Below are 55926 nucleotides of genomic sequence, written 5' to 3'. Positions count from 1 at the left end.
GCGGGGCCAGATCGTTTCCAGCCCGCGCGTTGTGACGGCCGACCGCGTGAAGGCGATCGTCGAACAGGGCTCGGAGCTGCCGTACCAGGCGAAGGTCGGCAACGGCGTGAGCGGCGTGCAGTTCCGCCGCGCGACGCTGAAGCTCGAGGTCGAGCCGCAGATCACGCCCGACGGACGCGTCGTGCTGGACCTGGACGTGACGAAGGACAGCATCGGCGAGCCGACGGCGGCCGGCCCGGCGATTCATACGAAGCACGTCCAGACACGCGTCGAGGTCGAGGACGGCGGAACGGTCGCGATCGGCGGGATTTACGAGCAGTTGAACCGGGACGATGTGACGCGGGTGCCGCTCTTGGGCAAAATACCGGTACTGGGCGCGCTTTTCCGGCACCGCGCACGGCGCGACCAGCGCAGCGAACTGGTCGTCTTCATCACGCCGACGGTCGTCGGCGCGCGTTGCGAAACGGCCGGCGCGGGCGACGCGGATGCGGGAAAAACGGGGCCGGAAGCTGGCGGCGCAGGCTCGACAAGGCAGCCGCTTTGCCAGTAAGCTGCGCCACACACCAGCAAGATTCAAGCAGAGGAAGCCGTTGCAAGCGCGGGACCCACATGCAAACGTATTTTTCGTCGGCCTTATGGGAGCGGGTAAGACCACCGTGGGCCGGGCGGTCGCGCGCCGGCTCGACAGGACGTTCTTCGACTCCGACCACGAAATCGAGGCCCGCACGGGTGCGCGCATTCCGGTGATCTTCGAGATGGAGGGCGAGGCCGGGTTTCGCGACCGCGAATCGCAGGTGATCGCCGATCTCACGCAGCGCGAGAACATCGTGCTTGCGACGGGCGGCGGCGCGGTGCTGCGGCCCGAGAATCGCGACTGCCTGAAAAGCAGCGGCATCGTCATCTATCTGCGCGCCAATCCGCACGATCTGTGGCTGCGCACCCGCAAGGACAAGAACCGCCCGCTGTTGCAGACCGACGATCCGAAGGCGCGTCTCGAAGCGCTCTACGAAGTGCGCGACCCGCTGTACCGCGAGTGCGCGGACTTCATCATCGAGACCGGCCGCCCGTCGGTCAACGGCCTCGTCAACATGGTGCTGATGCAACTCGAACTGGCAGGCGTCATCGCCAAGCCGCTACAAGCATGATTACCGTCAACGTCGATCTGGGCGAGCGCGCCTACCCGATTCATATTGGTGCCGGCCTGATCGGCCGCACCGAGCTGTTCGCCCCTCACATCACCGGTTCGTCGGTCACGATCGTCACGAACACGACGGTCGATCCGCTCTACGGCGACGTGCTGCGCGCGGCGCTCGCGCCGCTCGGCAAGCGCGTGTCGACGGTCGTGCTGCCGGACGGCGAGGCCTACAAGAACTGGGAAACGCTGAACCTGATCTTCGACGGCCTGCTGACCGAGCGCGCCGACCGCAAGACGACGCTCGTCGCACTCGGCGGCGGCGTGATCGGCGACATGACCGGCTTCGCCGCTGCGTGCTACATGCGCGGCGTGCCGTTCATCCAGGTGCCGACGACGCTGCTGTCGCAAGTCGATTCGTCGGTCGGCGGCAAGACGGGCATCAACCACCCGCTCGGCAAGAACATGATCGGTGCGTTCTACCAGCCGCAGGCCGTGATCGCCGATATCGGCGCGCTGACCACGTTGCCCGATCGCGAGCTGGCGGCCGGCGTGGCCGAGGTCATCAAGACGGGCGCGATCGCCGATGCGGCATTCTTCGACTGGATCGAGGCGAACGTCGAGGCGCTGAACCGCCGCGAGCCGGCCGCGCTCGCGCATGCGGTGAAGCGCTCGTGCGAGATCAAGGCGAGCGTGGTCGCAGCCGACGAACGCGAAGGCGGGCTGCGTGCGATCCTGAATTTCGGCCATACGTTCGGCCATGCGATCGAGGCCGGGCTCGGTTATGGCGAGTGGCTGCACGGCGAAGCGGTCGGCTGCGGGATGGTGATGGCGGGCGACCTGTCGGTGCGGCTCGGCCTGCTCGACGAAGCGTCGCGGCAGCGGCTCGACGCGGTGATCGCCGCCGCACATCTGCCGGTGCGCGGGCCGGCACTCGGCGATGCGCGCTACATGGACCTGATGCGCGTCGACAAGAAGGCTGAAGCCGGAGCGATCAAGTTCATCCTGCTGAAGCGATTCGGCGATACGCTGATCACCCAGGCGCCCGACGAAGCCGTGTTCGCTACGCTGGCGCAGACGACCCGGTAACGGCGCCCCGGATGCCCCGGCGCCCCTGACATGGAGGAGACGTGAGCGAGACATCCAGCAGCAAACCGACCCGAGCCGGCCGCGCATCTGCCGCGGCGCTGGCCGAGCCGCCGACGCTGGCGGCGCTGGAAGCCCATCTCGCTCCGTATGCCGCCCACGCGTCGCAGTCGCGCGGCCGCCGCCATCAGGAAACCCCGCCGGCGGCGCGCACCGAATTCCAGCGTGACCGCGACCGCATCGTTCATTCGACCGCGTTCCGCCGGCTCGAATACAAGACGCAGGTCTTCGTCAATCACGAAGGCGACCTGTTTCGCACCCGCCTCACGCACAGCCTCGAAGTCGCGCAGATCGCGCGTTCGGTCGCGCGCAACCTGCGCCTGAACGAGGATCTCGTCGAAGCGATCTCGCTCGCGCACGATCTCGGTCATACGCCGTTCGGCCATGCCGGGCAGGACGCGCTGAATGCGTGCATGCGCGAGCACGGCGGCTTCGAGCACAACCTGCAGAGCCTGGCGGTGGTCGACGAACTCGAGGAGCACTACGGCGCGTTCAATGGCCTGAACCTGTGCTTCGAGACGCGCGAAGGCATCCTCAAGCACTGTTCGCGCGAGAACGCCCGCAAGCTCGGCGCACTCGGCGAGCGTTTCCTGCAAGGCCGCCAGCCGTCGCTGGAAGCGCAGCTCGCGAACATTGCGGACGAAATCGCGTACAACAACCACGACGTCGACGACGGCCTGCGCTCCGGCCTGATCACGATCGAGCAGCTCGCCGAAGTCGAGCTGTGGCAGCGCCACTACGACGCGGCGCTCGCCGAATTCCCGCATCTCGAAGGCCGCCGCCTCGTGCACGAGACGGTGCGCCGCATCATCAACACGCTGATCGTCGACCTGATCGACGAGACCACGCGCAATCTCGCCCGTGTCGCGCCCGCGTCGCTCGACGACGTGCGCGCCGCGCCGCCGCTCGTCGCGCACAGCGAGCCGATCGCCGCGCAGGCGGCGGCCCTCAAGCGTTTCCTGTTCAAGAACCTGTATCGCCACTACAAGGTGATGCGCATGGCGAACAAGGCGCAGCGCGTCGTCACCGGGTTGTTCGACGCGTTCATCGACGATCCGCGCCTGCTGCCGCCGCCGTACCAGTCGGACGACGAAGCGCAGCAGCCGCGCCTCGTCGCGCACTACATCGCCGGCATGACCGACCGCTTCGCGCTGAAGGAATACCAGCGCCTGTTCGTCATCAACGACAACTGACTGTCACAAACGATCACTAGACTTCGCCGGTTCAATGGCGACGGGAATGTTGCACACGCTGTTGGTAACGTTTTCACAGGAGAGAGATCGATGAAGAAGAAGCCCGCGGGGACAATGGTTCGCTCGATCGCGCTGGGCGGCGCGCTCATGTTCGGTGTGCAGCATGCGGCGTTCGCCGCGACGGAGATCCAGTTCTGGCATGCGATGGAGTCGGCGCTCGGTGAGCGCGTCAACGAGCTCGCCACGCAGTTCAACGCATCGCAGAGCGACTACAAGATCGTGCCGGTCTTCAAGGGCACGTACGACCAGGCACTCGCGGCGGGCATCGCCGCCTATCGCAGCGGCAACGCGCCGGCGATCCTCCAGGTCTATGAAGTCGGCACCGCGACGATGATGCAGGCGAAGAAGGCTGTCGTGCCGGTCTACGACGTGTTCAAGCAGGCCGGCGTGCCGCTCGACGAAAAGGCGTTCGTACCGACCATCGCGAGCTACTACAGCGACGCGAAGACGGGCCATCTCGTGTCGATGCCGTTCAACAGCTCGACGCCGGTGCTGTACTACAACAAGGACGCGTTCAAGAAGGCCGGGCTCGACCCGAACCAGCCGCCGAAGACGTGGGCCGACGTGCAGGCCGCCGCGGAGAAGCTGCGCAAATCCGGGATGACGTGCGGCTTCACGACCGGCTGGCAGGGCTGGATCCAGCTCGAGAACTACAGCGCGTGGCATGCGCTGCCGTTCGCGAGCCGCAATAACGGCTTCGACGGCGCCGACGCGGCGCTCGAATTCAACAAGCCGCAGCAGGTCGCGCACATCGCGTTCCTGCAACAGATGCAGAAGGACGGCACGTTCACGTACGCGGGCCGCAAGGACGAGGCATCGGCGAAGTTCTACAGCGGCGACTGCGGGATCCTGACGACGTCGTCGGGCGCGCTCGCGAACGTGCAGAAGTTCGCGAAGTTCAGCTACGGCACGGGCATGATGCCGTACGACGCGAACGTGAAGGGCGCGCCGCAGAACGCGATCATCGGCGGCGCGAGCCTGTGGGTGCTGGCCGGCAAGGATCCGGCGACCTACAAGGGCGTCGCGAAGTTCCTCGCATTCCTGGCCTCGCCGCCGATCGCCGCGAAGTGGCACCAGGAAACCGGCTACCTGCCGGTCACGACGGCTGCGTACGACCTCACGCGCCAGCAGGGCTTCTATGCGAAGAACCCGAGCGCGGAAACCGCGATCAAGCAGATGATGAACAAGCCGCCGCTGCCGTATACGAAGGGGCTGCGCCTCGGCAACATGCCGCAGATCCGCACGGTCGTCGACGAAGAGCTGGAGCAGGTCTGGGCGGAGAAGAAGTCGCCGAAGGAGGCGCTCGACTCGGCGGCGTCGCGCGGCGACGAGCTGCTGCGCCGCTTCGAGAAGTCGGGCGGCTGAGCCTGCATCGCGTTCGTGCCGCCGGCCGCTGCATCGCGTATGCGCGCGTGCGGGCCGGCGGCACGGTTCCCTTCCCGTTTCGCCTCCGGACACCCGCGATGCAATCCCGTTCCCGTTTCGGCGCGAGCCTGCTGCCGTACCTGCTGATCGCGCCGCAGCTCGCGATCACCGCCGTGTTCTTCCTGTGGCCGGCCGGCGTCGCGCTGTGGCAGTCGACGCAGATGCAGGACGCGTTCGGCACGTCGAGTGAATTCGTCGGCTTCGCGAACTTCACGCACCTGTTCGCCGACCCGCTGTACCTCGACTCGTTCCGCACGACGCTGGTGTTCAGCTCGCTCGTCACGGTCAGCGGGCTCGTCGTGTCGCTGCTGCTCGCCGCCTGCGCCGACCGAGTGATCCGCGGCGCGCGCGTATACCGCACGCTGCTGATCTGGCCGTATGCGGTCGCGCCGACGATCGCGGCCGTGCTGTGGGCGTTCCTGTTCAACCCGAGCATCGGCCTCGTCACCTATGCGCTCGCGAAGGGCGGCATCGTGTGGAATCACGCGCTGAACGGCGGCCAGGCGATGTTCCTCGTCGTGCTCGCGTCGGTATGGAAGCAGGTGAGCTACAACTTCCTGTTCTTCTACGCAGGACTGCAGGCGATTCCGCGCTCGCTGATCGAGGCGGCGGCGATCGACGGTGCCGGGCCGGTGCGGCGCTTCTTCCACATCGTGCTGCCGCTGCTGTCGCCGACGAGCTTCTTCCTGCTGGTCGTGAACCTCGTCTACGCGTTCTTCGACACCTTCCCGGTGATCGACGCGGCCACCGCCGGCGGCCCCGCGCAGAGCACGAAGACGCTGATCTACAAGATCTTCACGGAAGGCTTCCAGGGGCTCGACATCGGCAGCTCGGGTGCGCAGTCGGTCGTGCTGATGATCATCGTCGTCGGCCTGACGGTGATCCAGTTCCGCTTCGTCGAACGCAGGGTGCAATACGCATGATCGAAAATCGCAAGGGCTTCGACCTGTTCTGCCACGCGGTGCTGATCGCGGGCGTCGTGCTGATCGTGTTCCCCGTGTACGTCGCGTTCTGCGCGGCGACCATGAACGCGCAGGAAGTGTTCACGATCCCGCTGTCGCTGGTGCCTAGCACGCACCTGCTGGAGAACGTCGCCTATATCTGGGGGCACGGCAGCGGCGGCACGACGGCGCCGTTCGGCCGGCTGCTCGTCAACAGCTTCGTGATGGCGCTCGCGATCGCGGTCGGCAAGATCGCGGTGTCGATCCTGTCCGCGTACGCGATCGTCTACTTCCGCTTCCCGTTCCGCAACACGGCGTTCTGGCTGATCTTCATCACGCTGATGCTGCCGGTCGAGGTGCGGATCTTCCCGACCGTGCAGGTCGTGTCGACGCTCCACATGACGAACACCTACGCGGGGCTCTCGCTGCCGCTGATCGCATCGGCGACCGCGACGTTCCTGTTCCGCCAGTTCTTCATGACGCTGCCCGACGAGCTGATGGACGCCGCGCGCATCGACGGCGCGGGGCCGCTGCGCTTCTTCCGGGACGTCGTGCTGCCGCTGTCGAAGACGAGCATCGCGGCGCTGTTCGTGATCACGTTCATCTACGGCTGGAACCAGTATCTGTGGCCGATCCTGATCACGACGGAGGCGTCGCTGTCGACGGCGGTGGTGGGCATCAAGACGATGATCGCGAGCGGCGACGCCGCGACCGAATGGCAATACGTAATGGCGGCGACGCTGCTGGCGATGATTCCGCCGCTCGTCGTCGTGCTGGCGATGCAGCGCTGGTTCGTGCGCGGCCTCGTCGATTCCGAGAAATAACCACGGACGGCAACCGGGAGAAGGACCAAGTATGGCTGCGCTGAGCTTGAAGGGCGTCAGGAAATCCTACGACGGCAAGCAGCACGTGCTGCATGGCATCGACGTGGAGATCGCCGACGGCGAATTCATCGTGCTGGTCGGCCCGTCGGGCTGCGGCAAGTCGACGCTGCTGCGGATGATCGCGGGGCTCGAGACGGTGACGGACGGCGAGATCGCGATCGGTGAGCGCGTGGTCAACGCGCTGGAGCCGAAGGATCGCGACATCGCGATGGTGTTCCAGAACTACGCGCTGTATCCGCACATGACGGTCGCGCAGAACATGGGCTACGGGCTGAAGATCCGCGGCATCGAGCGCGCGACGATCGACGCGCGGGTCGCTGCCGCCGCGAAGATCCTCGAGCTCGAGCCGCTGCTCGCGCGGCGGCCGCGCGAACTGTCGGGCGGCCAGCGGCAGCGCGTCGCGATGGGGCGCGCGATCGTGCGCGAGCCGTCGGTATTCCTGTTCGACGAGCCGCTGTCGAACCTCGACGCGAAGTTGCGCGTGCAGATGCGGCTCGAGATCCAGCGGCTGCATGCGCGGCTCGCGACCACGAGCGTGTACGTGACGCACGACCAGATCGAGGCGATGACGCTCGCGCAGCGCGTGATCGTGATGAACCGCGGCTATGCGGAGCAGATCGGCGCGCCGGTCGACGTGTACGAGAAGCCGGCGACGGTGTTCGTCGCGGGCTTCATCGGCTCGCCGGCGATGAACCTGATGCACGGCCGGCTGTCGGAGGATGGCGCGACGTTTACGGTCGCGGGCGGCGGCCCGGCGCTGCCGGTCGCCGGCGCGCCCGGCATCGGCACCGCGATCGCCACCGGGCGCGACTGGGTGCTCGGCGTGCGGCCGGAGCACATGACGCCGCAGCCGGGCGTCGCGCAGGCGACGCTGCCGGTCGACTCGTGCGAGCTGCTCGGCGCGGACAACCTCGCGCACGGCCGCTGGGGCAACCACGACGTCGCGGTGCGGCTGCCGCACGCGGATCGTCCCGCGCGCGGCACGGCGCTGGGTGCCGCGCTGCCCGCGCACCGGCTGCATTTCTTCGATCCCGAGACCGGCAAGCGGGCCGGCTGATCCTGACGAACCCGTTGCGAGGCGCATGATGACTTCCCGAACCGACTGGCCCTATCCGCGCGTCGTCGCCCATCGCGGCGGCGGCACGCTCGCACCGGAGAACACGCTCGCCGCGTTCGACGAGGGCGCGCGGCGCGGTCACCGGATGGTCGAGTTCGACGCGAAGCTATCCGCCGACGACGTGACGTTCCTCCTGCACGACGACACGGTCGACCGCACGTCGAACGGCCGCGGCCCGGCGGCGGGCATGCGTTATGCGGCGCTGGCCGCGCTCGACGCCGGTGCCTGGTTCGACGCGCGTTTCGCGGGCGAGCGGATGCCGACGCTCGAGGCGGCGGCGGCGCGCTGCGTCGCGCACGGGCTGGCGGCGAACGTCGAGATCAAGCCGTGCCCGGGCCGCGAGCGCGACACGGGGCAGCGGGTCGCGGCCGATGCGGCCGCGTACTGGCATGGCGCGGCGGTGCCGCCGCTCTTGTCGTCGTTCTCGTTCGAGGCGCTGCAACAGGCGCGCGCGAGCGCACCGGCACTGCCGCGCGGGATGCTGTACGAGGCGGTACCGGACGACTGGCACGCGCAGGTCGTCGGTGCGCTCGGCTGCGTATCGTTGCACGCAAGCCACAAGGAGCTCGACGAACCGCTCGTGCGCGCGATCAAGGCGGCCGGCCTGCGGATCCTGGTGTACACGGTCAACGACCTCGCCCGGGCGCGCGAACTCGCGCGCTGGGGCGTCGATGCGGTCTGCACGGACCGGATCGACCTGATCGCCGCCGATGCGCTGGACGACATCGCGTAGCGACCGGTCCCGCGCGATGCTGGTGGCGGGAAAACCCTGAGGCAAAAAAACGACGCCCCGGCGGGTTTCCGCCGGGGCGTTTTCCATCGTGGAGACGTTACGTCACGAAAAATCGGCTACAAATTGCAGCAGGATTAACCATTCCCCAAATATTCGACTACGCTTAGAAGCGGTAGCCGATGTTCAGGTACGTGACGATCGGATTGAGCGAGATCTTCGCTTTCGACGTTTCGGTCAGGGTGCCGACCGGCGTCCGGCGGGCCGTCGTGAAGGTCGCGGTGACGCTGATCGGGATGTACGAGATCGACAGGCCGCCGAACCAGTGTTTCGTGAAGTTGTACGTGAAGCCGGCGTTGAACACGGGCGCCCACTGGTTGCTGGTCGTCGCGCTGGTCGGGCCGCCGAGCACGCCGTTCTCGAAGCTGCTGTTCGTGATCTTTGCGCCGGTGAACCACGTATATGTCGCGCCGACGCCGACATACGGACGGAACTTCGCGTTGGCGTCGTTGAAGTGGTAGCGCAGCAATACGGCGGGGCTCCACTGGTACGCACGGCCGAGTACGCCGAAGTTTTCGAACCGACCCTTGCCGGTAATGTCGAACTTCGGCGGTATCCCCATCACGAGCTCGGTGGAGATATGGTCGGTGACGAAGTAGCCCGCTGCGAGACCGAGCGTATCGGCGTCGTTGATGCCGGCGCCGGTGTTGGGAATCGATTGGTTGATGGGCGTGCCGCCGACGCCGTAGACGAACAGCGGGTCGCTGCTGTCCTGCGGCGAAAAGTGCAGCCAGCCGGTGCTGACGTAGAAATCACCTGCGGATTGTGCGTGTGCCGTACCGCCCGCGAATGCGAGCGCCACGGCCCCCGTAATGGCCAGTTTTCGTTTCATTGTGTCTCCTCCGATCAAAGGCGTGCTCATTATGACGACTGCGTTTAAAACCAAACAAGCTCGCAAGTTAGAGCTTTCTCCCTAGGATTCGCACGACCGTACGCTTCCGCGCCCCGCCAGGACAGGCATTCTACGCAGGTGCGCATTTTCGGACCTTCGGGTATTTCCTAACGCGTTCAAACGGACATTCAGCATGGCACGGTTAGCACGACTCTACGTTCCCGACCAGCCGCAGCACGTGATACTGCGCGGCCTGGATCAGCAACCCGCGTTTGTCGACGACCAGGACTACGAACTCTTCATCGATTGTCTGAAGGCCGCGGCACGCGATCACCATCTTTCGGTGCATGCCTACGTGCTGCTGCCGCGTCAGGTGCAGCTCCTCGTGACGCCGAGCGACGAGGCGAGCCTGCCGAAGGCGATGCAGGCGGTGGGCCGCCGCTACGTCGCGCATTTCAACCGGCGCTATTCGCGGCGCGGCACCCTGTGGGAAGGCCGCTATCGCGCGACCGTGATCGAAGGCGAGCGCTATTTCCTGCTCGCGAGCCGCGTGGTCGAGATGAGCCCGGTGCGCGCGCAGCTGGTCGCGACGCCCGACGCCTATCGCTGGTCGAGCTACCGGCACCACGTCGGGCTCACCGTCGACAGCCTGATCACCGACCATCCGCTCTACTGGGCGCTCGGCAACACGCCGTTCGACCGTCAGCGCGCGTACAAGGAGCTGTGCGAGCAGCCGCTCGACGAGCGGCAGGCCGATCAGCTCCAGCAGGCGACACTCAAGGGCTGGGTGCTCGGCGGCGAGAACTACCGCGAGTGGGCGGCGCGCACGGCGAACCGCCGCGTGTCGCCGCTGCCGCGCGGACGCCCCAGAAAGGTGCGTGAAAACACGCCGCCGATCCAGCAGTAACGCGGGAAAGGCGGATCACGAGGCGGCGCCGCGGGTGCCGCTTCTTTTTGCACCAAAATGATACGGCCCCAATAAAACAGCACCAGATCCGAGCATCTGTTTAAATGGGGTTCTATCAAGCGGTTTTTGTTGCTATTCCTTTGATTCGTCGCGTATATTCCGAATTCCGGTGGCCCGGGTGAAGCTCGCCCAACCACTGTCGGCCGTGCCGTCTCCCGTCGGGAGCGGGATCGACGGCAACAAAAAAATGGTTCAACGGCCCTCGAGGCCCCTTTACGACGGTGTCCCCATGAACGACCACCAGCAGCCGCTCGCCGCGGTGCCCGCCGCACAAGGTCTGTACGACCCGCAAAACGAACACGACGCCTGCGGCGTCGGCTTTGTCGCTCACATCAAGGGCAAGAAGAGCCACGAGATCATTCAGCAGGGTCTGAAGATCCTCGAGAACCTCGATCACCGCGGTGCGGTCGGTGCCGATCCGCTGATGGGCGACGGCGCCGGCATCCTGATCCAGATTCCGGACGCGTTCTATCGCGAGGAAATGTCGAAGCAGGGCGTGACGCTGCCGCCGGCCGGCGAATATGGGGTCGGCATGATCTTCCTGCCGAAGGAAAATGCATCGCGTCTCGCGTGCGAGCAGGAGCTCGAGCGGACGGTGCGGGCAGAAGGGCAGGTCGTGCTCGGCTGGCGCGACGTGCCGGTCGACCATACGATGCCGATCTCGCCGACGGTCAAGGCGAGCGAGCCGCTGATCCGCCAGATCTTCATCGGCCGCGGCAAGGACATCATGGTGACGGACGCGCTCGAGCGGAAGCTGTACGTGATCCGCAAGACCGCGAGCCACCGCATCCAGGCGCTGAAGCTCAAGCACGGCAAGGAATACTTCGTGCCGTCGATGTCGGCGCGCACGATCGTCTACAAGGGGCTGCTGCTGGCGGGCCAGGTCGGCGTGTACTACCGCGACCTGCAGGACGCGCGCGTCGTGTCGGCGCTCGCGCTCGTGCACCAGCGCTTCTCGACCAACACGTTCCCGGCCTGGGAGCTGGCGCACCCGTACCGGATGATCGCGCACAACGGCGAGATCAACACCGTCAAGGGCAACGTGAACTGGCTGAACGCGCGTACCGGCGCGATCGCGTCGCACGTGCTCGGCGACGACCTGCCGAAGCTGTGGCCGCTGATCTACCCGGGCCAGTCGGACACCGCATCGTTCGACAACTGTCTCGAACTGCTGGTGATGGCCGGCTACCCGCTCGTGCACGCGGTGATGATGATGATCCCGGAAGCCTGGGAACAGCACACGCTGATGGACGAGAATCGCCGCGCGTTCTACGAATACCACGCCGCGATGATGGAGCCGTGGGACGGCCCCGCCGCGATCGCGTTTACCGACGGCCGCCAGATCGGCGCGACGCTCGACCGTAACGGCCTGCGCCCGGCGCGCTACATCGTGACCGACGACGACCTCGTCATCATGGCGTCGGAAGCCGGCACGCTGCAGATCCCCGAATCGAAGATCGTCAAGAAGTGGCGCCTGCAGCCGGGCAAGATGTTCCTGATCGACATGGAACACGGCCGCATCATCGACGACAAGGAGCTCAAGGACAACCTCGCGAACGCGAAGCCGTACAAGAGCTGGATCGACGCCGTGCGCATCAAGCTCGACGAGATCGAGCCGAAGGCCGAGGACGTCGCGGCCGGCCGCACGCAGGGCGCCGCGCTGCTCGACCGCCAGCAGGCGTTCGGCTATACGCAGGAAGACCTGAAGTTCCTGATGGCGCCGATGGCGCAGCAGGGCGAAGAGGCCGTCGGCTCGATGGGCAACGACTCGCCGCTCGCGGTGATGTCGAACAAGAACAAGACGCTCTATCACTACTTCAAGCAGCTGTTCGCGCAGGTCACGAACCCGCCGATCGACCCGATCCGCGAGAACATGGTGATGTCGCTCGTGTCGTTCATCGGCCCGAAGCCGAACCTGCTCGACACGAACAACATCAACCCGCCGATGCGTCTCGAAGTGTCGCAGCCGGTGCTCGACTTCAAGGACATCGCGAAGATCCGCGCGATCGACCAGTACACGGGCGGCAAGTTCAGCGCGTACGAACTGAACATCTGCTACCCGGTCGCATGGGGCAAGGAAGGCATCGAGGCGCGCCTCGCGTCGCTGTGCGCGGAAGCCGTCGACGCGGTCAAGTCGGGCTACAACATGCTGATCGTGTCGGACCGCAAGACGGACGCCGAGCACGTCGCGATCCCGGCGCTGCTCGCCACGTCGGCGATCCACTCGCACCTCGTCCAGCAAGGGCTGCGCACGAGCACGGGCCTCGTCGTCGAGACGGGCTCCGCACGCGAGACGCACCACTTCGCGCTGCTCGCGGGCTACGGCGCGGAAGCCGTGCACCCGTACCTCGCGATGGAAACGCTCGCGAAGATGGCCGAAGGCCTGTCGGGTGACCTGTCGCCGGAGAAGGCCGTCTACAACTTCACGAAGGCGGTCGGCAAGGGCCTGCAGAAGGTGATGTCGAAGATGGGCATCTCGACGTACATGTCGTACACGGGCGCGCAGATCTTCGAAGCGCTCGGCCTGTCGAGCGACCTCGTCGAGAAGTACTTCAAGGGCACGGCCTCGAAGGTCGGCGGCATCGGCCTGTTCGAAGTCGCGGAAGAAGCGATCCGCCTGCACCGCGATGCGTTCGGCGACAACCCGGTCCTGCGCGACATGCTCGACGCGGGCGGCGAGTACGCGTATCGCGTGCGCGGCGAAGACCACATGTGGACGCCGGACTCGATCGCGAAGCTCCAGCACGCGACGCGCAGCAACTCGTACCAGACGTACAAGGAATACGCGCACCTGATCAACGACCAGACCAAGCGTCACATGACGTTCCGCGGCCTGTTCGAGTTCAAGGTCGAGCCGACCAAGGCGATCCCGATCGAAAACGTCGAACCGGCGAAGGACATCGTGAAGCGCTTCGCGACGGGCGCGATGTCGCTCGGTTCGATCAGCACGGAAGCGCACGCGACGCTCGCGATCGCGATGAACCGGATCGGCGGCAAGTCGAACACCGGCGAAGGCGGCGAGGACGAGAAGCGCTACCGCAACGAACTGCGCGGCATTCCGATCAAGTCGGGCGAGACGCTGAAGTCGGTGATCGGCGACGAGATCGTCAGCGACATTCCGCTGAAGGATGGCGATTCCCTCCGCTCGAAGATCAAGCAGGTCGCGTCGGGCCGCTTCGGCGTCACCGCCGAGTACCTGGCATCGGCCGACCAGATCCAGATCAAGATGGCGCAGGGCGCGAAGCCGGGCGAAGGCGGCCAGCTGCCGGGCCACAAGGTGTCCGAATACATCGGCAAGCTGCGTTACTCGGTGCCGGGCGTCGGCCTGATCTCGCCGCCGCCGCACCACGACATCTACTCGATCGAGGATCTGGCGCAGCTGATCCACGACCTGAAGAACGTGAACCCGAGCTCGAGCATCTCGGTGAAGCTGGTGTCGGAAGTCGGCGTCGGCACGGTCGCGGCCGGTGTTGCGAAGGCGAAGGCCGACCACGTCGTGATCGCCGGCCATGACGGCGGCACGGGCGCGTCGCCGCTGTCGTCGGTCAAGCATGCGGGCACGCCGTGGGAACTCGGCCTCGCCGAAACGCAGCAGACGCTGGTGCTGAACCGCCTGCGCGGCCGCATCCGCGTGCAGGCCGACGGCCAGATGAAGACGGGCCGCGACGTCGTGATCGGCGCACTGCTCGGCGCGGACGAATTCGGCTTCGCGACGGCACCGCTCGTCGTCGAAGGCTGCATCATGATGCGCAAGTGCCACCTGAACACGTGCCCGGTCGGCGTCGCGACGCAGGATCCGGTGCTGCGTGCGAAGTTCAAGGGCCAGCCCGAGCACGTCGTGAACTACTTCTTCTTCGTCGCCGAGGAAGTGCGCGAGATCATGGCGCAGCTCGGCGTCGCGAAGTTCGACGACCTGATCGGCCGTGCCGACCTGCTCGATACGCGCAAGGGCATCGAGCACTGGAAGGCGAAGGGCCTCGACTTCTCGCGCGTGTTCTACCAGCCGGAAGAGTGCGAGGACGTCGCGCCGCGTCACGTCGACGTGCAGGATCACGGCCTCGAGCGCGCGCTCGACCACGTGCTGATCGAGAAGGCGAAGGCCGCGATCGAGAACGGCGAGCATGTGTCGTTCATCCAGCCGGTGCGCAACGTGAACCGGACGGTCGGCGCGATGCTGTCGGGCGTGATCGCGAAGAAGCACGGCCACGAAGGCCTGGCCGACGACGCGGTGCACATCCAGCTGAAGGGCACGGCCGGCCAGAGCTTCGGCGCGTTCCTCGCGAAGGGCGTGACGCTCGACCTCGTCGGCGACGGCAACGACTACGTCGGCAAGGGCCTGTCGGGCGGCCGGATCATCATCCGTCCGACCAACGACTTCCGCGGCAAGTCCGAGGAAAACATCATCTGCGGCAACACGGTGATGTACGGCGCGATCGAAGGCGAATCGTTCTTCCGCGGCGTCGCGGGCGAACGCTTCTGCGTGCGTAACTCGGGCGCGACGGCGGTCGTCGAAGGCACGGGCGACCACGGTTGCGAATACATGACGGGCGGCACGGTCGTCGTGCTCGGCGAAACCGGGCGCAACTTCGCGGCCGGCATGTCGGGCGGTCTCGCGTACATCTACGATCCGGAAGGCACGTTCGCGGCGAAGTGCAACAAGTCGATGGTCGCGCTCGAGCCGGTGCTGCAGCAGGCCGAGCAGGAGCGCACGGTCGACCGCGCGCTCTGGCATGCGGGCACGACGGACGAAGCGCTGCTCAAGGGGCTCGTCGAGCGTCATTTCCAGTTCACGGGTTCGCCGCGCGCGAAGTCGCTGCTGGAAAACTGGGACGCGGCGCGCCGCCAGTTCGTGAAGGTGTTCCCGCACGAATACAAGCGCGCGCTGGGCGAGATCGGTGCGAAGAAGGCGGCGAAGGAAGTGCTGGCCGCCTGAGCGACGAACGACATAGCGAATGCCGCGCGCGCCTGACGGCCGCGCGCGGCTCCCCCACCCGATACACCGAACAGAAGAGCACCTTATGGGCAAGGCAACCGGTTTTCTGGAGTTCGAACGCCGCCACGAGGCGTACGAAGCACCGCTCACGCGCGTGAAGCACTACAAGGAATTCGTCGCGGCGCTGACCGACGCGGACGCGAAGGTCCAGGGCGCACGCTGCATGGACTGTGGCATCCCGTTCTGCAACAACGGCTGCCCGGTCAACAACATCATTCCGGACTTCAACGATCTCGTTTACCGCCAGGACTGGCAGCAGGCGATCGAAGTCCTGCATTCGACCAACAACTTCCCCGAGTTCACGGGCCGCATCTGCCCGGCGCCGTGCGAGGCAGCCTGCACGCTCGGGATCAACAACGATCCGGTCGGCATCAAGTCGATCGAGCACGCGATCATCGACAAGGCCTGGGCGGAAGGCTGGGTGAAGCCGCTGCCGGCCGAACACAAGACCGGCAAGAAAGTCGCGGTCGTCGGTTCTGGCCCCGCGGGCCTCGCCGCTGCGCAGCAGCTCGCGCGTGCCGGCCACGACGTGACGGTGTTCGAGAAGAACGATCGCGTCGGCGGCCTGCTGCGTTACGGGATCCCCGACTTCAAGCTCGAGAAGTGGCTGATCGATCGCCGCATGCGCCAGATGGAAGCGGAAGGCGTGACGTTCCGCACCAGCGTGTTCATCGGCAAGGATCCGCTGCCCGAGTCGATCGGCAGCCTCGCGAAGGAAACCATTTCGCCGGACACGCTGAAGGAGGAATTCGACGCGGTCGTGATCGCGGGCGGTTCGGAAACGCCGCGCGACCTGCCGGTGCCGGGCCGCGAACTCGCGGGCGTGCATTTCGCGATGGACTTCCTGCCGCAGCAGAACCGCGTGAACGCGGGCGACAAGCTCGCCGACCAGCTGCTCGCGAAGGGCAAGCACGTGATCGTGATCGGCGGCGGCGATACGGGTTCGGACTGCGTCGGCACGTCGAACCGTCACGGCGCGAAGCAGGTCACGCAGTTCGAGCTGCTGCCGCAGCCGCCGGAAGAGGAAAACAAGCCGCTCGTGTGGCCGTACTGGCCGATCAAGCTGCGCACGTCGTCGTCGCACGAGGAAGGCTGCGAGCGTGACTGGGCGGTCGCGACGAAGCGTCTCGAAGGCAAGAACGGCAAGGTCGAGAAGCTGATCGCGGTACGCGTCGAGTGGAAGGACGGCAAGATGCAGGAAGTGCCGGGCTCCGAGTTCGAGATGAAGGCCGACCTGGTGCTGCTCGCGATGGGCTTCACGCAGCCGGCAGCCACCGTGCTCGAGGCGTTCGGCGTCGCGAAGGACGCACGCGGCAACGCGCGTGCGGCGACCGAAGGCGATCGTTCGTACTACACGTCGGTCGACAAGGTGTTCGCGGCAGGCGACATGCGTCGCGGCCAGTCGCTCGTCGTGTGGGCGATCCGCGAAGGCCGCCAGTGCGCGCGCTCGGTCGACGCGTACCTGATGGGGCATTCGGAACTGCCGCGCTGAGTATCATCGCGAGCGGGTTTCGATGAAAGCCGGGCGTCCGAGAGGGCGCCCGGTTTTTTTGTGTAGCAGCCGTTGACGATCGTGTGCCCATCATCGCGTCGCGACGGGGCTTGCCGCATGGCGACAAACATTGTCAGGACGGTTTGGAGTATGTCAACGAGCGTCATTCGATGCCCCCATGTCGATTTGTCCGTCCAATCGGTCGCGCGATAGAGCCAAAGCGCCGTTTTTTTCGAACGTGCCGAGTGCTTTATGTTCCGATGTGCGATCAATTGCCAGGAGATGGGGGGGGCGTGCGGTGATTCCTTGACTCGCCAATAGCTTGCTAGTTGTTCGTTGCAATCGATCATCGCGATGTACTTTGTTCCGTCGACGAGCAGGGGGAATTCCCAGACCCCGAGTTTCCATGCGTGATATCGCGGGGCACCATCGAATTGGATGCGATTGGACTGCACCCCTTGGTCTTCGATGTATGCGAGGATCTTTCCGCGGAGTACCTCGATGGATGCATCGGGGCAACTGCCTTCCGTCCTCTCGTACCGAGAAAACGCCACGACGACGAACAGCAATACGAACGTGCCAATGGCGGCGGCGATAATCCAGAGGATCCAACGCATCACGAAGCACAAGACTGTCGAAAGCATGATCGGATTCGGCGTGTGTTTGGTTGTCGAGATTGCGCGCGCGACAGGAATTCTCGATCCTAGAAGCGGCCGGGGCGCATCAAGCCGCCAAATGATGGCCTATGAACGGCCTCCGGGGGGCGCATTTCGGCATTTCGCACGGGTCTTTGGCCAGAAAATGAGATATTCTTTTCGCCGGTGAAGATTATCTGATAGTCCGTATGCCCTAGCACCGAACCGAGTTTCGCCAGAAACGTGGTGGCTGCCTCTTGAAGAAATGGTCGATTTGATGGATCGGCATCAAACCTGTCTGGATTGAGTGTGTAATACCCGTTGAATCGATATGTGTTGTCGGCGAGTAGTTCCAATGTTCCGTGAACTCGGCCGGATATTCGTCCCAAGACGGTTGCGCTCCACAGATCCTGAGTTCCATGGTTGAAGATGTTGGTGCTGAATCCGCTGTCGATTGGATAAATGCCAGGGCCATATCCTTGGTTTTCGATGGCTCGCGATATTTCTCCGAAATCGCTAACATTCATTTTTAAGTTTAGAGATTCGATGTTGATGGATCGTTGGACTCCGTTTCCGTGTATCCAGTGATTGACTGCCTCTATGAACATCAGTGGGTTGCCATAAAAATCGAATTTCGATGTGGGCAGGGCTTTGTCCAGTTGGCCGACGTAGATGCCAAATAATGCGGAAATGTTTGCATAATGCCCGGGTGCGAAATTAAACCCATATTGGTTGGCGCCGGGCAAATACTTGTAGCCGCCTATGGCCAGCCATGGCGTGAATCCGCCGACCAGCACAAGCTGATTGCGCCAGAAGTTTGTGTCGTTGCGTCCGATTGCCGGCAAATACCTGAAGAACATTTCGGTCGCGCGAACCATGTTGCCCGTGTTCGCAAAAAGGAGCATGTAGTTGGACGCGCAATATTGATTGAAGCAGACCGATGGGGGTGGTATTCCTGCCCCGATATTGGCGCCGGGTATTTCGTTCGAGTTGATTTTGAAATCGCCAAAGTTGAAATCAGGCGGTCGTGGTGCGGTAACCGAAATCGGTGGTAGGACATTTGATTGCGCCGCGCTCGTTGTATGTTTCAGCAAGGTTCCGAGCGGTAGCGCGGTCGAAGCAATCAGGAAGCGGCACCTGTTCTGGTGTTGCCGTTTGTTGTCGCCATTCATGACATTTTCAGATGCCAGCGTGTCGTGCTTGAGCATTTCACACCCCGTTTGGTTGTCTTTCGGTAATTGATTCGTATTGCGAAAGACACAGCGTTTGCCTTTTTGGATTGTTCTGCAAGAATTTTGTATGGTTCTTATCCGCGCGCCAGCCTCGAGCGGAACCCCCTTGTGAGCCGAGCGTGAGGCGCGGCAACGTCCAATCGAAGCAGTTCCGCGAGACATGTCCTCCTCGTTCGGCGGTTCGAACAACGTTTCCAAACGTCAAAGTTCATTGCGCAGAACATGGTTCTGCGTGTGGCGAGTCGCATAATCTTGAAGCGTTGGCAGTCCGGCCAGCGTCGCGCCACAGTCCTTTCGTTTTGTAAGATTTCTTGCGAATTGTCATATCATGTCGTCCTTCCGGCGCGCCACGCGCAGCCGACCATGATCGACCCCATTTGAAAGGACTCTGGATGGAAGCACTCGTGCATGGGCTGATCGACGCCGTCAACGGCGTGCTGTGGAACTACGTGCTGATCGCGCTGCTGCTCGGCGCCGGCGCGTGGTTCACGTTGCGGTTCCGGATGATCCAGCTGAAGGCGCTGTTCCTCAGCATGAAACTGGTCGGCAGCAAGGGCGAGCCGGGCAGCATCTCGTCGTTCCAGGCGTTCGCGACCGGGCTCGCGAGCCGCGTGGGCACCGGCAACATCGCCGGTGTCGCGGTCGCGCTGACGGTCGGCGGGCCGGGCGCGATCTTCTGGATGTGGATGACGGCGCTTGTCGGGATGTCGTCGGCGTTCGTCGAGGCGACGCTCGCACAGATCTTCAAGGTGTCGCATCCGGACGGCAGCTATCGCGGCGGCCCCGCGTACTACATCCAGACGGGCCTGCGCTCGCGCGGCTTCGGCGTGCTGTTCTCGCTGTCGCTGATCCTCGCGTTCGGTTTCGTGTTCAACGCGGTGCAGGCCAATGCGATCGCCGACGCGTTCCATACGTCGTTCGGCTGGAGCCGCGAGACGGTCGGCCTCAGCCTCGTGCTGCTCACCGCGCCGCTCATCTTCGGCGGGATTCGCCGCATCGCGTCGGTCGCGCAGGTGATCGTGCCGGTGATGGCGATCGGCTACCTCGCGCTGGCGGTCTACGCGGTCGCGACCCACATCGCGATGGTGCCGGCCGTGATCGCGCTGATCGTGAAGAGCGCGTTCGGGCTCGAGCAGGCGGCGGGCGGCCTGACCGGCTATGCGGTCAGCCAGGCGGTCGCGATGGGCGTGAAGCGCGGGCTGTTCTCGAACGAGGCCGGCATGGGCAGCGCGCCGAACGCGGCCGCGACCGCGAGCGTGCGGCATCCGGTCGTGCAGGGGCTGATCCAGATGCTCGGCGTGTTCGTCGACACGATCGTGATCTGCAGCGCGACCGCGTTCGTGATCCTGCTGTCGGGCCAGTACGAACTCGGCACCGGCATGGAAGGCGCGGCGCTCACGCAGCGCGCGATCGCGAGCCACGTCGGCGGCTGGGGCGGCATCTACATGGCCGTCGCGATCTTCTTCTTCGCGTACTCGTCGGTGATCGGCAATTACGCATACGCGGAAGGCAACGTCGATTTCATCACGAAGCGGCGCGGCGTGCTGCCGCTGTTCCGCATCGCGGTGCTCGGGATGGTGATGTTCGGCAGCGTCGGGCAACTGCCGCTCGTGTGGGCGATGGCCGATACGAGCATGGGGCTGATGGCGATCATCAACCTGGTTGCGATCCTCGCGCTCGGCAAGTATGCGCATGCCGCGTGGCGCGACTATCGCCGCCAGCGCGCGCAGGGCATTGCCGATCCGGTGTTCACGCGCAACACGATTCCCGAGCTCGCGCGCGTGCTGCCGGCCGACGTGTGGGGCGAGCACGGCCCGCTGCCGCAGCGTCCGGTGTCGGCCGATGCGGTGGCCGAAGCGCGCGTGGCGGTGCGCGAGTCGTGAACGGCGACCGGCTTCGTGCGTTCGTCGCGCTGATGCCCGACACGGCATCGCGCGACGCGCTGCATGCGCTGCCGGTCACCCGCGGCGCGCGGCGCACGTTGCCCGCGCAACTGCACGTGACGCTCGCGTTCATCGGCGCGATCGAACGCGCGCGTTGCGACGCGCTGGCCGCGCGCCTGCCGGCGCTCGCGGCCGCGCATGCGCTGCCGTTGCAGCCGGTCGAGCGGATCGCGTGGTGGCCGAGCCTGCCGCGAGCGAGGCTGATCGTCGCGGAACTCGCGCCCGATCCTGCCTGTACGGCGCTGAATGCCGACTTATCCGCGCTGTTGCGCGAACTGGGCGTGCCGGCCGACCGCCGGCCGTTCAGGCCGCACGTCACGCTCGCGCGGTTGCCGCGCGACGCGGACGGGCAGCCCGCGCACGGCGGCGCGACCGGGCGGCCGTGCGCGCTGCGTTTCGCCGCGCTGACGCTATTCGAAAGCCGGCTGTCGCACGACGGCGTGTCGCATGTGCCGATCGTGTCGGTGCCGGTCGTGCCGGCGTAGCGGGAAGGCGGGAAGGCAGGAAGAACGAGGAAGAGAAGGCCGGCGCGGCATGCACCGGCCTTCTGTTGAGCGGTTACGCGGCGACCTTGTCGCTGTCGTTCACGCGTTCGACGTTGATCGTGCCGACGTGGAACGCGGCCAGCGACTCGCGGTGCGCGATGCTGACGATCGCGGCCTTCGGCAGCCGTTCGGCGAACAGGTGATAGAGCCGCGCTTCGTTGTCGGCGTCGAGCGCGCTCGTCGCTTCGTCGAGGAACAGGAAGTCCGGCTTGTGCAGCAGCACGCGCGCGCCGGCGAGACGTTGCTGTTCGCCCGGCGACAGCACGCGCGTCCAGTGGCCGGTCTCGCCGAGGCGCTCGACGTAGTCTTCGAGGCGGCACGCGCGCAGCGCGTCGCGGCACGCGTCGTCGGCGAACGTGTCGGGCGCGGCCGGATACGTGAGCGCTGCTTTCAGCGTGCCGATCGGCAGGTAACTTGTCTGCGGCACGAACATCATCCGCGCGCCGACCGGCGCGTCGATCGCGCCGTCGCCGAACGGCCAGAGGCCCGCGAGCGCGCGCATGAACGTGCTCTTGCCGGAACCCGACTTGCCGATCACGAGCCAGCGCGAGCCGGGTTCGATCGTCACGTTGCCGATGTTCGCGAGCGCGTTGCCGTTCGGCAGCGCGAGCTTCAGCGACGACGTCGACAGCTTCGCGGCATCGACGTAGTGCAGGTTGATGCCGCCGTGCTCGGTCGCGGGCGACAGGCTTTCCTTCAGGTGCGACGTGCCCATCACGCGCTTGAATTCACGCAGACGGTTGACGGTGGCGCGCCATTCGACGAGGGTCGAGTAACTGTTGATGAACCACGAGAACGAATCGCTGACGGTGCCGAACGCGGACGAGATCTGCATCAGCACGCCGAACGAGAACGCGCCGGCGAAATAGCGCGGCGCCGCGACGACGAGCGGGAAGATGATCGCGATCTGCCCGTAGAAGCTCAGCACGAACGTGAGGCGCTTCGTGTACTTCATCACGCGCCACCAGTTGTCGCGAATGCGCGTGAACAGGCTCTGCGCGTTGGCGGTCTCGGTTTTCTCGCCGTCGTAGAACGCGATCTGCTCGGCGTTCTCGCGCACGCGGATCAGCCCGAAGCGGAAGTCGGCCTCGACGCGCTGCTGCTGGTAGTTGATCGACACGAGCGGGTGACCGACCTTCTGGATGATCAGCGAGCCGACCACCGCGTACAGCGCGGCCGCCCACACCATGTAGCCGGGGATCGTGATCGGCGTCGCGCCGAGCGAGAGCGTCAGCGCGCCGGCGAGCGACCACAGGATCGTGATGAACGACACGAGCGTGACGACCGTCGACAGCAGGTCGAGCGACAGCGCGAGCGTCGTCGTCGCGAACGACTGGAGGTCGTCGGTGATCCGCTGGTCGGGGTTGTCGGCGAGGCGGTCGCGTTCGATCCGGTAGAACGCGCGATCGCCGAGCCACTGGCCGAGAAACCGGTCGGTCAGCCACTGGCGCCAGCGGAACCCGAGCATCTGGCGCAGGTAGCGGCCGTACACCGCAAGGATGATGAAGCCGAACGCGAGCGCGGAGAACTGCATCAGCAGGTTCGGGAAGTCGTGGACGTCCTTCGACTGCAGCGCGTTGTAGAACTGCGCGTTCCACTTGTTCAGCTTGACGTTGATCCAGACCACGCAGAGGTTGATCGCGATGATCGTGACCAGCAGCCCCCACGCGACTTTCCATTCGGACGACACCCAGTAGGGCTTGATGAGGCTCCACGCGGATACCGGGCGCTCGTCCTGCGGCGCGTCGGAGGCGGAGCGGACGGGATCGATCGATTGGGTCATGTGCTTCCTGATGAGTAGCCGGCGCGCGGGCCGGGCGGAGCCGGACGCGCGCCGCGATACGGCATGCCGGGACGAGGTGCCGACTGACGGCGGGCGTCCGGATGGTGGCCCGCGCGTCTTAAACGGCACTTAAGGCCGGCGGTGACGCGGCAACCGGCCGCTCGCGCGGCCGGCCTGCGGGCATTGTGCCAGAGCGGCGCGGCGCGACGGCGAATTTGCCGCAAGGGGACAGTTTGCGGCGCTTTCCGCTTTTATGGTCTAATGGCCGACGACGAAACAGGGGTGCTTCGAGCGCGGCCGACGGACAGTTCCGGGCAACGCGGCGAGGCTGAGAAAGACCCTTCGCACCCGATCCGGGTAATACCGGCGAGGGAAGTTTCTGATCCCGCCGGGCCGCGCTGGCCGCCATCCCACATGGTCAGCGCCCGAGTCCCGCCCGGCCGGCCTTTGCTGCCGGTTTCGTCCTTTTGGGTACGCGCGTCGCGCGTTACGGAAGGAATGATGACCGCTCAATCTTCAGTCTTTTGCGCTGTTCCCGATCCGCTGTCGCGTGCGTCTGCACGGGACCGTGTGCGCGCGTCGACGTCCGTCGCATGCGCCCGCCTGGTTCGCGGGGAGGGGGCGCGATGAACCTCCATGCTTCCCGGCCGGATTTCGCGGTACTCGGCGGCGGCCTCGTCGGCCGCCTGATCGCGTGGCGGCTCGCGGGCGACGGGCATCGCGTCGCACTGTACGAACGCGGCGGCCCGGACGGCGAGCAGTCGGCCGCGTGGGTCGCGGCCGCGATGCTCGCGCCGCTCGCCGAGGCGGCGAGTGCCGAGCTGCTGATCACCGAGCTCGGCGCCGCATCGCTCGCGCGCTGGCCGCAATGGCTCGCGGAACTGCCCGAACCGGTGTTCTTCCAGCAGCACGGCACGCTCGTCGTCTGGCATCACGCGGATCGTGCCGAGGCGCCGTTGTTCGAGCGGCGCGTGCGCGCGAACGCGCCGGCCGAGCTGTTCGACGGCGGCTTCGTCGCGCTGGCCGGTGGCCAGGTCGACGCGGCCGAGCCCGCGCTCGCGGGACGCTTCGCGCGCGGCCTGATGCTGCCGCGCGAAGGGCAGCTCGACAACCGGCAGGCCCTGCGCGCGCTCGCGGCGGGCCTCGCGCAACGCGGCGTCGAGCTGCACTGGCACGCGACGATCGACGACGCGAACCGGCCCGACGCGCATTTCACGATCGATTGCCGTGGGCTCGGCGCGAAATCCGCGCTGCCCGCGCTGCGCGGCATCCGCGGCGAGGTCGCGCGCGTGCATGCGCCCGGCATCGGGCTCACGCGGCCCGTGCGGCTGCTGCATCCGCGCTATCCGCTGTACATCGCGCCGAAACAGGACGACCTGTACGTGATCGGCGCAACCGAGGTGGAGGGCGAGGACATGTCGCCCGTCAGCGTGCGCTCGGCGCTCGAACTGCTGAGCGCGGCGTTCTCCGTGCACCCGGCATTCGGCGAGGCGCGCATCCTCGAACTCAACGCACAGTGCCGCCCGACGCTGCCCGACCATCGCCCGGCGGTGATCTGGGACGGCGCGACGACGCTCGCCGTCAACGGCCTGTACCGGCACGGCTTCATGATCGCGCCGGAAGTCGCGCATGCGGCGGTCGCGTTCGCGCACGCCGCGCTCGGCGGCACGTTCGCCGATGCCGACGCGTTCGCCGCGTGGCGCGATGCCGCGCGCTGGCCGACGCTCCTTCATCACCGCGACGACGCGCGCCAGCCGGCCTGATGCGCGCCGCCGACCGAATTCGATCAAGCCTCATGGATATCCAGATCAACCAACAGACGCTGACGCTGCCCGACGGCGCGACAGTGGCCGACGCGCTCGCCGCGTACGGCGCGCGTCCGCCGTACGCGGTCGCGCTGAACGGCAATTTCGTCGCGCGCACGCAGCATGCGGCGCGCGCGCTCGCGACGGGCGACAAGCTCGACGTGGTGCACCCCGTCGCGGGCGGCTGAGCGCCGCCGGTTCGCCCCCGCTCTTCCAGGAAAACGACATGACGTCCCTCACTTCCGCCGACGCGCTGACGCTGTATGGCGAAACCTTCGCAAGCCGCGTGCTGCTCGGCACGTCGCGCTATCCGTCGCTGCAGTCGCTGTCCGACTCGATCGCCGCGTCGCGCCCCGGGATGGTGACGGTCGCGCTGCGCCGCCAGATGACCGGCGGCACGGCCGAGGCCGGCTTTTTCGACCTGCTCAAGCGTCACGCGGTGCCGCTGCTGCCGAACACGGCCGGCTGCCAGACCGTCGCCGAGGCGGTGACGACCGCGCACATGGCGCGCGAGGTGTTCGACACCGACTGGATCAAGCTCGAGCTGATCGGCGACGACTACACGCTGCAGCCCGACCCGGTCGGGCTGATCGAGGCGGCCGCGCAACTGGTCAAGGACGGCTTCAAGGTGCTGCCTTACTGCACCGAGGATCTCGTGATCGGCCGGCGCCTGCTCGACGTCGGTTGCGAGGCGCTGATGCCGTGGGGCGCGCCGATCGGCACCGGCAAGGGCGTCGTGAACCCGTACGGGCTGCGCGTGTTGCGCGAGCGGCTGCCGGACGTGCCGCTGATCGTCGACGCGGGGCTCGGGGTGCCGTCGCACGCGTGCCAGGTGATGGAGTGGGGTTTCGACGGCGTGCTGCTGAACACGGCCGTGTCGCAGGCCACGCACCCGGAGATCATGGCGCGCGCGTTCGCGCAGGGCGTCGAGGCCGGCCGTGCGGCCTACCTCGCCGGGCCGATGGATGCGCGCGAGACCGCGCATGCGAGCACGCCGGTCGTCGGGATGCCGTTCTGGCACCAGGACGGAGGCGGCGCATGAGCGTGCGCTTCGCCGATGCCTTCTGGCCGCCGGCCGACGAGCTGGCCGAAGCGGCCGAGCGGATTCGCGCGCGCCTCGGCGACTGGCCGGCCGGCACGACGCCGTGGCGGCTCTGCGTCGCGGCGCCCGACGTGCCGGCCGACGGCGACGTGCTGATCGTGTCGGCCGGCGACCGTGCCGCGCAGGCGCGCGCGTCGGCTGCATCGCGCCCCGCATCGCCGGACGCGGTCGCGATCGAATTCGACGAGCGCGGCGCCGTGCTGCATGCCGTGGGCGTGCGCCACGCGCTGGAAGCCGCGCATCCGCTCGCCGACGACTGGATCGCGGCGCTCGCCGCGTTCCTCGACTGCGGTTTCGCGCCGATCGACGCGCTGGTGCTCGCGCTGGCGTGGCGCGACGGCGACGAAACGCGCGATGCCGATGCGTGGCCGGTCGACGCGGCACGGTTCCCGCGTGTCGCCGGCCTGGCCGCCGCACCGGAGCCGGCATTCCCGCCGTGCCCCGCGCAACTGGGCCTGTATCCGGTCGTCCCGGATGCCGAATGGGTCGAGCGCGTGTTGGATTGCGGCGCGCGGACCGTGCAGCTGCGCGTGAAAGGCGCGGAGCCGGACGCATTGCGCCGTGAAATCGCGCGCGCGGTCGCGGCAGGGCGCCGCTATCCCGATGCGCGTGTGTTCATCAACGATCACTGGCGGATCGCAGTAGAAGAGGGTGCGTACGGCGTACATCTGGGCCAGGAGGATCTGGAAACGGCCGATCTGGCCGCGCTCGCGCGCGCCGGCCTGCGGCTCGGGCTGTCGAGCCACGGTTATTACGAGATGTTGCGGGCCTTGCACGAGCGCCCGAGCTATCTGGCGCTCGGTCCCGTCTACGCGACCGCGACCAAGGCAGTCGCGGCGCCGCCGCAGGGCCTGGCGAGGATTGCCCGCTATGCGCGCTTCGCGGGGGCGCGGGCGCCGCTCGTCGCGATCGGCGGCGTGGGGCTCGACGCGTTGCCGGACGTGCTGGCGACGGGCGTCGGCAGCGTCGCGGTGGTCAGCGCGATCACGGGCGCCAACGATTATCGGGCGGCGATTGTTGCGTTGCAGCAATGCTTTGCCCGACAATTTGACAATCATTGACCGCAGGGCCCGGAACGGCGTCACGACATCATTCCAATGCAGGCCCTATAATTCGGCGTTCTGCGTAAAAGGACTGTCAGCTCCGTGAGCCCCACTCCTACCGAGACCCTGCTGGAACTTCGCGACGTCGACTTTGGCTACGGCGACCGCCTCGTCCTGTCGAACCTGAACATGCGCTTCGGGCGCGGCCAGGTCGTCGCCGTCATGGGCGGGTCGGGTTGCGGCAAGACGACCGTGCTGCGCCTGATCGGCGGGCTGGTGCGCGCACGCCGCGGCCAGGTGCTGTTCGACGGCGCCGACGTCGGCGCGCAGACGCGCGACGGCCTGTACGCGCTGCGCCGCAAGATGGGCATGCTGTTCCAGTTCGGCGCGCTGTTCACCGACATGTCCGTGTTCGAGAACGTCGCGTTCGCGCTGCGCGAACACACCGACCTGCCCGACGACCTGATCCGCGATCTGGTGCTGATGAAGCTCAACGCGGTCGGCCTGCGCGGCGCGCGCGACCTGATGCCGTCCGAGGTGTCGGGCGGGATGGCGCGCCGCATCGCGCTCGCGCGCGCGATCGCGCTCGACCCGCAGCTCATCATGTACGACGAACCGTTCGCGGGCCTCGATCCGATCTCGCTCGGCATCACCGCGAACCTGATCCGCACGCTGAACGAGGCGCTCGGCGCGACGTCGATCCTCGTCACGCACGACGTGCCGGAATCGTTCGCGATCGCCGACTACGTGTATTTTCTGGCCAACGGCGGCGTGCTCGCGCAGGGTACGCCCGACGAGCTGCGCGCATCGACCGACCCGAGCGTGCGCCAGTTCATCGACGGCGCGCCGGACGGCCCGTTCAAATTTCATTACACGAGCCCGCCGCTAGCAGCGGATTTCGGGCTCGGCGGAGGGCGCGCATGATCAGCGCGATCGGACGTTACGTCATCGGCGGCCTCGAGCGCGCGGGCTACGGCACGCGGCTGTTCGTGCGCCTCGTGCTGGAATTCTTCCCGCTGTTGCGCCGGCCGCGGCTGGTCACGAAGCAGATCCACTTCCTCGGCAACTATTCGTTCGTGATCATCGCCGTGTCGGGCCTGTTCGTCGGCTTCGTGCTCGGCCTGCAGGGCTACTACACGCTGAATCGCTACGGGTCCGAGCAGGCGCTCGGCCTGCTGGTCGCGCTGTCGCTCGTGCGCGAGCTCGGCCCGGTCGTGACCGCGCTGCTGTTCGCGGGCCGCGCCGGCACGTCGCTGACGGCCGAGATCGGCCTGATGAAGGCCGGCGAGCAGCTCACCGCGCTCGAGATGATGGCCGTCGACCCGGTCAAGACGGTGATCGCGCCGCGCCTGTGGGCCGGCATCATCGCGATGCCGCTGCTCGCCGCGATCTTCAACGCGGTCGGCGTGCTCGGCGGCTATTTCGTCGGGGTCGTGCTGATCGGCGTCGATCCGGGCGCGTTCTGGTCGCAGATGCAGGGCGGGGTCCAGGTATGGGCCGACGTCGGCAACGGCGTGATCAAGAGCATCGTGTTCGGGTTCGCCGTGACCTTCATTGCGCTGTTTCAAGGGTATGAAGCGAAGCCCACGCCCGAGGGCGTGTCGCGCGCGACGACCAAGACGGTCGTGTTCGCGTCGCTCGCCGTACTCGGCCTCGATTTCCTGCTGACCGCGCTGATGTTCAGCTAAGCCTCAGCCAAGCCAAATTTTGGGATGACGATGAAAAAGACTGCTCTCGACTTCTGGGTCGGCCTGTTCGTGGTGGTGGGCTTCCTTGCGGTGCTGTTCCTGGCGCTCAAGGTCGGCAACATGAGCTCGCTTTCGTTTCAGCCGACCTACTCGGTGCGGATGAAATTCGACAACATCGGCGGGCTGAAGGCGCGCGCGGCCGTGAAGAGCGCGGGTGTCGTGGTCGGTCGCGTGAAGGCGATCGGCTTCGATCCCAACACCTACCAGGCGCTGGTGACGATCGATATCGACGGCCAGTATCCGTTCCCGAAGGATTCGTCCGCGAAGATCCTGACGTCGGGCCTGCTCGGCGAGCAGTACATCGGCCTCGATCCGGGCGGCGACACCGAAATGCTGAAGGCGGGCGATACGATCACGATGACGCAGTCGGCGATCGTGCTCGAGAACCTGATCGGCCAGTTCCTGTACAGCAAGGCAGCCGACGCGGGTGGCGCGAAGCCGGCATCCGGCGCCTCGGCTGCACCGGCGGCGCCCGCACCGGTCGCGGTGCCGGCCTCCGCGGTGTCCGGTTCGGCCGCCCAATAACCACACGAGAGAAAGACAAGAGGGTAATGACCATGCAGACGATCCGCATCAGGCACGCCGCGCTCGCGGTGGCGGCAGTCGCCGCATTGAGCGGTTGCGCGACCGTGCAGACGCCGACCAAGGGCGATCCGCTCGAAGGCTTCAACCGGTCGATGTACAAGTTCAACGACACGGTCGACACGTACGCGCTGAAACCGGTCGCGAAGGGCTACCAGTACGTGGTGCCGCAGCCGGTGCGCGACAGCGTGACGAACTTCTTCTCGAACATCGGCGACGTCTACATCGCGGCGAACAACATCGTGCAGCTGCGGATCGCGGACGGCGTCGGCGACATCATGCGCGTCGTGATCAACACGGTGTTCGGCGTCGGCGGCCTGTTCGACGTCGCGACGATCGCGAAACTGCCGAAGCACACGGCCGACTTCGGGATCACGATGGGTCGCTACGGCATGCCGTCGGGTCCGTATCTCGTGCTGCCGCTGCTCGGCCCGAGCACGCTGCGCGACACGGCCGGCCTCGGCGTCGACTACGTCGGCAACCCGCTCACCTACGTGAAGCCGGACGGCCTGAGCTGGGGCCTGTTCGGCGTGAACCTCGTCAATACGCGTGCGAACCTGCTCGGCGCGGGCGACGTGCTGGATGCCGCGGCGCTCGACAAGTATTCGTTCGTGCGCAACGCGTACCTGCAACGCCGCCAGATGCTGATCGACAACGCGCGCGGCGAGGCCTCGACGACGTCGAGCAACGATGCGCTGCCGAAGTACGACCTGCCGGACGACGGCGCGGCACCGGCGGCAGCCGGTGCGGCCGGGACGGCGGGCGCCGCGGCAGTCGGTGGCGCGACGGCGCCGGCCGGCGCATCGGGCGCGGCCGTTGCCGCACCGGCGTCGGGTGCCGCCCAGGCGCCGAACCCGGCCAGCGCGACGACCGTGCCGCCGATGCAGGTGGCGCCGCCGTCGCCGGGCGGATTCCGCTTCCCGAGCATCCGGCTGCACTGACGCGCTTACATTCGTTACAGCCGGAAACGATTCAGTCGGTAGCGCACGCGAACCTTCGCGTAATCTACCGGCTCCAACCTTCGCATCGACTCTTCATGCAGGTCTCCATGATGAAAAAACTGTTCCTGATTCCCGTTTTCGCGGCGCTGTTCTCGTTCGGCAGCGCAGCTCACGCGCAAGTCGACCAGTCGAACCCGCAGGCGCTGATCAAGACGGCGACGCAGCAGGTGCTCGACGAGGTCAAGCAGCAGACAATCAAGCAGGGCGACACCAACCGCATCATTACGATCGTCAACAAGGACATCCTGCCGTACACCGATTTCCGCCGCACCACGCAGCTCGCGATGGGCCGCAACTGGCGCACGGCGTCGGCCGAGCAGCAGCAACAGGTTCAGGAGCAGTTCAAGCTGCTGCTGATCCGCACGTATTCGGGCGCGCTTGCGCAGCTGAAGCCGGACCAGCAGATCCAGTACCCGCCGTTCCGTGCCGATCCGGCCGACACCGACGTCGTCGTGAAGACGGTCGCGATGAACAACGGCCAGCCGGTCCAGATCGATTACCGCCTGTACAAGACGGCCAACGGCTGGAAGGTGTATGACCTGAACGTGCTGGGCGCATGGCTGATCCAGACGTACCAGCAGCAGTTCAACGAGAAGATCCAGCAAAGCGGCGTGGACGGCCTGATCAAGTTCCTGACGCAGCGCAACCAGGAACTTGCCGCCGGCAAGCAGGCGTCGTGAGCGGCTTCGCGGCCGGCTCCTCGCTGACCGTCGCGAGCGCGAAGTCCGCGCTCGCGGACGGTCTCGCGCGCATCGACGCGGGCGAAACCGCCGTCGACTGCGCGGCGCTGACGCAGTTCGACTCGTCCGCGCTCGCCGTGCTGCTCGCATGGCAACGTGCCGCCAAAGCGCGCGGTGCGACCCTCGACATCCTCAATCTCCCCTCGAAGCTCGCCAGCCTCGCGCGCGCCTACGGCGTCGACGCGCTCATCGACGGCACCGGGCGACATTGACCCTGTCCGACCGAAGCCTGCCGCGCCAGCCGGCGCGCGCACGCTTCAGGCCGCGCGCCTTAGGCGCCGGCTCCACCAGCCGGTTTGCCCTATAATCAAGCGTTTTGCGGGGCAGCCAATCGGCGTCCGGCCCCCATTTTCTTTCGCAGCACGCACAGAATAGGCGTCGCGGCCCCTGCGCCGCGCACAGTCATGTCAGCCATAGAAATCCGTCACGTCAGGAAGCGCTACAAATCGCTTCAGGCGCTCAAGGGCGTCAGCCTGTCGGTCGAGGAGGGCGAGTTTTTCGGTCTGCTCGGCCCGAACGGCGCAGGCAAGACCACGCTCATCAGTATCCTCGCCGGGCTCGCCCGGGCCGATGAAGGCAGTATCTCGGTGCGCGGCCACGACGTCGTCAAGGACTTCCGCGGTGCGCGCCGCGCGCTCGGCGTCGTGCCGCAGGAACTCGTGTTCGACCCGTTCTTCACCGTCCGCGAGACGCTGCGGATCCAGTCCGGCTATTTCGGGCTGCGCCGCAACGACGACTGGATCGACGAAGTGATGGCCAATCTCGACCTCACCGAGAAGGCCGACGCGAACATGCGCGCGCTGTCGGGTGGCATGAAGCGCCGCGTGCTGGTCGCACAGGCGCTCGTGCACCGGCCGCCCGTGATCGTGCTCGACGAGCCGACGGCCGGCGTCGACGTCGAACTGCGCCAGACGCTGTGGAAATTCATCTCGCGGCTGAACCGCGAAGGCCACACGATCGTCCTGACCACGCATTACCTCGAGGAAGCCGAGTCGCTGTGCGACCGCATCGCGATGCTGCGCCGCGGGGAGGTCGTCGCGCTCGACCGCACCGACGCGCTGCTGCGGCGCTTCGCGGGGTTGCAGCTGTACCTGCGACTGGCAACGGGCGCGCTGCCCGCCGAGCTGCGCGGGCTGGAGACCGATCCGGCCGCACGCGCGCCGGGCGAGCATCTGCTGCGTCTCGCGAGCTACGACGATGTCGAACGGATTCTCGCGCAGTGTCGCGCGGCGGGCTGCACGTTCGACGAGATCGAGGTCCGCAAGGCGGACCTCGAGGATGTGTTCGTCCAGGTGATGAACGGAGCAGAAGTCGTCGAGGGATTGGCATGAGCGGTTTTCAAACGCTGTTCTACAAGGAACTCTTGCGTTTCTGGAAGGTGTCGTTCCAGACGGTGTGCGCACCGATCGTGACGGCGCTGCTGTACCTGACGATCTTCGGCCACGCGCTGTCGGGCCGAGTCGAGGTGTATCCGGGCGTCGAGTACGTGAGCTTCCTGGTCCCCGGCCTCGTGATGATGAGCGTGCTGCAGAACGCATTCGCGAACAGCTCGTCGTCGCTGATCCAGTCGAAGATCACCGGCAACCTCGTGTTCGTGCTGCTGCCGCCGCTGTCCTACAAGGATATCTTCGGCGCGTACGTGCTCGCGTCCGTCGTGCGCGGGCTCTCGGTCGGCGCGGGCGTGTTCGTCGTGACGATCTGGTTTATCCCGATGCATTTCGCGGCGCCGCTGTTCATCATCGCGTTCGCGCTGCTCGGCTCGGCGATCCTCGGCACGCTCGGGCTGATCGCCGGGATCTGGGCCGAGAAGTTCGACCAGCTCGCCGCGTTCCAGAACTTCCTGATCATGCCGCTGACGTTCCTGTCCGGCGTGTTCTATTCGACGCACTCGCTGCCGCCCGTGTGGCGCGAGATCTCGCGTCTCAACCCGTTTTTCTACATGATCGACGGCTTCCGTTTCGGGTTCTTCGGCGCGTCCGACATCAACCCGCTCGCAAGCCTCGCGATCGTCACCGGTTTCTTCGTGCTGCTCGCGATGTTCGCGATGCGGCTGCTCGCGACCGGCTACAAACTGCGTCATTGATATCGACGGCGGCGGCCGCCACGGGCGGCGCGCGCCGACAGGAGCCCCTCATGTTGCCGACTCCCGAACAGGTCAAGCAATACATCGCCGGCGGTCTCGCCTGCACTCATCTGGAAGTCGAAGGCGACGGCCAGCATTTCTTCGCGACGATCGTGTCGGCGGCCTTCGAAGGCAAGCGGCCGATCCAGCGGCACCAGCTCGTCTATGCGGCGCTCGGCGATCGCATGAAGCAGGAAATTCACGCGCTCAGCATGAAGACGCTGACGCCCGCCGAATGGCAGAACGCATAAACCGGAACCACTGAGTGCAAGTCACCGTCAACGAGCGCGACGCCGTCCAGAGCGTCGCCACGGCACACCCGGCCGCCAACGGGGAATCGCAGGGACATGGGATGGACAAGCTGGTGATCGAAGGCGGTCGCCGGTTGTCGGGCGAGATCGTCGTGTCGGGCGCGAAGAACGCCGCACTGCCGATCCTGTGCGCGGGGCTGCTCAGCGCCGAGCCGGTCGAACTCGACAACGTGCCGAACCTGAAGGACGTGCGCACCACGCTGAAGGTGCTGAACCAGATGGGCGTGAAGAGCGAAACGGACGGCTGCCGCGTGCAGCTCGACGCATCGCGCGTCGACAACCTCGTCGCGCCGTACGAGCTCGTCAAGACGATGCGCGCGTCGATCCTCGTGCTCGGGCCGCTGCTCGCGCGCTTCGGCGAGGCCAAGGTGTCGCTGCCGGGCGGCTGCGCGATCGGCGCGCGGCCGGTCGACCAGCACATCAAGGGCCTGCAGGCGATGGGCGCCGAGATCAGCATCGAGCACGGCTTCATCGAGGCACGCGCGAAGCGCCTGAAGGGCGCGCGCATCGTGACCGACATGATCACGGTGACGGGGACGGAAAACCTGCTGATGGCCGCGACGCTGGCCGACGGCGAGACGGTGATCGAGAACGCGGCACGCGAGCCGGAAGTGAGCGATCTCGCACACTTGCTGGTCGCGATGGGCGCGAAAATCGACGGCATCGGCACCGACCGCCTCGTGATCCAGGGCGTCGAGCGGCTGCACGGCGCACGCCATTCGGTGATTCCCGACCGCATCGAGGCCGGCACGTTCCTGTGCGCGGTCGCGGCGGCGGGCGGCGACGTGATGCTGACGGGCGTGCGCACGCACATCCTCGACGCGGTGATCGACAAGCTGCGCGAGGCCGGCGTGTCGATCGAGGAAGGCGACAGCTGGTTGCGCGTGAAGATGGACCGCCGCCCGCAGGCGGTGACGATCCGCACGTCGGAATACCCGGCGTTCCCGACCGACATGCAGGCTCAGTTCATGGCCCTCAATTCGGTCGCGACGGGCACCGCGCAGGTCGTCGAGACCATCTTCGAGAACCGCTTCATGCACGTGCAGGAGCTGAACCGGCTCGGCGCGAACATCACGATCGACGGCAACACGGCGCTCGTGACGGGCGTCGACAAGCTGTCCGGCGCGAACGTGATGGCGACCGACCTGCGCGCGTCGGCGAGCCTCGTGATCGCCGGGCTGCGCGCCGAAGGCGAAACGCTCGTCGACCGCATCTATCACCTGGACCGCGGCTACGACCGCATGGAAACCAAACTGACCGCCGTCGGCGCGAACGTGCGCCGCCTCTCCGGGAGCCAAGCATGACCGCGCCGCTGACCCTCGCCCTGTCGAAGGGCCGGATTTTCGAGGAAACCCTGCCGCTGCTGGCGGCCGCCGGCGTGCAGGTGGCCGAGGATCCGGAAACGTCGCGCAAGCTGATCCTGCCGACGACCGACCCGAACCTGCGCGTGATCATCGTGCGCGCGAGCGACGTGCCGACCTATGTCGAATACGGCGCGGCCGACTTCGGCGTGGCCGGCAAGGACGTGCTGGTCGAGCACGGCGGCTCGGGCCTCTACCAGCCGATCGATCTGAACATTGCACGCTGCCGGATGTCGGTCGCCGTGCCGGCCGGTTTCGACTACGCGAACGCGGTGCGCCAGGGCGCGCGCCTGCGGGTCGCGACCAAGTACGTCGAAACGGCACGCGAACACTTCGCCGCGAAGGGCGTGCACGTCGACCTGATCAAGCTGTACGGCTCGATGGAGCTGGCGCCGCTCGTCGGGCTGGCCGACGCGATCGTCGACCTCGTCAGCTCGGGCGGCACGCTGAAGGCGAACAATCTGGTCGAGGTCGAGGAGATCATGGCGATCTCGTCGCGCCTCGTCGTGAACCAGGCTGCGCTGAAGTTGAAGCGCGCGGCGCTCAAGCCGATTCTCGACGCGTTCGAACGCGCGTCGCAGAATGGCAATTGAGCGCATCACCGTAACGGAACTTCCATGGCCATCACCATCCGCAAACTCGATTCGACCAGCGACGGCTTCGACGCCGCGCTGCGTGCGGTGCTCGCGTTCGAGGCGAGCGAGGACGAAGCGATCGAGCAGTCGGTCGCGCAGATTCTCGCCGACGTGAAGTCGCGCGGCGACGCCGCGGTGCTCGAGTACACGAACCGCTTCGACCGGCTGGACGCCAGCAGCGTCGCCGCGCTCGAACTGCCGCAGGACGCGCTGCAGACGGCGCTCGACGGCCTCGCGCCGAAGGCGCGCGCGGCGCTGGAAGCCGCCGCCGCACGCGTGCGGGCGTATCACGAGAAACAGAAGATCGAGTGCGGCACCCATAGCTGGCAGTACACGGAAAGCGACGGCACGGTGCTCGGCCAGAAGGTCACGCCGCTCGACCGCGTCGGCCTGTACGTGCCGGGCGGCAAGGCCGCCTATCCGTCGTCGGTGCTGATGAACGCGATTCCCGCGCGGGTCGCGGGCGTCGGCGAGATCGTGATGGTCGTGCCGACCCCGGACGGCGTGAAGAACGACCTCGTGCTCGCCGCGGCGCTGCTCGGCGGCGTCGATCGCGTGTTCACGATCGGTGGCGCGCAGGCGGTCGGCGCGCTCGCGTTCGGCACGGCCACGGTGCCGGCGGTCGACAAGATCTGCGGGCCGGGCAATGCGTACGTCGCGTCCGCCAAGCGCCGCGTGTTCGGCACGGTCGGCATCGACATGATCGCCGGACCATCGGAAATCCTCGTGCTGTGCGACGGCACGACCGATCCGAGCTGGGTCGCGATGGACCTGTTCTCGCAGGCCGAACACGACGAACTCGCGCAGTCGATCCTGCTGTGCCCGGACGCCGCGTTCCTCGAGCGCGTCGAGAAGGCGATCGACGAGCTGCTGCCGACGATGCCGCGCCAGGACGTGATCCGCGCGTCGCTCGAAGGCCGCGGCGCGCTGATCAAGGTGCGCGACATGGCCGAAGCGTGCCGGATCGCGAACGACATCGCGCCCGAGCACCTCGAGATTTCCGCGCTGGAGCCGCAGCAATGGGGCCAGCAGATCCGCCACGCCGGCGCGATCTTCCTCGGCCGCTACACGAGCGAAAGCCTCGGCGACTACTGCGCCGGCCCGAACCACGTGCTGCCGACCTCGCGCACCGCGCGCTTCTCGTCGCCGCTCGGCGTGTACGACTTCATCAAGCGCTCGAGCCTGATCGAAGTCAGCGCCGAAGGTGCGCAGACGCTGGGCGAGATTGCTTCCGAACTCGCATACGGCGAAGGGTTGCAGGCGCACGCGCGCAGCGCCGAACTCCGGATGAAGGGGTGACCCGCGCGCCGGAGCCGATGCCGACGCATCGACTCCGGACGACGAGGAGACCAAGCGCAGGGCGGCAGCCGCCGCCTTGCCGACCAATTTGACGCCGGCGCGACGCACGCCGGCTTGAGACCATGACGACGCCACAAGACATCATCCGCCGCGACGTGCTCGCAATGACGAGCTACCCGGTGCCCGACGCGAGCGGGTTCGTGAAGCTGGATGCGATGGAGAACCCGTATTCGCTGCCGGCGCCGCTCGCGGCGGCGCTCGGCGAGCGCCTCGCGCAGGTCGCGCTGAACCGCTACCCGGCGCCGCGCCCGGGCGCGCTGCTCGACAAGCTGCGCCGTGCGATGGGCGTGCCGGCCGCGTGCGACGTGCTGCTCGGCAACGGTTCGGACGAAATCATCAGCATGATGTCGGTGGCCTGCGCGAAGCCGGGCGCGAAGGTGCTCGCGCCGGTGCCGGGCTTCGTGATGTACGAACTGTCCGCGAAGTTCGCGCAGCTCGAATTCGTCGGCGTGCCGCTCAAGGCCGACCTGACGCTCGACGCCGACGCGATGATCGCGGCGATCGCCGAGCACCGGCCCGCGATCGTCTATCTCGCATACCCGAACAACCCGACCGGTACGCTGTACGACGAAGCCGACGTCGAGCGGATCATCGCGGCCGCGCGGCACAGCCTGATCGTGATCGACGAGGCGTACCAGCCGTTCGCGGAGCGCTCGTGGCTGCCGCGTGCCGCCGAGTTCGACAACGTCGTCGTGATGCGCACGGTCTCGAAGCTCGGCCTCGCGGGAATCCGCCTCGGCTATCTCGCCGGGCTGCCGACGTGGCTGACCGAGTTCGACAAGGTGCGCCCGCCGTACAACATCAACGTGCTGACCCAGGCGACCGCCGATTTCCTGCTCGACCACCTCGACGTGCTCGACGCGCAGGCGGCCGAACTGCGTGCGGAACGCACGCGCCTCGCGCAGGCCGTGGCCGCGCTGCCGGGCGCGACGGTGTTCCCGAGCGCCGGCAATTTCCTGCTGGTGCGCGTGCCGGACGCGGCGGCCGTGTTCGATGCGTTGCTCACCGAGCGGGTGCTGGTCAAAAACGTGAGTAAAATGCATCCGTTGCTGGCCGAATGCGTGCGGCTGACCGTCGGTTCTCCCGACGAAAACGCGCGCCTGCTGGCTGCCTTGAAACTCGCGCTGCCCGGTTGACCCCAGGGCGCGGCGGCGCGCGACGATCAATCCCCATTTACATCAGACTCAATCAAGGAATTGCCATGCGTGTGGCGGAAGTCGTTCGCAATACCAGCGAAACGCAGATCCGTGTGAAGCTCGATCTCGACGGTACGGGCCGGCAGAAGCTGGCCACCGGCGTGCCGTTTCTCGACCATATGCTCGATCAGATCGCGCGACATGGTCTGATCGATCTCGAGGTCGAAGCGCATGGCGATACGCATATCGACGACCACCATACGGTCGAGGACGTCGGCATCACGCTCGGTCAGGCCGTCGCGAAGGCGATCGGCGACAAGAAGGGCATCCGCCGCTACGGCCATTCGTACGTGCCGCTCGACGAGGCGCTGTCGCGCGTCGTGATCGACTTCTCGGGCCGGCCGGGTCTCGAATTCCACGTGCCGTTCACGCGCGCGCGGATCGGCACGTTCGACGTCGACCTGTCGATCGAATTCTTCCGCGGGTTCGTGAACCACGCGGGCGTCACGCTGCACATCGACAACCTGCGCGGGATCAACGCGCACCACCAGCTCGAAACGGTGTTCAAGGCCTTCGGCCGGGCGCTGCGTGCGGCGGTGGAGCTCGACGAGCGCGCGGCGGGGCAGATTCCGTCGACGAAGGGCAGCCTCTAACTTTCGAACGGACAGGACGCCACGGACAACCTCACGGCTTCGGCGCGGCGCGCCGGCTTGCGATGGATCTGCTCAAATCGTTCATTTCCCTGCTCGCGCTGATCAATCCGGTCGGCGCGGTGCCGTTCTTCCTGAGCCTGACGGCGCAGCAGACGGACGACGAGCGGCGCCGCACGATCCGGATCGCGTCGGTGTCGGTGTTCTGCGTGATGACGGTGACGACGCTGCTCGGGCAGCAGATCATCGACTTCTTCGGCATATCGGTCGGCTCGCTCGAAGTGGGCGGCGGGATCATCATGCTGCTGATGGCGATCAGCATGCTGAACGCTCAGGCCGGCAACACCCGCTCGACGCCGGAGGAGCGCCATGAAGCCGAGCAGAAGGACAACATCGCGGTCGTGCCGCTGGCGATTCCGCTGCTCACGGGCCCCGGCTCGATCAGCACGGTGATCATCTATGCGGCGAACTCGCATCACTGGTATGAGCGAGCCGGGCTCGTCGCGATCGGCGCGGCGCTGGCTCTGCTGTGTTTCTTCGCGATGCGGCTTGCCGAGCCGATCGCGAACTGGATCGGCCGCACCGGCATCAACATCGCCACGCGGCTGATGGGTTTGATGCTGTCGGCGCTGGCGGTGGAATTCATCGTCAATGGACTGAGGGCGCTACTGCCTGCACTGAGATGAAAACTTCGATTGCGATTGTGGATTATGGGATGGGCAACCTGCGCTCGGTCGCGCAGGCGCTCAAGAAGGCCGAACCGGCCGCCGACGTGGCGATCGTCGACACGCCGGCCGCGATTCGCGCGGCCGACCGTGTCGTGCTGCCCGGCCAGGGCGCGATGCCCGACTGCATGCGCTGCCTCGGCGAATCGGGGCTGCAGGAAGCGGTGATCGAGGCGTCGCGCACGAAGCCGCTGCTCGGCGTGTGCGTCGGCGAGCAGATGCTGTTCGACTGGAGCGCGGAAGGCGACACGAAGGGCCTGGGCCTGCTGCCCGGCAAGGTCGTGCGCTTCGAGCTCGACGGCCGGCTGCAGGACGACGGCTCGCGCTTCAAGGTGCCGCAGATGGGCTGGAACCGCGTGCGCCAGTCGCAGCCGCACCCGCTGTGGGACGGCGTGCCCGACGACGCGTATTTCTACTTCGTTCACAGCTATTACGTGAGCCCGGACAACCCGGCGCACACGGTCGGCGAAACGGCCTACGGCGCGCCGTTTACGTCAGCGGTCGCGCGGGACAATCTCTTCGCGACCCAATTCCACCCCGAGAAAAGCGCGGAAGTCGGGTTGCGTCTGTATCGCAACTTCGTACACTGGAAGCCGTGAACGTGGTGCGCGAGCCACAGTCGACAGGGCGCAAACGCCTGTCGTGCGGGGCTCGCACGCTTAAGCACCGAAAGAGTTGTACTAAACTAGCGAGACGGCGCGGCACCGGTTTGGCCGGTGCGCGCCGGATTCTTTTCATTTTCCACGACGACACCCGATTGCTATGTTGCTGATTCCGGCCATCGATCTCAAAGACGGTCAGTGTGTGCGCCTCAAACAGGGCGATATGGACCAGGCCACGATTTTCTCCGAGGACCCGGCGGCGATGGCCCGCAAGTGGGTCGATCTCGGCGCCCGGCGGCTGCATCTGGTCGACCTGAACGGCGCATTCGCCGGCAAGCCGAAGAATCTCGAGGCGATCGAAGCGATCCTCGACGAAGTCGGCGACGAAATCCCCGTTCAGCTCGGCGGCGGCATCCGCAGCCTCGAGACGATCGAGAAGTATCTCGACGCGGGCCTGTCCTACGTGATCATCGGCACCGCGGCCGTGAAGGATCCGGGCTTCCTGCAGGACGCGTGCACCGCGTTCGCGGGCAACATCATCGTCGGCCTGGACGCGAAGGACGGCAAGGTCGCGACCGACGGCTGGAGCAAGCTGACGGGCCATGAGGTGATCGATCTCGCGCAGAAGTTCGAGGACTACGGCGTCGAGTCGATCGTCTACACGGACATCGGCCGCGACGGGATGCTGCAGGGCATCAATATCGAGGCGACCGTGAAGCTCGCGCAGGCGGTCGGCATTCCGGTGATCGCCAGCGGCGGCCTGTCGAACCTCACGGACATCGAGAACCTGTGCGAAGTGGAAGAGCACGGCGTCGAAGGCGTGATCTGCGGCCGTGCGATCTACTCCGGCGATCTCGATTTCGCGGCCGCGCAAAAGCGCGCGGACGAACTGAACGGCGAACTCGACAACGCGTAACCGCGGTGTCCCGTTCGCCGGGGCTGCCCGCAGGCGGCCCCGACCGGAAGCCTCGCGCGAGGCTTCCGCAACCGGCCGTTCCACCGCGGCCTATGGCGTACATCATGGCTCTAGCTAAACGCATCATCCCCTGCCTGGACGTGACTGCCGGGCGTGTCGTCAAGGGCGTCAACTTCGTCGAGCTGCGCGATGCCGGCGACCCCGTCGAAATCGCCCGCCGCTACGACGACCAGGGCGCCGACGAACTGACGTTCCTCGACATCACCGCGACCTCCGACCAGCGCGACCTGATCCTGCCGATCATCGAAGCCGTTGCGTCGCAGGTGTTCATTCCGCTGACCGTCGGCGGCGGCGTGCGCGCCGTCGAGGACGTGCGGCGCCTGTTGAACGCCGGCGCGGACAAGGTCAGCATGAATTCGTCGGCGGTCGCGAACCCGCAGCTCGTGCGTGACGCGGCCGACAAGTACGGCTCGCAGTGCATCGTCGTCGCGATCGACGCGAAGCGCGTGTCGGCCGACGGCGAGGCGCCGCGCTGGGAAGTCTTCACGCACGGCGGCCGCAAGGGCACTGGCCTGGATGCGATCGAATGGGCGCGCAAGATGGCCGAACTCGGCGCGGGCGAGATCCTGCTCACGAGCATGGACCGCGACGGCACGAAGTCGGGCTTCGACCTCGCGCTCACGCGCGGCGTGTCGGACGCGGTGCCGGTGCCGGTGATCGCATCGGGCGGTGTCGGCTGCCTGCAGGATCTCGCGGACGGCATCAAGGACGGCCGCGCGGACGCGGTGCTGGCCGCCAGCATCTTCCACTACGGCGAGCACACGGTCGGCGAGGCGAAGCGCTTCATGGCCGAGCAGGGCATCGCGGTGAGGCTGTGATGAATACGCAAACGAAATCCTTGCCCGCGTGGCTCGACAAGGTCCGCTGGGACGACAACGGCCTCGTGCCGGTGATCGCGCAGGAAGCGTCGACGAACGACGTGCTGATGTTCGCGTGGATGAACCGCGAGGCACTGGCGAAGACGATCGAGACGCAGCGCGCGGTCTACTATTCGCGCTCGCGCAAGCGCCTGTGGTTCAAGGGCGAGGAGTCGGGCCACGTGCAGCACGTGCACGAGGTGCGGCTCGATTGCGACGAGGACGTCGTGCTGCTGAAGGTCGAGCAGGTGTCGGGCATCGCCTGCCACACCGGCCGGCATTCGTGCTTCTTCCAGAAATTCGAAGGTACGGTGGACGGCGGCGACTGGGTCGCGGTCGATCCGGTGCTGAAAGACCCCGAACACATCTACAAATGACGCAATCGACCGAAGACACGCTGCTGCGCCTCGCGGCCGTGATCGATAGCCGCAAGGGCGGCGACCCCGAACAATCGTACGTATCGCGCCTGTTCCACAAGGGCGACGACGCGGTGCTGAAGAAGATCGGCGAAGAGGCGACCGAAGTCGTGCTGGCCGCGAAGGACGTACGCCAGGGCGGCGCGCCGACGGCGCTGGTCGGCGAGGTGGCCGATTTGTGGTTCCACTGCCTCGTGATGCTGTCGCATTTCGACCTGAGCCCGGCCGACGTGATCGCCGAACTCGAGCGCCGCGAAGGGTTGTCGGGCATAGAGGAAAAGGCGCTGCGCAAGCGCCGCGAGCGCGAGGAAAACGGCGGTTGACGGCTCGCGGCCTGCCGCGCCGGCGACAGTGCGGTAAGCTGTAAGAATTGTCATCCAACGGGGGTAGCATCATGACCGATACGCCGAGCCAGCTTCCGACGCCGTCGGTGCCGGGTGCAGCGGACGCCGAGCGGCTGAACGGTTTGCGCACGTTGACGCACGTGCTGTACGGCCTCTACGCGATTCATTGGCTGACGGGCGGCGTCACCGGCCTCATCGCGATCATCATCAACTACGTGAAGCGCGGCGACGTGGCCGGCACGCCGTACGCCGACCATTTCGAGTGGCAGATCCGCACGTTCTGGCGCGCGCTGATCGCTTACGTGATCGGCTTCGCGCTGATGTTCGTGGGCGTGGGATTCGTCATCATGTTTGTCACGTGGATTTGGACGCTGTACCGTATCATCAAAGGTTGGCTGTACCTGAACGACAACAAGACGCTCGATCCGCAGGCCTGGTTCTGACCGGCGCGCGGGCGTTTCGCAGGAGCAACATGAGTCACGATCCGAATTGCCTGTTCTGCAAGATCGCGGCGGGCGAGATCCCGAGCACGAAGGTGCACGAGGACGACGAATTCGTCGCGTTCCGCGACATCCGCCCCGCGGCCGAGACGCATGTGCTCGTGATTCCGCGCCGGCACGTGCCGACGCTGTCGGCGGCGAGCGAGGCCGACGCGCCGATGCTCGGCCGGCTGATGCTGCTGGTCGCGCGTCTGGCCGACCAGCTCGGCGTCGCGTACACGGGCGGCGAAACCGGTTTTCGCACGGTGATCAACACGGGCCCCGGCGGCGGGCAGGAGGTTTACCACCTGCACGCGCACATTCTGGCCGGCCCGCGCCCGTGGCTGCGGATGGGTTGACGTCGCGGGGCGTTTCCCCGCATCGATAGTCGAAGCCGGCGTGCCGCCGGCGATTTGCGCCGCGACGCGGCGTGGTTGAGGAGAGGTTTCATCATGGGTGGATTGAGCATTTGGCACTGGCTGATCGTGCTGCTGATCGTCGCGCTGGTTTTCGGTACGAAGAAGTTGCGCAACATCGGCAACGACCTCGGCAGCGCCGTGAAGGGTTTCAAGGACGGCATGAAGGACGGCGAGACGCCGGCGGATGCGCAGCAGCTGCCGCGCAACGGCTCGGTCGACGTCAACGCGAAGGAAACGACGCGTTCCGACTCGAACAAGGCGTAACGCCGGCACGCTGACAGGCATTCGCGATGCTGGATCTCGGTCTTTCGAAGATGGCGCTGATCGGCGTCGTCGCGCTCGTGGTGCTCGGCCCCGAGCGCCTGCCGCGCGTTGCGCGTACGGCCGGCGCACTGTTCGGCCGCGCGCAGCGGTACATCAACGACGTGAAGGCCGAGGTCTCGCGCGAAATCGAACTCGACGCGTTGCGGACGATGAAGACCGATTTCGAGACGGCCGCGCGCAATGTCGAGACGACGATTCACGACAACCTGCGCGAGCACGAGAAGGAACTGAACGACACGTGGAACTCCGCGGTCGGCGGCCTTAACGAAGGCTCGGTCGATGCCGGTACGTACGGCTCCGACACGCCCGCGGCGCCGTCGTGGCGCGGCAGCACGGCCGCGCTCGCGCCGAAGCGTCGCAACTGGCGTGTGAAACAGGCGGCGACGCCTGTCTGGTACAAGCGCGCGACGACCCGCCGCACGCACGTGCAGTCGGGCGCCGCGCGTGTCGCGCGCCACCAGCCGGCCAGCCTGCGCCGGCCGACGCGCTTCTTCTGAGCCGAGCGCATGCTCGCTCGTCAATCCTACCGAGGGCCGGTGTGAGCGACCCCCAGCAGAACCCGGGCGACGCCCCGGAAGAAACCTTCATTTCCCATCTCGTCGAGCTTCGCGACCGCATCATTCGCGCGGGGCTGGCCGTGATCGTCGTGTTCCTCGGGCTCGTGTACTGGGCGCCCGACATCTTCCGGCTGCTCGCGCGGCCGCTGATGGAAAACCTGCCGAAGGGCGGCAGGATGATCGTGACCGACGTCACCGGCTCGTTCTTCGTGCCGATGAAGGTCACGATGCTCGTCGCGCTCGTGATCGCGTTGCCGATCGTGCTGTACCAGATCTGGGCGTTCGTCGCGCCGGGGCTGTACCAGCACGAGAAGAAGCTCGTCGCGCCGCTCGTCGGCAGCAGCTATGTGCTGTTCCTGTGCGGGATGGCGTTCGCGTACTTCCTCGTGTTCCCGACGATCTTCCGCGTGATGGCGCACTACAACGCACCGCTCGGCGCGGAGATGTCGACCGATATCGACAACTACCTGAGCTTCGTGCTCGGGATGTTCATCGCGTTCGGCGTCACGTTCGAGGTGCCGATCGTCGTCGTGCTGCTCGTCCGGATGGGCGTGCTGACGTTGAAGAAGCTGAAGGAGATGCGGCCGTACGTGATCGTCGGCGCGTTCGTCGTCGCGGCGGTCGTGACGCCGCCGGACGTGTTCTCGCAGCTGATGCTCGCGTTGCCGCTCGTCGTGCTGTTCGAGATCGGGCTGCTGGCCGCGCGATTCTTCGTGCCGAAGCCGACGGAAGAACCCGAGGCGGAGAACGGCGCCGCGAGTTGATGCGGGACCGGTGCGCGGCGGCCGGCATGATCGCGGTCGTCGATACGGCCCCTCGACAGCGTTGAAGCCGCGCGCGCCGACCGGATGGCGCAGATCGCGAGGGTGCCCGCAGCTTCTTCACCGTGAAGAAGGCATGCCGGAGCAACGCCGCCGGACCAAAGCAACAGGGCAGCCGATCAGGCTGCCCTTTTTTGTTTCCGTCCTTGGCCGGCAAGCGGCGCCGGTACGCCGCCCGCCGGAGATCATTCGCTGTCGCTGTCCTGTTCGTCGAGCGCCTGCTTCGGCGGCGGCGGGCGCTTGCCGATCACGACCTTCACGTCGAACTCCTTGCCCTTGCGCACGACATGCACCTTGGTCGGCGTGCCCGGCTTGATCTGCGCGACGGTGTTCAGCAGCTTCGTCGTGTCGGTGATGTCGTCGCCGTTCACGCTCACGAGGATGTCGCCCGGCTTGATGCCGGCCTTGTCGGCCGGCCCGCCCTGCAGCACGCCCGCGACGATCGCGCCCGACTTCTGCTGGAGCCCGAACGATTCGGCGATTTCCGGCGTGACGTCCTGCGGCTCGACGCCGATCCAGCCGCGCGTGACCGAGCCCGTCGTGATGATGCTTTCGAGCACGGTGCGCGCGGTCGACACGGGAATCGCGAAGCCGATGCCGAGCGAGCCGCCCGAGCGCGAGTAGATCGCCGTGTTGATGCCGAGCAGGTTGCCGTTGACGTCGACCAGCGCGCCGCCCGAGTTGCCCGGGTTGATCGGCGCGTCGGTCTGGATGAAGTTCTCGAACGTGTTGATGCCGAGGTGATTGCGGCCGAGCGCGCTGATGATCCCCATCGTGACCGTCTGGCCTACGCCGAACGGGTTGCCGATCGCGAGCACGACGTCGCCGACCCGCGACTGGTCGGAACGGCCGAGCGTGATCGTCGGCAGGTTCGTCATGTTGATCTTCAGCACGGCGAGGTCGGTTTCCGGGTCGCTGCCGATCACCTTCGCGGTGCCCGTGCGGCCGTCGGCGAGCGCGACTTCGATCTGGTCGGCGCCGTCCACGACGTGCTGGTTCGTTAGAATGTAACCTTCAGGGCTCACGATAACGCCCGAGCCCAGGTTGGCGGCCGGTTCGTCGTGCTGCTTGCGCGCATTGCGGTCGCCGAAGAAGTAGCGGAACAGCGGATCCTTCGCGCGCGGATCGGGCGGCAGCGAGCCGTCCTTGCTGGAGAAGACGTTGACGACGGCGGGCATCGCCTTTTGCGCGGCCTCGGCGTACGACGTGGTCGCGGGGGCGCCGCCGATGCCCGGTGCGACTTCGCGCAGCGCGACGATCGGCGTGGCGAGCTGCTTGCCGAGCTGTCCTTGCCGTTGCAGCCATTGCGGCTTGAGCGTCACGACGATGAACATCAGCGCGAGCAGTACGGTCACCGCCTGCGCGAAGAACAGCCAGAAGCGTCTAAGCATCTGAAAGGATTAGAGGTTTATATGGATCGGATCGAACTTGAATTGTACTTGAACAATACCCTTGAAATCGCGCGCTTCAAGGACTATTGCCCGAACGGCCTCCAGGTCGAGGGGCGCCGCAAGATCGAGAAGATCGCCACCGGCGTGACGGCGTCGGTCGCGTTCCTCGAAGCCGCGCTCGAATGGGGCGCGGATGCGGTGCTCGTCCATCACGGCTATTTCTGGCGCAACGAGGCGCCGCAGATTACCGGCCGAAAGTACCAGCGGCTGAAGCTGCTGCTCGCGAACGATCTGAACCTGTTCGCATTCCACCTGCCGCTCGACGCGCACCCCGAGTTCGGCAACAACGCGCAGCTCGGCGAGAAGCTCGGGCTGCTCGGCGAGCAGCGTTTCGGCGATGGCGACCTCGGCTGGATGGCCACGCTGCCGATGCCCGTCTCGCTCGAGCACTTCGTCGCGAAGGTCGAGCGCACGCTCGGCCGCACGCCGCTCGTGCTCGGCGATCCGGAGATGCAGTTGCGCCGCATCGCATGGTGTACGGGCGCCGCGCAAAGCTATTTCGACGCGGCGATCGACGCGGGCGCCGACGTGTTCCTGACCGGCGAGGTGTCGGAATCCGTCACGCACGCGTCGGCCGAAAGCGGCGTCGCGTTCGTTGCGGCAGGGCACCACGCGACCGAGCGCTACGGAATCCAGGCGCTCGGCGCCCACTTGTCCGAAGAATTCGATCTCGAACACCTTTTTATCGATATTCATAATCCGGTCTGAACGCCGGATTTGCGGCGGTGCACCGAAAATTCGCAATGTAGCGCATGCTTAAAAGCGAAATGATTTAATCGCTCCGATAGTGGGGGAAAACCCTTAACTATCAATTACTTCGAAGGGATTTTCGTCTCCGGGCCTTGTAAATGGCGACTCCATTCGCGCAAACTAGCGGCGGAATGAAAAGTCGTGACGGAAAATCCAACTCAGAAGTGGGGCGTGTGATGCGAGACAAGGAAGAGAAACGCGTCGACAGCGGCCGCCGTACCTGGCTGATTGCGACATCCGTAGCAGGTGGCGTGGGAGGCGTAGCCACCGTCATACCTTTCGCGGCGTCGCTTGCGCCGTCCGCGAAAGCGAAAGCGGCCGGAGCCCCGGTCGAGGTCGACATCAGCAGCCTGAAGCCCGGCGAGATGGTCACGGTGCCGTGGCGCGGCAAACCCGTCTGGATCCTGAATCGCACCGATTCGATGCTGGCCGACGTCGTCAAGGCCGACAAGGAAGTGGCCGATCCGACCTCGAAATCCCCGTATTCGATGCCGTTGCCCGCGTATTGCGCGAACGAATATCGCTCGCGGGCCGATCGCAAGAACATTCTCGTCGTGATGGCCGTGTGTACGCACCTCGGCTGCACGCCTAGCCAACGCTTCACGCCGGGTCCGCAGCCGAACCTGCCGGACGACTGGCCGGGCGGCTTCCTGTGCCCGTGCCACGGTTCGACCTACGACCTCGCCGGCCGCGTGTTCAAGAACAAGCCGGCGCCCCAGAATCTCGACATCCCGCCCTACATGTTCACGTCGGCGACGACCCTCGTGATCGGCAAGGACGAGAAAGGAGAAGCGTGATGGCCGACAACAAGGAAGTCTCCACGACAGGTCTCACCGGCTGGGTCGACCAGCGCTTCCCGCTCACGTCCACCTGGAAGAAGCACGTTTCCGAGTACTACGCGCCGAAGAACTTCAACTTCTGGTACTTCTTCGGCTCACTCGCGCTGCTGGTGCTCGTCAACCAGATCGTCACGGGCATCTTCCTGACGATGAACTACAAGCCCGATTCGACGCTCGCGTTCGCATCGGTCGAGTACATCATGCGCGAGGTGCCGTGGGGCTGGCTGATCCGCTACATGCACTCGACCGGTGCGTCGATGTTCTTCGTCGTCGTGTACCTGCACATGTTCCGCGGGCTGATGTACGGGTCGTACCGCAAGCCGCGCGAACTCGTGTGGATCTTCGGCTGCGCGATCTTCCTGTGCCTGATGGCCGAGGCGTTCTTCGGCTACCTGCTGCCGTGGGGCCAGATGTCGTTCTGGGGCGCGCAGGTGATCGTGAACCTGTTCTCGGCGATCCCGTTCGTCGGCCCGGACCTGTCGTTGTGGATCCGCGGCGACTACGTCGTTTCCGACGTCACGCTGAACCGCTTCTTCGCGTTCCACGTGATCGCGATTCCGCTCGTGCTGGTCGGCCTCGTGATCGCGCACCTCGTCGCGCTCCACGAAGTGGGGTCGAACAACCCGGACGGCATCGAGATCAAGGCGAAGAAGGACGCGGACGGCATTCCGCTCGACGGCATCCCGTTCCACCCGTACTACTCGGTGCACGATTTCTTCGGCGTCTGCGTGTTCCTGATGGTGTTCGCGCTGATCGTGTTCTTCTCGCCGGAGATGGGCGGCTACTTCCTCGAGTCGAACAACTTCGTCCCGGCGAATCCGCTGCAGACGCCGCCGGAAATCGCGCCGGTGTGGTACTTCACCGCGTTCTACGCGATGCTGCGCGCGACCACCGACCCGTTCAAGATCGTGCTGATGATCGTGATCGCGCTGCTCGGCGTGCTCGCGCTGATCCGTGCGCGCGGCAAGTGGAAGGTCGGGCTGCCGGTGCTGGCCGCGGCGATCGTCGTATTCATGTTCCTGACGGAATCGAAGTTCTGGGGCGTCGTCGTGATGGGCTCGGCGGTGATCACGCTGTTCTTCCTGCCGTGGCTCGACCGCAGCCCGGTGAAGTCGATCCGCTACCGGCCGCTGTTCCACAAGGTGTTCCTCGGGATCTTCGTCGCGGCGTTCCTGATCCTCGCGTTCCTCGGCACGCGGCCGCCATCGCCGGTCTCGACGCTGATCGCGCAGGGCTGTGCGCTGATCTACTTCGCGTTCTTCCTCGGCATGCCCGTCTGGACGCCGCTTGGCACGTTCAAGCAGCCGCCGGAGCGGGTGCGCTTCAAGCCCCATTAACGAGAGCGAGGAGAGAACGACATGAAGAAACTGCTTTCGACGCTCGCGCTGATCGGGGCGACGGCCGTCGCGCTGCTGGCGGCGCCGGCCGTGCACGCGGAGGGTAATTTTCCGCTCGACCGGGCGCCCGATAACACGGAAAATCTCGTTTCGCTTCAGCACGGCGCGCAATTGTTTGTAAACTATTGCCTGAACTGCCACAGCGCGAACCTGATGCGCTACAACCGTCTGACGGATCTGGGCATATCCCAGAAGGAGATCGAAACGAATCTCCTGTTCACGACCGACAAGGTCGGGAACACGATGTCCGTCGCGATGCGGCCCGAAGACGCGAAGAACTGGCTCGGCACGACACCGCCCGACCTGTCGGTCGAGGAGCGGGCGCGCGGTCGCGACTGGCTGTACACGTATCTGCGGAGTTTCTACCGCGACGATACGCGGCCGAGCGGTTGGAACAACGCGGTGTTCGAGAACGTCGGCATGCCCCATGTATTGTGGCAACTGCAGGGGCAGCGCACTGCCAAATTCGAAGACAAGACGGACGAGGAGACGGGCGAGAAGGTCCACACGCTCGTCGGCTTCCAGCAGGTCACGCCGGGGACGTTGTCGCCGCCGGACTATGATGCTGCGGTGGCCGACCTGGTGGCCTATATGACATGGATGTCCGAGCCGGCCCAGCAGACCCGCAAACGCCTCGGCGTGTGGGTGCTGGTCTTTCTCGGTGTCCTGACTTTCCTGGCCTGGCGGCTCAATGCCGCGTACTGGAAAGATATCAAGTAAACACGCCTGACCGGCGTGGGGCCGGCGCAAGGCGGAACCCGTGAAAGGGGTTGCGCCGCGTGCCGGCCCTCGGCTTTTTTGAGGAAACGCAAATATGATGGTTCTGTATTCCGGCACAACTTGCCCGTTCTCCCAGCGTTGCCGGCTGGTGCTGTTCGAGAAGGGGATGGATTTCGAGATCCGTGACGTCGACCTGTTCAACAAGCCGGAAGACATCTCGGTGATGAACCCGTACGGTCAGGTGCCGATTCTGGTCGAACGCGACCTGATCCTGTACGAATCGAACATCATCAACGAATACATCGACGAGCGCTTCCCGCACCCGCAACTGATGCCGGCCGACCCGGTGCAGCGCGCCCGTGCACGCCTGTTCCTGCTCAACTTCGAGAAGGAGCTGTTCGTTCACGTCAGCACGCTCGAGAACGAGAAGGGCAAGGCAGCGGAGAAGAACCACGAGAAGGCACGCCTCGCGATCCGCGATCGCCTGACGCAACTCGCGCCGATCTTCGTGAAGAACAAGTACATGCTCGGCGAGGAGTTCTCGATGCTCGACGTCGCGATCGCGCCGCTGCTGTGGCGTCTGGATCACTACGGCATCGAACTGTCGAAGAACGCCGCGCCGCTGATGAAGTATGCCGAGCGGATCTTCAGCCGTCCGGCCTATATCGAAGCACTGACGCCGTCCGAAAAGGTCATGCGTCGTTGATGATGCAATGAGGGCAAGACGGAGCGGGCGGCGCGGCGTGCCGCGTGCCCGCTCCGGGTTCGAGGATTGTGATGCAAGAGATTTCAACGAAGCCTTATCTGCTGCGCGCGCTGTACGAGTGGTGCACCGATAACGGTTACACGCCGCATATCGCGGTGAGGGTCGACAACTCGACGCGCGTGCCGCGTCAGTTCGTGCGTGACGGCGAGATCGTGCTCAACATCAGCTTCGAGGCGACGAGCCAGCTGCAGATGGGTAACGAGTGGATCGAGTTCACCGCCCGGTTCTCCGGGAAGGCGCACAAGATCGAGATTCCGGTGGCCAACGTGCTCGCGATCTACGCGCGCGAGAACGGCCAGGGGATGGCGTTCCAGGTCGATGCGGTGGCGGGCGAGGGCGCGGATTCGGGCGCGTTCGAGGACGATGCCGAGCAGGCCGATGAGGTGCGGCGCGACGAGTCGCCTGTCGTGCTGGCGCCGGTTGCCGATCAAGGTGCGAACGAAGAACCGTCCGAAGGCGCCGACGAACCGCCGAAAACCGACGGGGATGGCTCGAAAGGCGGCAGCAGACCTCGCCTCAAGATCGTGAAATGAGGTAGAATCTCGCGCTTACGCCGGCTTAGCTCATCTGGTAGAGCAGTTGATTTGTAATCATCAGGTGGCGGGTTCGAGTCCTGCAGCCGGCACCAATTGCCTTTCCAAGGAATTCCTTGGAAGTTCTGAAACCCGTGATAGCATAAGGCTACGCGGGTTTTTTTATTCCGGTGTTGTTTGTCGATGCTCGCGTGAATCCGGGGGCATGTGGGGGCACCTTCGGGGGAATTTGAGTGTGAGGCGAGTGCTCCCCGGGAAATATGCCCCCTCGGGCTGTAGGGTGCCCTATGCCGCTGACCGACATCACCGTTCGCAAAGCACCGCCCCGCGACAAGCCGTACCGCCTTGCCGATGGCGGTGGTATGTACTTGGAGCTGTCCCCCTCCGGCGGGAAATATTGGCGTCTCAAGTACCGCTTTGCGGGCAAGGAAAAGCGGCTCGCGTTGGGAGTCTATCCCGACGTATCGTTGGTCGCAGCGCGTGAGAAGCGCGACGACGCACGGAAGAAACTTGCGGCGGGCATTGATCCTGGCGAAGCGAAGAAGGTCGAAAAGCGGGCCGTCCGCCTTGCAGCAACGAATTCGTTCGAGGCGGTTGCACGCGGGTGGATGAAGGAGCGCAGGCCGTACGTCACGCCGGGATCATGGCAGAAGACGGAGGCTCGCTTTGAGAAAGACGTGTTCCCTTGGATCGGCAAGCGTCCTCTAGCAGAGATAGATGCGCCCGAAGTTTTGGCGGTACTGAAGCGAATCGATAGCCGTGGTGCTCGGTTCACCGCCCACAAGGTGCGAAGCGAGATTGGACGGGTGTTCCGGTACGGCATCAAGGAGGGCTATTGCAAGACCGATCCTGCCCGCGACTTGGTTGACGCAATCCCGCCGGCACAAACTACACACTTTGCCTCTATCACTGAACCGGACAAGGTCGGCGAGATGCTGCGCGCCTTCGATGGTTTTTCTGGCACCTTTCCTGTTCTGTGCGCGCTCAAACTTGCCCCGATGCTCTTCACCCGACCTGGCGAATTGCGCAAGGCAGAGTGGACGCAGTTCGATTTGGACAAGGGTGAGTGGCGATATCTTGTCACGAAGACCAAGACGGAGCATCTGGTGCCTCTCGCAACGCAAGTCGTCCAGATTCTGCGAGAGCTGCACGCGTTAACTGGCAACGGCCGTTACGTCTTTCCAGGCGCCCGTTCGGCGCTGCGCCCGATGAGCGATGCTGCGGTCAATGCCGCTCTGCGTCGTTTGGGCTATGACACGCGGACCGAAATCACCGGGCATGGCTTTCGCGCGATGGCGCGCACGATTCTTCATGAGGAACTGGAGCAAAAGCCGGAGGTGATCGAGCATCAACTTGCCCATGCGGTGCCTGACACGCTTGGCAAGGCGTATAACCGGACGAAGTTCATCAACGAACGGAGGGCGATGATGCAAAAGTGGGCCGATTATCTGGACAAGTTGAAGAGTGGGACTAGCTCCGTTTCGATCGAGGCACGATCCTGATAGCAAACACATTAGTTTCGTTATTTGGGAGCCTGGAGCGCTTGTAGCGCTTTGTGGCGAGCCGCATGCCTTCACCGATTTCGAAGTCGGTGACGGAATAGGCAGAGAACGACAGGGCAAGTCAAGTTTGCGAGATACTCCTGTTGATGTCCACGCAGAACTGACCCACCTGAGGCTGTAGTTTTCATCGAATTTTGACCCACGTGATTGAATGCCCTGCTCAATCTTTGAGCAGGGGATACAGAGGTGATCACGGTGGGCATATTGGCCAAGATCAGGCGGATGTATTTCCGCGAGAAGGTCCCGCTGCGCGAGATTGCCAGGCGCACGGGCCTGTCCCGGAACACGGTGCGCAGTTGGCTTCGGCAGACGGATGCCGTTGAGCCGAAGTACCCGAAGCGCGTCAGCCCGAGCGTCGTCGACGAGTGGGCCGCGCAACTGACGGGCTGGCTGCGGGCAGACAGTCATCGCCCGAAGCGTGACCGGCGCACGGCCCGGTTCATGTTCGAGGCCATCCGCGGCGAGGGCTATGTCGGCAGCTACGGCCGCGTCAGCGCCTTCGTGAGACGCTGGCACGAGGAGCAGGCTGAAGCACCGCGAAGGAAGGCCTATGTACCGCTGGCCTTCGAACCCGGCGAAGCCTTCCAGTTTGACTGGAGCTGCGAATACGCCTTCATCGGCGGGTTGCGGCGACGCCTGGAGGTCGCCCACGTCAAGCTCAATGCCAGCCGGGCGTTCTGGCTGGTCGCCTATCCGACCCAGAGTCACGAGATGCTGTTCGATGCGCACGCCCGCGCATTCGCCGCGTTTGGCGGCGTTCCGCGCCGCGGCATCTACGACAACATGAAGACCGCCGTGGACAAGGTCGGCCGAGGCAAGGAGCGCGCGGTCAACGCACGCTTCGAGGCAATGTGCGGCCATTACCTGTTCGAGCCGGAATTCTGCAACCGTGCCGCCGGCTGGGAGAAGGGCATCGTTGAGAAGAACGTGCAGGACCGGCGCCGCCAGATCTGGCACGAGGCTGCGCTACGGCGCTGGGAAACGCTGGAGATTCTGAACGAATGGGTCGCGGGCCAGTGTCGTCAGGCCTGGCAGATGCGGCACCCGCAGTGGCCCGAGCTGACGGTCGAGGACGTGCTGCAGGACGAGCGCACCAGGCTGATGCCCAATCCACGCCCGTTCGACGGCTATGTCGAGCAGACCCTGCGGGTGTCGTCGACCAGCCTCATCCACTTCCAGCGCAACCGCTACAGCGTGCCCACCGAGTACACGAACCAGCTGGTGAGCGTGCGCTGCTATCCGGCATATCTCAGCGTCGTCGCCGACGCCCAGGAGATCGCACGCCACGAACGCAGCTTCGAGCGGCACATGACCTTCTACGACTGGCGCCATTACATCACGCTGGTCGAGCGCAAACCCGGCGCGTTGCGCAATGGTGCTCCGTTCGTCACGATGCCACAGCCGCTGCAGCAGTTGCAGCGACACCTACTGAAGCACCCGGGAGGCGATCGCATCATGACGCAGGTGCTCGCCGCGGTGCGCGAACACGGACTCGATGCCGTGCTGCTTGCCGTGCAGGCAGCGCTGGACTCGGGACGCCCCAGTGGGGAGCACGTTCTGAACGTGCTGAGCCGGTTGAAGGCGCCCACCACGAGTACCAACCTCGCGACGACGAAACTCCAGCTTACTGAAGAGCCGGCTGCCGACGTGAGCCGCTACGAAACCCTGCGCGCCAACCCACCGGAGGACCGTCATGTCTAACGACATCGCCGCCCAGCTTAAGGGGCTCAAACTGCATGGCATGGCGAGCACCTGGCCAGAGCTGCTGGCGCAGTCGCGTCACACGGAGTTCGACCCGGAGCGCTTCATGAAGCAGCTGCTGATGGCTGAGACGGCGGAGCGACAGGTGCGCTCGATCGCCTATCAGATGACCGCCGCTCGCTTCCCAGCTCACCGCGACCTGAAGGGCTTCGACTTCGCGCAGGCGCACGTCGATGAAGCGCTGGTTCGAGAACTCAGTGACCTGTCGTTCCTCGCAAGCGCACACAACGTCGTGTTCATCGGTGGCCCCGGCACCGGCAAAACGCACCTCGCCTCAGCGATCGGAATTGAGGCCGTGCAGCGCCACGGCAAGCGCGTGCGCTACTTCTCGACCGTCGAGCTGACCAACGCACTGGAGCAGGAGAAGTCCATCGGCAAACAAGGCCAGATCGCCCATAAGCTAATGTACGTCGACCTGGTGATCCTCGACGAACTGGGCTACCTGCCGTTCAGCCAAACCGGTGGCGCATTGCTGTTCCACTTGCTCTCGAAGCTGTATGAACACACGAGTGTCGCGATCACCACCAACCTCAGCTTCGGTGAGTGGGCGACCGTGTTCGGGGACGCAAAGATGACGACGGCGCTGCTGGACCGCGTCACCCATCACTGCCACATCGTCGAAACGGGCAATGAATCCTGGCGCTTCAAGTCCAGTTCTGCCAAGGCGAAGGCAACCAGAAAGAGAGCAGCAAAAGCAGCAGGCAGTGACGAGTTATCCACACCGGAATAGATGTACTACGCTGTCTCGGGGTGGGTCAGATTTAGATGAAAACGGTGGGTCAAGATTCGGTGGAAATCAACAATCGAAGTACCGTCCGGTGAGTTTCCCGAGTTGTTCCTGCACTGCGCCGAGCCGGATCAGGCATTGGGCGTCCCAGTTCATGCCCACGACGAGCTCGCTCGTTTCGCAGTTCCACTCGCT

Annotated in this window: 56 protein-coding genes, 1 tRNA gene and 1 riboswitch (1 of these 58 only partly in view); of the genes, 53 read left to right on the top strand and 4 right to left on the bottom strand. The window is 65.7% G+C overall.

Going from position 1 to position 55926, the window contains the following annotated elements:
- The 9 genes from DIE12_RS33290 to ugpQ form a co-directional block, all read left to right on the top strand.
- Positions 1–550: the 3' portion of a type IV pilus secretin PilQ gene (locus tag DIE12_RS33290; RefSeq protein WP_124522246.1), read on the top strand. Its footprint begins 1103 nt before the window's first position; 550 of the gene's 1653 nt are visible here — the last part of the coding sequence; its start codon lies beyond the left edge, outside the window; it ends in the stop codon at positions 548–550.
- 40 nt (positions 551–590) lie between these two features.
- Positions 591–1145: a shikimate kinase gene (locus DIE12_RS33285; RefSeq protein WP_082088580.1), complete on the top strand. Its 555-nt coding sequence runs from the start codon at positions 591–593 to the stop codon at positions 1143–1145.
- Positions 1142–2221, top strand: a complete 1080-nt coding sequence (aroB, locus tag DIE12_RS33280) for a 3-dehydroquinate synthase (protein WP_044845981.1) — start codon at positions 1142–1144, stop codon at positions 2219–2221. Before DIE12_RS33285 ends, aroB begins: the two co-directional genes overlap by 4 nt.
- 41 nt (positions 2222–2262) lie before the next feature.
- Positions 2263–3471, top strand: a complete 1209-nt coding sequence (locus DIE12_RS33275) for a deoxyguanosinetriphosphate triphosphohydrolase (protein WP_044845980.1) — start codon at positions 2263–2265, stop codon at positions 3469–3471.
- 90 nt (positions 3472–3561) lie between these two features.
- A complete protein-coding gene (gene ugpB / locus DIE12_RS33270) occupies positions 3562–4896 on the top strand; it encodes a sn-glycerol-3-phosphate ABC transporter substrate-binding protein UgpB (protein ID WP_124522244.1) in 1335 nt (444 codons plus the stop codon).
- 98 nt (positions 4897–4994) lie between these two features.
- Positions 4995–5879 carry a sn-glycerol-3-phosphate ABC transporter permease UgpA gene (ugpA, locus tag DIE12_RS33265; protein WP_044845978.1) on the top strand — a complete coding sequence of 295 codons (885 nt, stop codon included), beginning with the start codon at positions 4995–4997 and terminating at the stop codon, positions 5877–5879.
- Entirely contained in the window at positions 5876–6721 is an 846-nt protein-coding gene (gene ugpE, locus DIE12_RS33260; RefSeq protein ID WP_044845977.1) for a sn-glycerol-3-phosphate ABC transporter permease UgpE, read from the top strand. Before ugpA ends, ugpE begins: the two co-directional genes overlap by 4 nt.
- A 31-nt stretch (positions 6722–6752) precedes the next feature.
- Complete coding sequence (locus tag DIE12_RS33255; protein ID WP_124487847.1) at positions 6753–7838, top strand: sn-glycerol-3-phosphate import ATP-binding protein UgpC; 1086 nt, start codon at positions 6753–6755, stop codon at positions 7836–7838.
- A 28-nt stretch (positions 7839–7866) separates the two neighbouring features.
- Complete coding sequence (gene ugpQ, locus DIE12_RS33250; protein WP_124522260.1) at positions 7867–8631, top strand: glycerophosphodiester phosphodiesterase; 765 nt, start codon at positions 7867–7869, stop codon at positions 8629–8631.
- Positions 8632–8794: 163 nt separating this feature from the next.
- On the opposite strand, the gene DIE12_RS33245 is transcribed toward ugpQ, so the two are convergent.
- Positions 8795–9520 (bottom strand): OmpW family protein, encoded by a 726-nt coding sequence (locus DIE12_RS33245; RefSeq protein WP_044845975.1) that lies wholly within the window; start codon positions 9518–9520, stop codon positions 8795–8797.
- A 193-nt stretch (positions 9521–9713) separates the two neighbouring features.
- On the opposite strand from DIE12_RS33245, the gene DIE12_RS33240 reads away from it, so the two are divergent.
- The 3 genes from DIE12_RS33240 (at position 9714) to DIE12_RS33225 (ending at position 16972) form a co-directional block, all read left to right on the top strand.
- Positions 9714–10427: a transposase gene (locus DIE12_RS33240; RefSeq protein WP_006752972.1), complete on the top strand. Its 714-nt coding sequence runs from the start codon at positions 9714–9716 to the stop codon at positions 10425–10427.
- Between the two features lie 289 nt (positions 10428–10716).
- On the top strand, positions 10717–15420 hold the full coding sequence (locus DIE12_RS33230; protein WP_044845974.1) for a glutamate synthase-related protein: 4704 nt from the start codon (positions 10717–10719) through the stop codon (positions 15418–15420).
- A gap of 85 nt (positions 15421–15505) precedes the next feature.
- The gene (locus tag DIE12_RS33225) at positions 15506–16972 is read left to right on the top strand and encodes a glutamate synthase subunit beta (protein ID WP_044845973.1); all 1467 of its coding nucleotides are present in this window, start codon (positions 15506–15508) and stop codon (positions 16970–16972) included.
- Positions 16973–17675: 703 nt separating this feature from the next.
- Here DIE12_RS33225 and DIE12_RS33215 read toward each other — a convergent pair.
- Entirely contained in the window at positions 17676–19001 is a 1326-nt protein-coding gene (locus tag DIE12_RS33215; RefSeq protein WP_260426266.1) for a lipid II-degrading bacteriocin, read from the bottom strand.
- Between the two features lie 230 nt (positions 19002–19231).
- On the opposite strand from DIE12_RS33215, the gene DIE12_RS33210 reads away from it, so the two are divergent.
- Together DIE12_RS33210 and thpR are read left to right on the top strand one after the other, a co-directional pair.
- Complete coding sequence (locus tag DIE12_RS33210; RefSeq protein ID WP_124522240.1) at positions 19232–20722, top strand: sodium:alanine symporter family protein; 1491 nt, start codon at positions 19232–19234, stop codon at positions 20720–20722.
- Positions 20719–21267 carry an RNA 2',3'-cyclic phosphodiesterase gene (gene thpR / locus DIE12_RS33205; RefSeq protein ID WP_124522238.1) on the top strand — a complete coding sequence of 183 codons (549 nt, stop codon included), beginning with the start codon at positions 20719–20721 and terminating at the stop codon, positions 21265–21267. Before DIE12_RS33210 ends, thpR begins: the two co-directional genes overlap by 4 nt.
- Positions 21268–21340: 73 nt before the next feature.
- Here the strand turns inward: thpR and DIE12_RS33200 are convergent, their stop codons facing one another.
- Positions 21341–23110 (bottom strand): ABC transporter ATP-binding protein/permease, encoded by a 1770-nt coding sequence (locus tag DIE12_RS33200; protein ID WP_124522236.1) that lies wholly within the window; start codon positions 23108–23110, stop codon positions 21341–21343.
- A 268-nt stretch (positions 23111–23378) separates the two neighbouring features.
- Positions 23379–23502: riboswitch (TPP riboswitch) on the top strand.
- A 234-nt stretch (positions 23503–23736) separates the two neighbouring features.
- Here DIE12_RS33200 and DIE12_RS33195 point away from each other — a divergent pair.
- The 29 genes from DIE12_RS33195 to tatC all read left to right on the top strand — a co-directional run bounded on the left by DIE12_RS33195 (position 23737) and on the right by tatC (position 45168).
- Positions 23737–24873 (top strand): FAD-dependent oxidoreductase, encoded by a 1137-nt coding sequence (locus DIE12_RS33195; protein ID WP_124487852.1) that lies wholly within the window; start codon positions 23737–23739, stop codon positions 24871–24873.
- Positions 24874–24905: 32 nt separating this feature from the next.
- A complete protein-coding gene (thiS, locus tag DIE12_RS33190; protein WP_014898319.1) occupies positions 24906–25103 on the top strand; it encodes a sulfur carrier protein ThiS in 198 nt (65 codons plus the stop codon).
- A 38-nt stretch (positions 25104–25141) separates the two neighbouring features.
- Entirely contained in the window at positions 25142–25957 is an 816-nt protein-coding gene (locus tag DIE12_RS33185) for a thiazole synthase (RefSeq protein WP_039322226.1), read from the top strand.
- Positions 25954–27078: a thiamine phosphate synthase gene (thiE, locus tag DIE12_RS33180; RefSeq protein ID WP_124522234.1), complete on the top strand. Its 1125-nt coding sequence runs from the start codon at positions 25954–25956 to the stop codon at positions 27076–27078. The genes DIE12_RS33185 and thiE overlap by 4 nt, the downstream gene beginning before the upstream one ends.
- Before the next feature lie 84 nt (positions 27079–27162).
- Complete coding sequence (locus DIE12_RS33175) at positions 27163–27984, top strand: ABC transporter ATP-binding protein (RefSeq protein WP_044845966.1); 822 nt, start codon at positions 27163–27165, stop codon at positions 27982–27984.
- Positions 27981–28748 (top strand): lipid asymmetry maintenance ABC transporter permease subunit MlaE, encoded by a 768-nt coding sequence (mlaE, locus tag DIE12_RS33170; RefSeq protein WP_006762098.1) that lies wholly within the window; start codon positions 27981–27983, stop codon positions 28746–28748. Before DIE12_RS33175 ends, mlaE begins: the two co-directional genes overlap by 4 nt.
- A gap of 24 nt (positions 28749–28772) precedes the next feature.
- Positions 28773–29333: an outer membrane lipid asymmetry maintenance protein MlaD gene (gene mlaD / locus DIE12_RS33165; protein ID WP_124487854.1), complete on the top strand. Its 561-nt coding sequence runs from the start codon at positions 28773–28775 to the stop codon at positions 29331–29333.
- Between the two features lie 32 nt (positions 29334–29365).
- Positions 29366–30331, top strand: a complete 966-nt coding sequence (locus DIE12_RS33160; RefSeq protein ID WP_044845963.1) for a VacJ family lipoprotein — start codon at positions 29366–29368, stop codon at positions 30329–30331.
- Between the two features lie 110 nt (positions 30332–30441).
- A complete protein-coding gene (locus tag DIE12_RS33155) occupies positions 30442–31071 on the top strand; it encodes a phospholipid-binding protein MlaC (RefSeq protein ID WP_044846000.1) in 630 nt (209 codons plus the stop codon).
- The gene (locus tag DIE12_RS33150; protein WP_044845962.1) at positions 31068–31343 is read left to right on the top strand and encodes a lipid asymmetry maintenance protein MlaB; all 276 of its coding nucleotides are present in this window, start codon (positions 31068–31070) and stop codon (positions 31341–31343) included. Before DIE12_RS33155 ends, DIE12_RS33150 begins: the two co-directional genes overlap by 4 nt.
- Before the next feature lie 192 nt (positions 31344–31535).
- The gene (locus DIE12_RS33145; protein ID WP_124522232.1) at positions 31536–32462 is read left to right on the top strand and encodes an ABC transporter ATP-binding protein; all 927 of its coding nucleotides are present in this window, start codon (positions 31536–31538) and stop codon (positions 32460–32462) included.
- On the top strand, positions 32459–33214 hold the full coding sequence (locus DIE12_RS33140; RefSeq protein WP_044845960.1) for an ABC transporter permease: 756 nt from the start codon (positions 32459–32461) through the stop codon (positions 33212–33214). Before DIE12_RS33145 ends, DIE12_RS33140 begins: the two co-directional genes overlap by 4 nt.
- 50 nt (positions 33215–33264) lie before the next feature.
- Positions 33265–33504, top strand: coding sequence for a BolA family protein (locus DIE12_RS33135; protein ID WP_006477131.1), 240 nt, complete (start codon positions 33265–33267; stop codon positions 33502–33504).
- A gap of 14 nt (positions 33505–33518) precedes the next feature.
- Positions 33519–34868 carry a UDP-N-acetylglucosamine 1-carboxyvinyltransferase gene (murA, locus tag DIE12_RS33130; protein ID WP_124522231.1) on the top strand — a complete coding sequence of 450 codons (1350 nt, stop codon included), beginning with the start codon at positions 33519–33521 and terminating at the stop codon, positions 34866–34868.
- Positions 34865–35518, top strand: a complete 654-nt coding sequence (gene hisG, locus DIE12_RS33125) for an ATP phosphoribosyltransferase (protein WP_006751807.1) — start codon at positions 34865–34867, stop codon at positions 35516–35518. The genes murA and hisG overlap by 4 nt, the downstream gene beginning before the upstream one ends.
- 24 nt (positions 35519–35542) lie before the next feature.
- Positions 35543–36859, top strand: coding sequence for a histidinol dehydrogenase (gene hisD, locus DIE12_RS33120; protein ID WP_124522230.1), 1317 nt, complete (start codon positions 35543–35545; stop codon positions 36857–36859).
- Positions 36860–36981: 122 nt separating this feature from the next.
- Positions 36982–38055: a histidinol-phosphate transaminase gene (hisC, locus tag DIE12_RS33115; RefSeq protein ID WP_044845957.1), complete on the top strand. Its 1074-nt coding sequence runs from the start codon at positions 36982–36984 to the stop codon at positions 38053–38055.
- A gap of 65 nt (positions 38056–38120) precedes the next feature.
- Positions 38121–38708, top strand: coding sequence for an imidazoleglycerol-phosphate dehydratase HisB (hisB, locus tag DIE12_RS33110; protein WP_006751804.1), 588 nt, complete (start codon positions 38121–38123; stop codon positions 38706–38708).
- A gap of 62 nt (positions 38709–38770) precedes the next feature.
- The gene (locus DIE12_RS33105) at positions 38771–39391 is read left to right on the top strand and encodes a YchE family NAAT transporter (protein WP_044845956.1); all 621 of its coding nucleotides are present in this window, start codon (positions 38771–38773) and stop codon (positions 39389–39391) included.
- Positions 39388–40029, top strand: coding sequence for an imidazole glycerol phosphate synthase subunit HisH (hisH, locus tag DIE12_RS33100; protein WP_044845955.1), 642 nt, complete (start codon positions 39388–39390; stop codon positions 40027–40029). Before DIE12_RS33105 ends, hisH begins: the two co-directional genes overlap by 4 nt.
- A gap of 163 nt (positions 40030–40192) precedes the next feature.
- A complete protein-coding gene (gene hisA / locus DIE12_RS33095) occupies positions 40193–40948 on the top strand; it encodes a 1-(5-phosphoribosyl)-5-[(5-phosphoribosylamino)methylideneamino]imidazole-4-carboxamide isomerase (RefSeq protein ID WP_034183653.1) in 756 nt (251 codons plus the stop codon).
- 104 nt (positions 40949–41052) lie between these two features.
- On the top strand, positions 41053–41826 hold the full coding sequence (gene hisF / locus DIE12_RS33090; protein WP_044845999.1) for an imidazole glycerol phosphate synthase subunit HisF: 774 nt from the start codon (positions 41053–41055) through the stop codon (positions 41824–41826).
- Positions 41826–42242, top strand: a complete 417-nt coding sequence (gene hisI, locus DIE12_RS33085; RefSeq protein ID WP_124522228.1) for a phosphoribosyl-AMP cyclohydrolase — start codon at positions 41826–41828, stop codon at positions 42240–42242. Before hisF ends, hisI begins: the two co-directional genes overlap by 1 nt.
- The gene (locus DIE12_RS33080) at positions 42239–42604 is read left to right on the top strand and encodes a phosphoribosyl-ATP diphosphatase (protein ID WP_044845953.1); all 366 of its coding nucleotides are present in this window, start codon (positions 42239–42241) and stop codon (positions 42602–42604) included. Before hisI ends, DIE12_RS33080 begins: the two co-directional genes overlap by 4 nt.
- 71 nt (positions 42605–42675) lie before the next feature.
- Positions 42676–43068: a hypothetical protein gene (locus DIE12_RS33075; protein WP_124487859.1), complete on the top strand. Its 393-nt coding sequence runs from the start codon at positions 42676–42678 to the stop codon at positions 43066–43068.
- 29 nt (positions 43069–43097) lie between these two features.
- Positions 43098–43463 carry a histidine triad nucleotide-binding protein gene (locus tag DIE12_RS33070; RefSeq protein WP_044845951.1) on the top strand — a complete coding sequence of 122 codons (366 nt, stop codon included), beginning with the start codon at positions 43098–43100 and terminating at the stop codon, positions 43461–43463.
- Between the two features lie 93 nt (positions 43464–43556).
- Entirely contained in the window at positions 43557–43787 is a 231-nt protein-coding gene (gene tatA / locus DIE12_RS33065) for a Sec-independent protein translocase subunit TatA (protein ID WP_044845950.1), read from the top strand.
- A 26-nt stretch (positions 43788–43813) separates the two neighbouring features.
- Positions 43814–44344 (top strand): Sec-independent protein translocase protein TatB, encoded by a 531-nt coding sequence (tatB, locus tag DIE12_RS33060; protein WP_044845949.1) that lies wholly within the window; start codon positions 43814–43816, stop codon positions 44342–44344.
- Between the two features lie 41 nt (positions 44345–44385).
- Positions 44386–45168 carry a twin-arginine translocase subunit TatC gene (gene tatC, locus DIE12_RS33055; RefSeq protein WP_044845948.1) on the top strand — a complete coding sequence of 261 codons (783 nt, stop codon included), beginning with the start codon at positions 44386–44388 and terminating at the stop codon, positions 45166–45168.
- Positions 45169–45410: 242 nt separating this feature from the next.
- Here the strand turns inward: tatC and DIE12_RS33050 are convergent, their stop codons facing one another.
- Positions 45411–46616, bottom strand: coding sequence for a Do family serine endopeptidase (locus DIE12_RS33050; RefSeq protein ID WP_044845947.1), 1206 nt, complete (start codon positions 46614–46616; stop codon positions 45411–45413).
- 21 nt (positions 46617–46637) lie between these two features.
- Between DIE12_RS33050 and DIE12_RS33045 the strand changes: the two genes are divergently transcribed.
- The 10 genes from DIE12_RS33045 to istB all read left to right on the top strand — a co-directional run bounded on the left by DIE12_RS33045 (position 46638) and on the right by istB (position 55734).
- A complete protein-coding gene (locus DIE12_RS33045; RefSeq protein WP_044845946.1) occupies positions 46638–47384 on the top strand; it encodes a Nif3-like dinuclear metal center hexameric protein in 747 nt (248 codons plus the stop codon).
- Between the two features lie 218 nt (positions 47385–47602).
- Entirely contained in the window at positions 47603–48223 is a 621-nt protein-coding gene (gene petA, locus DIE12_RS33040; protein ID WP_124522227.1) for a ubiquinol-cytochrome c reductase iron-sulfur subunit, read from the top strand.
- Positions 48220–49602, top strand: coding sequence for a cytochrome bc complex cytochrome b subunit (locus DIE12_RS33035; RefSeq protein ID WP_124487862.1), 1383 nt, complete (start codon positions 48220–48222; stop codon positions 49600–49602). Before petA ends, DIE12_RS33035 begins: the two co-directional genes overlap by 4 nt.
- Positions 49603–49623: 21 nt before the next feature.
- Positions 49624–50382, top strand: coding sequence for a cytochrome c1 (locus DIE12_RS33030; RefSeq protein ID WP_124487863.1), 759 nt, complete (start codon positions 49624–49626; stop codon positions 50380–50382).
- Between the two features lie 94 nt (positions 50383–50476).
- Complete coding sequence (locus tag DIE12_RS33025; protein WP_006400565.1) at positions 50477–51088, top strand: glutathione S-transferase N-terminal domain-containing protein; 612 nt, start codon at positions 50477–50479, stop codon at positions 51086–51088.
- Between the two features lie 71 nt (positions 51089–51159).
- A complete protein-coding gene (locus tag DIE12_RS33020; RefSeq protein WP_044845942.1) occupies positions 51160–51681 on the top strand; it encodes a ClpXP protease specificity-enhancing factor in 522 nt (173 codons plus the stop codon).
- 19 nt (positions 51682–51700) lie between these two features.
- Positions 51701–51776 (top strand) — tRNA-Thr (locus DIE12_RS33015).
- Between the two features lie 192 nt (positions 51777–51968).
- Positions 51969–53183: a phage integrase central domain-containing protein gene (locus DIE12_RS33010; RefSeq protein WP_124523599.1), complete on the top strand. Its 1215-nt coding sequence runs from the start codon at positions 51969–51971 to the stop codon at positions 53181–53183.
- A 282-nt stretch (positions 53184–53465) separates the two neighbouring features.
- Complete coding sequence (gene istA / locus DIE12_RS33005; protein WP_409364395.1) at positions 53466–54944, top strand: IS21 family transposase; 1479 nt, start codon at positions 53466–53468, stop codon at positions 54942–54944.
- Positions 54937–55734, top strand: coding sequence for an IS21-like element helper ATPase IstB (gene istB, locus DIE12_RS33000; RefSeq protein WP_124523597.1), 798 nt, complete (start codon positions 54937–54939; stop codon positions 55732–55734). The genes istA and istB overlap by 8 nt, the downstream gene beginning before the upstream one ends.
- Positions 55735–55926: the final 192 nt, after the last annotated feature.

It is taken from the genome of Burkholderia sp. Bp9015, assembly GCF_003853505.1.
Classification (GTDB): domain Bacteria; phylum Pseudomonadota; class Gammaproteobacteria; order Burkholderiales; family Burkholderiaceae; genus Burkholderia.
This window is presented reverse-complemented; position numbering and strand designations above follow the sequence as displayed.

What these genes read in the sequence shown, in the direction of transcription:
- aroB (WP_044845981.1), top strand. Translation starts at nt 1,142, where the DNA reads ATGATTACCGTCAACGTCGATCTGGGCGAGCGCGCCTACCCGATTCAT.
- ugpB (WP_124522244.1), top strand. Translation starts at nt 3,562, where the DNA reads ATGAAGAAGAAGCCCGCGGGGACAATGGTTCGCTCGATCGCGCTGGGC.
- ugpA (WP_044845978.1), top strand. Translation starts at nt 4,995, where the DNA reads ATGCAATCCCGTTCCCGTTTCGGCGCGAGCCTGCTGCCGTACCTGCTG.
- ugpE (WP_044845977.1), top strand. Translation starts at nt 5,876, where the DNA reads ATGATCGAAAATCGCAAGGGCTTCGACCTGTTCTGCCACGCGGTGCTG.
- DIE12_RS33255 (WP_124487847.1), top strand. Translation starts at nt 6,753, where the DNA reads ATGGCTGCGCTGAGCTTGAAGGGCGTCAGGAAATCCTACGACGGCAAG.
- ugpQ (WP_124522260.1), top strand. Translation starts at nt 7,867, where the DNA reads ATGACTTCCCGAACCGACTGGCCCTATCCGCGCGTCGTCGCCCATCGC.
- DIE12_RS33245 (WP_044845975.1), bottom strand. Translation starts at nt 9,520, where the DNA reads ATGAAACGAAAACTGGCCATTACGGGGGCCGTGGCGCTCGCATTCGCG.
- DIE12_RS33240 (WP_006752972.1), top strand. Translation starts at nt 9,714, where the DNA reads ATGGCACGGTTAGCACGACTCTACGTTCCCGACCAGCCGCAGCACGTG.
- DIE12_RS33230 (WP_044845974.1), top strand. Translation starts at nt 10,717, where the DNA reads ATGAACGACCACCAGCAGCCGCTCGCCGCGGTGCCCGCCGCACAAGGT.
- DIE12_RS33225 (WP_044845973.1), top strand. Translation starts at nt 15,506, where the DNA reads ATGGGCAAGGCAACCGGTTTTCTGGAGTTCGAACGCCGCCACGAGGCG.
- DIE12_RS33215 (WP_260426266.1), bottom strand. Translation starts at nt 19,001, where the DNA reads ATGTCTCGCGGAACTGCTTCGATTGGACGTTGCCGCGCCTCACGCTCG.
- DIE12_RS33210 (WP_124522240.1), top strand. Translation starts at nt 19,232, where the DNA reads ATGGAAGCACTCGTGCATGGGCTGATCGACGCCGTCAACGGCGTGCTG.
- DIE12_RS33200 (WP_124522236.1), bottom strand. Translation starts at nt 23,110, where the DNA reads ATGACCCAATCGATCGATCCCGTCCGCTCCGCCTCCGACGCGCCGCAG.
- DIE12_RS33195 (WP_124487852.1), top strand. Translation starts at nt 23,737, where the DNA reads ATGAACCTCCATGCTTCCCGGCCGGATTTCGCGGTACTCGGCGGCGGC.
- thiS (WP_014898319.1), top strand. Translation starts at nt 24,906, where the DNA reads ATGGATATCCAGATCAACCAACAGACGCTGACGCTGCCCGACGGCGCG.
- DIE12_RS33185 (WP_039322226.1), top strand. Translation starts at nt 25,142, where the DNA reads ATGACGTCCCTCACTTCCGCCGACGCGCTGACGCTGTATGGCGAAACC.
- thiE (WP_124522234.1), top strand. Translation starts at nt 25,954, where the DNA reads ATGAGCGTGCGCTTCGCCGATGCCTTCTGGCCGCCGGCCGACGAGCTG.
- mlaE (WP_006762098.1), top strand. Translation starts at nt 27,981, where the DNA reads ATGATCAGCGCGATCGGACGTTACGTCATCGGCGGCCTCGAGCGCGCG.
- mlaD (WP_124487854.1), top strand. Translation starts at nt 28,773, where the DNA reads ATGACGATGAAAAAGACTGCTCTCGACTTCTGGGTCGGCCTGTTCGTG.
- DIE12_RS33160 (WP_044845963.1), top strand. Translation starts at nt 29,366, where the DNA reads ATGCAGACGATCCGCATCAGGCACGCCGCGCTCGCGGTGGCGGCAGTC.
- DIE12_RS33155 (WP_044846000.1), top strand. Translation starts at nt 30,442, where the DNA reads ATGAAAAAACTGTTCCTGATTCCCGTTTTCGCGGCGCTGTTCTCGTTC.
- DIE12_RS33145 (WP_124522232.1), top strand. Translation starts at nt 31,536, where the DNA reads ATGTCAGCCATAGAAATCCGTCACGTCAGGAAGCGCTACAAATCGCTT.
- DIE12_RS33140 (WP_044845960.1), top strand. Translation starts at nt 32,459, where the DNA reads ATGAGCGGTTTTCAAACGCTGTTCTACAAGGAACTCTTGCGTTTCTGG.
- DIE12_RS33135 (WP_006477131.1), top strand. Translation starts at nt 33,265, where the DNA reads ATGTTGCCGACTCCCGAACAGGTCAAGCAATACATCGCCGGCGGTCTC.
- hisG (WP_006751807.1), top strand. Translation starts at nt 34,865, where the DNA reads ATGACCGCGCCGCTGACCCTCGCCCTGTCGAAGGGCCGGATTTTCGAG.
- hisD (WP_124522230.1), top strand. Translation starts at nt 35,543, where the DNA reads ATGGCCATCACCATCCGCAAACTCGATTCGACCAGCGACGGCTTCGAC.
- hisC (WP_044845957.1), top strand. Translation starts at nt 36,982, where the DNA reads ATGACGACGCCACAAGACATCATCCGCCGCGACGTGCTCGCAATGACG.
- hisB (WP_006751804.1), top strand. Translation starts at nt 38,121, where the DNA reads ATGCGTGTGGCGGAAGTCGTTCGCAATACCAGCGAAACGCAGATCCGT.
- DIE12_RS33105 (WP_044845956.1), top strand. Translation starts at nt 38,771, where the DNA reads ATGGATCTGCTCAAATCGTTCATTTCCCTGCTCGCGCTGATCAATCCG.
- hisH (WP_044845955.1), top strand. Translation starts at nt 39,388, where the DNA reads ATGAAAACTTCGATTGCGATTGTGGATTATGGGATGGGCAACCTGCGC.
- hisA (WP_034183653.1), top strand. Translation starts at nt 40,193, where the DNA reads ATGTTGCTGATTCCGGCCATCGATCTCAAAGACGGTCAGTGTGTGCGC.
- hisF (WP_044845999.1), top strand. Translation starts at nt 41,053, where the DNA reads ATGGCTCTAGCTAAACGCATCATCCCCTGCCTGGACGTGACTGCCGGG.
- hisI (WP_124522228.1), top strand. Translation starts at nt 41,826, where the DNA reads ATGAATACGCAAACGAAATCCTTGCCCGCGTGGCTCGACAAGGTCCGC.
- DIE12_RS33080 (WP_044845953.1), top strand. Translation starts at nt 42,239, where the DNA reads ATGACGCAATCGACCGAAGACACGCTGCTGCGCCTCGCGGCCGTGATC.
- DIE12_RS33075 (WP_124487859.1), top strand. Translation starts at nt 42,676, where the DNA reads ATGACCGATACGCCGAGCCAGCTTCCGACGCCGTCGGTGCCGGGTGCA.
- DIE12_RS33070 (WP_044845951.1), top strand. Translation starts at nt 43,098, where the DNA reads ATGAGTCACGATCCGAATTGCCTGTTCTGCAAGATCGCGGCGGGCGAG.
- tatA (WP_044845950.1), top strand. Translation starts at nt 43,557, where the DNA reads ATGGGTGGATTGAGCATTTGGCACTGGCTGATCGTGCTGCTGATCGTC.
- tatB (WP_044845949.1), top strand. Translation starts at nt 43,814, where the DNA reads ATGCTGGATCTCGGTCTTTCGAAGATGGCGCTGATCGGCGTCGTCGCG.
- DIE12_RS33050 (WP_044845947.1), bottom strand. Translation starts at nt 46,616, where the DNA reads ATGCTTAGACGCTTCTGGCTGTTCTTCGCGCAGGCGGTGACCGTACTG.
- DIE12_RS33045 (WP_044845946.1), top strand. Translation starts at nt 46,638, where the DNA reads ATGGATCGGATCGAACTTGAATTGTACTTGAACAATACCCTTGAAATC.
- petA (WP_124522227.1), top strand. Translation starts at nt 47,603, where the DNA reads ATGCGAGACAAGGAAGAGAAACGCGTCGACAGCGGCCGCCGTACCTGG.
- DIE12_RS33030 (WP_124487863.1), top strand. Translation starts at nt 49,624, where the DNA reads ATGAAGAAACTGCTTTCGACGCTCGCGCTGATCGGGGCGACGGCCGTC.
- DIE12_RS33025 (WP_006400565.1), top strand. Translation starts at nt 50,477, where the DNA reads ATGATGGTTCTGTATTCCGGCACAACTTGCCCGTTCTCCCAGCGTTGC.
- DIE12_RS33020 (WP_044845942.1), top strand. Translation starts at nt 51,160, where the DNA reads ATGCAAGAGATTTCAACGAAGCCTTATCTGCTGCGCGCGCTGTACGAG.
- DIE12_RS33010 (WP_124523599.1), top strand. Translation starts at nt 51,969, where the DNA reads ATGCCGCTGACCGACATCACCGTTCGCAAAGCACCGCCCCGCGACAAG.
- istA (WP_409364395.1), top strand. Translation starts at nt 53,466, where the DNA reads ATGTATTTCCGCGAGAAGGTCCCGCTGCGCGAGATTGCCAGGCGCACG.
- istB (WP_124523597.1), top strand. Translation starts at nt 54,937, where the DNA reads ATGTCTAACGACATCGCCGCCCAGCTTAAGGGGCTCAAACTGCATGGC.